The 57,671-nt window shown below is 37.7% G+C and carries 46 protein-coding genes (2 of these 46 cut by a window edge); 11 read left to right on the top strand and 35 right to left on the bottom strand.

Annotated elements, in window-relative coordinates:
- The 9 genes from AC2VNP_RS08270 to AC2VNP_RS08230 form a co-directional block, all read right to left on the bottom strand.
- Positions 1-895, bottom strand: partial view of an aminotransferase gene (locus tag AC2VNP_RS08270; RefSeq protein WP_486916871.1) — the 5' portion only. The gene continues 464 nt to the left of window position 1, outside the view; only the first 895 of its 1,359 coding nucleotides appear in the window; it begins with the start codon at positions 893-895; the stop codon falls past the left edge of the window.
- A gap of 175 nt (positions 896-1,070) precedes the next feature.
- A complete protein-coding gene (locus tag AC2VNP_RS08265; protein WP_486916870.1) occupies positions 1,071-2,537 on the bottom strand; it encodes a CoA-acylating methylmalonate-semialdehyde dehydrogenase in 1,467 nt (488 codons plus the stop codon).
- A 223-nt stretch (positions 2,538-2,760) separates the two neighbouring features.
- Positions 2,761-4,374: a PucR family transcriptional regulator gene (locus tag AC2VNP_RS08260; protein WP_486916869.1), complete on the bottom strand. Its 1,614-nt coding sequence runs from the start codon at positions 4,372-4,374 to the stop codon at positions 2,761-2,763.
- Between the two features lie 197 nt (positions 4,375-4,571).
- Entirely contained in the window at positions 4,572-4,808 is a 237-nt protein-coding gene (locus AC2VNP_RS08255) for a hypothetical protein (RefSeq protein WP_486916868.1), read from the bottom strand.
- Between the two features lie 37 nt (positions 4,809-4,845).
- On the bottom strand, positions 4,846-6,303 hold the full coding sequence (locus tag AC2VNP_RS08250; protein ID WP_486916916.1) for an NCS1 family transporter: 1,458 nt from the start codon (positions 6,301-6,303) through the stop codon (positions 4,846-4,848).
- 156 nt (positions 6,304-6,459) lie between these two features.
- Entirely contained in the window at positions 6,460-7,875 is a 1,416-nt protein-coding gene (hydA, locus tag AC2VNP_RS08245; protein WP_486916867.1) for a dihydropyrimidinase, read from the bottom strand.
- 21 nt (positions 7,876-7,896) lie between these two features.
- Positions 7,897-9,183, bottom strand: a complete 1,287-nt coding sequence (gene preA, locus AC2VNP_RS08240) for an NAD-dependent dihydropyrimidine dehydrogenase subunit PreA (RefSeq protein WP_486916866.1) — start codon at positions 9,181-9,183, stop codon at positions 7,897-7,899.
- A 23-nt stretch (positions 9,184-9,206) separates the two neighbouring features.
- Entirely contained in the window at positions 9,207-10,577 is a 1,371-nt protein-coding gene (locus tag AC2VNP_RS08235) for an NAD(P)-dependent oxidoreductase (RefSeq protein WP_486916865.1), read from the bottom strand.
- 243 nt (positions 10,578-10,820) lie between these two features.
- On the bottom strand, positions 10,821-11,711 hold the full coding sequence (locus tag AC2VNP_RS08230; RefSeq protein WP_486916864.1) for a nitrilase-related carbon-nitrogen hydrolase: 891 nt from the start codon (positions 11,709-11,711) through the stop codon (positions 10,821-10,823).
- A gap of 711 nt (positions 11,712-12,422) precedes the next feature.
- Between AC2VNP_RS08230 and AC2VNP_RS08225 the strand changes: the two genes are divergently transcribed.
- Positions 12,423-12,602 (top strand): hypothetical protein, encoded by a 180-nt coding sequence (locus tag AC2VNP_RS08225; RefSeq protein WP_486916863.1) that lies wholly within the window; start codon positions 12,423-12,425, stop codon positions 12,600-12,602.
- Between the two features lie 107 nt (positions 12,603-12,709).
- Here the strand turns inward: AC2VNP_RS08225 and rlmN are convergent, their stop codons facing one another.
- Positions 12,710-13,771 carry a dual-specificity RNA methyltransferase RlmN gene (gene rlmN / locus AC2VNP_RS08220; protein WP_486916862.1) on the bottom strand — a complete coding sequence of 354 codons (1,062 nt, stop codon included), beginning with the start codon at positions 13,769-13,771 and terminating at the stop codon, positions 12,710-12,712.
- Positions 13,772-14,097: 326 nt separating this feature from the next.
- Here rlmN and AC2VNP_RS08215 point away from each other — a divergent pair, with 326 nt between their 5' ends.
- From AC2VNP_RS08215 to AC2VNP_RS08190, 6 genes are all read left to right on the top strand, one after another.
- A complete protein-coding gene (locus AC2VNP_RS08215) occupies positions 14,098-14,940 on the top strand; it encodes an alpha/beta fold hydrolase (RefSeq protein ID WP_486916861.1) in 843 nt (280 codons plus the stop codon).
- Between the two features lie 2 nt (positions 14,941-14,942).
- Entirely contained in the window at positions 14,943-16,154 is a 1,212-nt protein-coding gene (locus tag AC2VNP_RS08210) for a SpoIIE family protein phosphatase (RefSeq protein ID WP_486916860.1), read from the top strand.
- Between the two features lie 117 nt (positions 16,155-16,271).
- Positions 16,272-16,925: an MtnX-like HAD-IB family phosphatase gene (locus AC2VNP_RS08205; protein WP_486916859.1), complete on the top strand. Its 654-nt coding sequence runs from the start codon at positions 16,272-16,274 to the stop codon at positions 16,923-16,925.
- A complete protein-coding gene (locus AC2VNP_RS08200; protein WP_486916858.1) occupies positions 16,922-17,974 on the top strand; it encodes an iron-containing alcohol dehydrogenase family protein in 1,053 nt (350 codons plus the stop codon). Before AC2VNP_RS08205 ends, AC2VNP_RS08200 begins: the two co-directional genes overlap by 4 nt.
- Before the next feature lie 305 nt (positions 17,975-18,279).
- Positions 18,280-18,435 carry an aspartyl-phosphate phosphatase Spo0E family protein gene (locus AC2VNP_RS08195; protein ID WP_486916857.1) on the top strand — a complete coding sequence of 52 codons (156 nt, stop codon included), beginning with the start codon at positions 18,280-18,282 and terminating at the stop codon, positions 18,433-18,435.
- Between the two features lie 531 nt (positions 18,436-18,966).
- Positions 18,967-19,341 (top strand): hypothetical protein, encoded by a 375-nt coding sequence (locus tag AC2VNP_RS08190; protein WP_486916856.1) that lies wholly within the window; start codon positions 18,967-18,969, stop codon positions 19,339-19,341.
- Between the two features lie 316 nt (positions 19,342-19,657).
- Here the strand turns inward: AC2VNP_RS08190 and AC2VNP_RS08185 are convergent, their stop codons facing one another.
- The 15 genes from AC2VNP_RS08185 to AC2VNP_RS08115 form a co-directional block, all read right to left on the bottom strand.
- Positions 19,658-19,876, bottom strand: a complete 219-nt coding sequence (locus AC2VNP_RS08185) for a KTSC domain-containing protein (RefSeq protein WP_486916855.1) — start codon at positions 19,874-19,876, stop codon at positions 19,658-19,660.
- A gap of 90 nt (positions 19,877-19,966) precedes the next feature.
- Positions 19,967-20,392, bottom strand: coding sequence for a universal stress protein (locus AC2VNP_RS08180; RefSeq protein WP_486916854.1), 426 nt, complete (start codon positions 20,390-20,392; stop codon positions 19,967-19,969).
- 821 nt (positions 20,393-21,213) lie between these two features.
- Entirely contained in the window at positions 21,214-22,254 is a 1,041-nt protein-coding gene (locus AC2VNP_RS08175) for a sensor histidine kinase (RefSeq protein WP_486916915.1), read from the bottom strand.
- A 58-nt stretch (positions 22,255-22,312) separates the two neighbouring features.
- Positions 22,313-22,966, bottom strand: coding sequence for a response regulator transcription factor (locus AC2VNP_RS08170; protein WP_486916853.1), 654 nt, complete (start codon positions 22,964-22,966; stop codon positions 22,313-22,315).
- Positions 22,967-23,361: 395 nt separating this feature from the next.
- A complete protein-coding gene (locus tag AC2VNP_RS08165; RefSeq protein WP_486916852.1) occupies positions 23,362-23,826 on the bottom strand; it encodes a GAF domain-containing protein in 465 nt (154 codons plus the stop codon).
- Between the two features lie 156 nt (positions 23,827-23,982).
- Positions 23,983-25,413: a S8 family serine peptidase gene (locus AC2VNP_RS08160; protein ID WP_486916851.1), complete on the bottom strand. Its 1,431-nt coding sequence runs from the start codon at positions 25,411-25,413 to the stop codon at positions 23,983-23,985.
- Positions 25,414-25,470: 57 nt separating this feature from the next.
- The gene (locus tag AC2VNP_RS08155) at positions 25,471-27,900 is read right to left on the bottom strand and encodes a S8 family serine peptidase (RefSeq protein WP_486916850.1); all 2,430 of its coding nucleotides are present in this window, start codon (positions 27,898-27,900) and stop codon (positions 25,471-25,473) included.
- Positions 27,901-28,039: 139 nt separating this feature from the next.
- The gene (locus tag AC2VNP_RS08150; RefSeq protein ID WP_486916849.1) at positions 28,040-28,681 is read right to left on the bottom strand and encodes a response regulator; all 642 of its coding nucleotides are present in this window, start codon (positions 28,679-28,681) and stop codon (positions 28,040-28,042) included.
- Positions 28,682-28,698: 17 nt separating this feature from the next.
- Complete coding sequence (locus tag AC2VNP_RS08145; RefSeq protein WP_486916848.1) at positions 28,699-30,507, bottom strand: GAF domain-containing sensor histidine kinase; 1,809 nt, start codon at positions 30,505-30,507, stop codon at positions 28,699-28,701.
- A gap of 294 nt (positions 30,508-30,801) precedes the next feature.
- Positions 30,802-32,061, bottom strand: a complete 1,260-nt coding sequence (locus AC2VNP_RS08140) for an ATP-binding protein (protein WP_486916847.1) — start codon at positions 32,059-32,061, stop codon at positions 30,802-30,804.
- A 242-nt stretch (positions 32,062-32,303) separates the two neighbouring features.
- On the bottom strand, positions 32,304-34,022 hold the full coding sequence (gene cydC, locus AC2VNP_RS08135; protein WP_486916846.1) for a thiol reductant ABC exporter subunit CydC: 1,719 nt from the start codon (positions 34,020-34,022) through the stop codon (positions 32,304-32,306).
- 2 nt (positions 34,023-34,024) lie between these two features.
- Complete coding sequence (cydD, locus tag AC2VNP_RS08130; RefSeq protein ID WP_486916845.1) at positions 34,025-35,740, bottom strand: thiol reductant ABC exporter subunit CydD; 1,716 nt, start codon at positions 35,738-35,740, stop codon at positions 34,025-34,027.
- A gap of 3 nt (positions 35,741-35,743) precedes the next feature.
- Complete coding sequence (gene cydS / locus AC2VNP_RS08125; protein WP_486916914.1) at positions 35,744-35,845, bottom strand: cytochrome bd oxidase small subunit CydS family protein; 102 nt, start codon at positions 35,843-35,845, stop codon at positions 35,744-35,746.
- 13 nt (positions 35,846-35,858) lie between these two features.
- Complete coding sequence (locus AC2VNP_RS08120; RefSeq protein ID WP_486916844.1) at positions 35,859-36,875, bottom strand: cytochrome d ubiquinol oxidase subunit II; 1,017 nt, start codon at positions 36,873-36,875, stop codon at positions 35,859-35,861.
- Positions 36,872-38,212: a cytochrome ubiquinol oxidase subunit I gene (locus AC2VNP_RS08115; RefSeq protein ID WP_486916843.1), complete on the bottom strand. Its 1,341-nt coding sequence runs from the start codon at positions 38,210-38,212 to the stop codon at positions 36,872-36,874. The genes AC2VNP_RS08120 and AC2VNP_RS08115 overlap by 4 nt, the downstream gene beginning before the upstream one ends.
- Positions 38,213-38,462: 250 nt before the next feature.
- Here AC2VNP_RS08115 and AC2VNP_RS08110 point away from each other — a divergent pair, with 250 nt between their 5' ends.
- Positions 38,463-38,591: a hypothetical protein gene (locus AC2VNP_RS08110; protein WP_486916842.1), complete on the top strand. Its 129-nt coding sequence runs from the start codon at positions 38,463-38,465 to the stop codon at positions 38,589-38,591.
- 355 nt (positions 38,592-38,946) lie between these two features.
- Here AC2VNP_RS08110 and AC2VNP_RS08105 read toward each other — a convergent pair whose 3' ends face one another.
- Complete coding sequence (locus AC2VNP_RS08105; RefSeq protein WP_486916841.1) at positions 38,947-39,816, bottom strand: helix-turn-helix domain-containing protein; 870 nt, start codon at positions 39,814-39,816, stop codon at positions 38,947-38,949.
- Between the two features lie 195 nt (positions 39,817-40,011).
- Between AC2VNP_RS08105 and AC2VNP_RS08100 the strand changes: the two genes are divergently transcribed.
- On the top strand, positions 40,012-40,179 hold the full coding sequence (locus tag AC2VNP_RS08100) for a hypothetical protein (RefSeq protein ID WP_486916840.1): 168 nt from the start codon (positions 40,012-40,014) through the stop codon (positions 40,177-40,179).
- Between the two features lie 96 nt (positions 40,180-40,275).
- On the opposite strand, the gene AC2VNP_RS08095 is transcribed toward AC2VNP_RS08100, so the two are convergent.
- Both AC2VNP_RS08095 and AC2VNP_RS08090 read right to left on the bottom strand, forming a co-directional pair.
- Entirely contained in the window at positions 40,276-41,421 is a 1,146-nt protein-coding gene (locus tag AC2VNP_RS08095) for a S8 family peptidase (protein ID WP_486916839.1), read from the bottom strand.
- A gap of 391 nt (positions 41,422-41,812) precedes the next feature.
- A complete protein-coding gene (locus AC2VNP_RS08090; RefSeq protein ID WP_486916838.1) occupies positions 41,813-43,165 on the bottom strand; it encodes an alkaline phosphatase in 1,353 nt (450 codons plus the stop codon).
- A gap of 194 nt (positions 43,166-43,359) precedes the next feature.
- Here AC2VNP_RS08090 and AC2VNP_RS08085 point away from each other — a divergent pair, with 194 nt between their 5' ends.
- Positions 43,360-44,076 (top strand): 3-ketoacyl-ACP reductase, encoded by a 717-nt coding sequence (locus tag AC2VNP_RS08085; RefSeq protein ID WP_486916837.1) that lies wholly within the window; start codon positions 43,360-43,362, stop codon positions 44,074-44,076.
- 140 nt (positions 44,077-44,216) lie between these two features.
- Here the strand turns inward: AC2VNP_RS08085 and AC2VNP_RS08080 are convergent, their stop codons facing one another.
- The 7 genes from AC2VNP_RS08080 to AC2VNP_RS08050 all read right to left on the bottom strand — a co-directional run bounded on the left by AC2VNP_RS08080 (position 44,217) and on the right by AC2VNP_RS08050 (position 56,993).
- Entirely contained in the window at positions 44,217-45,923 is a 1,707-nt protein-coding gene (locus AC2VNP_RS08080; RefSeq protein ID WP_486916836.1) for an acyl-CoA dehydrogenase family protein, read from the bottom strand.
- A 263-nt stretch (positions 45,924-46,186) separates the two neighbouring features.
- The gene (locus AC2VNP_RS08075; RefSeq protein WP_486916835.1) at positions 46,187-47,038 is read right to left on the bottom strand and encodes an amidohydrolase family protein; all 852 of its coding nucleotides are present in this window, start codon (positions 47,036-47,038) and stop codon (positions 46,187-46,189) included.
- An 11-nt stretch (positions 47,039-47,049) separates the two neighbouring features.
- Positions 47,050-50,124 carry a GNAT family N-acetyltransferase gene (locus AC2VNP_RS08070; RefSeq protein WP_486916834.1) on the bottom strand — a complete coding sequence of 1,025 codons (3,075 nt, stop codon included), beginning with the start codon at positions 50,122-50,124 and terminating at the stop codon, positions 47,050-47,052.
- Between the two features lie 340 nt (positions 50,125-50,464).
- Positions 50,465-52,612, bottom strand: a complete 2,148-nt coding sequence (locus AC2VNP_RS08065) for a PAS domain-containing hybrid sensor histidine kinase/response regulator (protein ID WP_486916833.1) — start codon at positions 52,610-52,612, stop codon at positions 50,465-50,467.
- Positions 52,605-53,723, bottom strand: a complete 1,119-nt coding sequence (locus tag AC2VNP_RS08060; protein WP_486916832.1) for an FIST signal transduction protein — start codon at positions 53,721-53,723, stop codon at positions 52,605-52,607. Before AC2VNP_RS08060 ends, AC2VNP_RS08065 begins: the two co-directional genes overlap by 8 nt.
- 131 nt (positions 53,724-53,854) lie before the next feature.
- Positions 53,855-55,516, bottom strand: coding sequence for an EAL domain-containing protein (locus AC2VNP_RS08055; RefSeq protein ID WP_486916831.1), 1,662 nt, complete (start codon positions 55,514-55,516; stop codon positions 53,855-53,857).
- The gene (locus tag AC2VNP_RS08050) at positions 55,509-56,993 is read right to left on the bottom strand and encodes a sensor histidine kinase (RefSeq protein ID WP_486916830.1); all 1,485 of its coding nucleotides are present in this window, start codon (positions 56,991-56,993) and stop codon (positions 55,509-55,511) included. Before AC2VNP_RS08050 ends, AC2VNP_RS08055 begins: the two co-directional genes overlap by 8 nt.
- 458 nt (positions 56,994-57,451) lie before the next feature.
- Between AC2VNP_RS08050 and AC2VNP_RS08045 the strand changes: the two genes are divergently transcribed.
- Positions 57,452-57,671: the start of a GntR family transcriptional regulator gene (locus tag AC2VNP_RS08045; protein WP_486916829.1), read on the top strand. Its footprint extends 464 nt past the window's final position; 220 of the gene's 684 nt are visible here — the first part of the coding sequence; the start codon lies at positions 57,452-57,454; its stop codon lies off the right edge, out of view.

The raw sequence follows: 57,671 nt of genomic DNA, 5'->3' as shown, positions 1-57,671 counted from the left end.
CACGTTTCACCGCTGTCGCCGATAATGGCAAGTAGGCACTTGTAATCCCCTTCGCCATCGTTATAATATCTGGTTTGACACCGTAATTCATATACCCAAACGGTTCACCTGTACGACCGAAACCGCAAATCACCTCGTCGACTATCAGCAATGCGCCATGCTTTTCACACACTTCCTTTACAGCTGACATATATCCATCAGGCGGAACGAGTACTCCTCCTCCTGTAATGATTGGCTCCATGATCACTCCAGCGATCGTTTCACTCATTTCCCACGTCATCGTACGATCGATAGCTTGAACTGCCTCTAACTCTGCAGGAGGGCAATCAGGCGCATCATTTGAACGATAGAGATCCGGTGGAGGAACATGGATAAACCCTGGGGCTAACGGTTCGTATTTATACTTTCGTTCAGCCTGCCCAGTTGCAGCCAGTGCTCCCATTGAATTTCCATGGTAGGCACGATATCTTGAAATAAATTTATAACGGCTCATATCCCCTCTTTGTTGATGATACTGTCTTGCTATTTTAAATGCCGTTTCATTCGCTTCCGAACCGCTATTTGAGAAAAAGATGACGTACTCATCTCCGAGCCATTCATTTAATTTTTCCCCTAATTTAATAGCAGGTAAATGACTTTGTGTCAGTGGAAAATAGGCTAATTCTTTTAATTGCTCATAAGCCGCCTCAGCTAATTCGGTACGGCCGTACCCTACATTGACACACCATAATCCAGACATCGCATCTAAAAATCTATTCCCATCCTGATCGGTCACCCAAGATCCATTTGCTTTCGTGACCACCATTGTTCCATCCGGGTTATACGGTTTCATCGAATGCCAGATGTATTTTTCATCTTTTTCTAGTGCTTTACTATTTTCATTTGTACTGAGCATCGCCCTTCCTCCTTCCTCCCTCTAAAAACATTGTTTGGCTATCCAAATGCAGGGTTCATAGGGTGTAACATCAATTCGCCCTATATTTTTAAAAATAAGAAATTCGTTGGCTTTCACCTCAATAATGACTGACGGCTAAAGCCACCTTCCATTACTAGCTCTCAAATCCGTTTATTTAAAAATCATATCTTGATGTAATCATTTTCTTACGCGTGAAGAAATTAACACCGTCTTTCCCATTTACATGGAGGTCACCGTAGAATGAATCTTTCCATCCTGAGAATGGGAAAAAGGCCATTGTTGCCGGTACACCTACGTTGACACCAAGCATTCCTGCATCTGCTTCTTCACGGAATTTGCGCACAGCTTTTGCGTCCTTTGTATAAATGGTAGCCCCATTTCCGTAGCGAGATTTACGAATGTATTCTAAGCCTTCATCTAAATCTTCTGCACGTAACATGCTGATTACAGGTGCAAAGATTTCCTCTTTAGCAATGACCATTTCTGGTGTCACATGGTCAAAAATTGTTGGGCCTAAGAAGTTTCCATCTTGCATTTCATTCATTTCCTTACGACCGTCACGAATTAAAGATGCTCCTTCTTCTACCCCTTTTTCAATGTAATCTAATACTTTCGCACGATGCGAGTCTCGAATGACTGGTGTTAAAAGAACTTCGTCATTTAATCCATTCCCGATAATTAATTCATCTGCTCTTGTTTTTAGTTCCCTGACAAAAGCTTCTCCATCGCCAACGACAACGACAGCACTACAAGCCATACAACGTTGCCCAGCACTACCATAAGCAGATGCAACAATATGTGTAACTGCCTTTTCTATATTGGCATCAGGCATAACAATATGGTGGTTTTTGGCACCAGACAGTGCTTGAACTCGTTTACCATTTGCTGCCGCACGCTCATAGACGTATTTTGCAACTGGCTGGGAGCCTACAAAGGAAATCGCTTTAACTTCTTCATGATCCAGCAGGCCATTTACAACATCATGTGCCCCGTGAACAACATTTAGGACACCAGCTGGCGCACCGGCTTGTGTAAACAATTCAGCTAGTCTATTAGCTAACATTGGCGTTCGTTCAGATGGCTTAAGAACAAATGTATTTCCACAAGCAACAGCTAATGGGAACATCCATAGTGGCACCATCATCGGGAAATTAAACGGAGTAATTCCACCGATGACACCTAATGGGTAACGGAACATTTCGGAGTCGATGTCCTCCGCAATGCCTGATAACGTTTCTCCCATCATTAATGTTGGGGCACCCGCTGCAAACTCTACACATTCAATTCCACGTTGTACTTCACCATGTGCTTCTTTAAACGCTTTTCCATTTTCTTGAACGATTAGCTTTGCTAATTCATCATGATGGTCGGAAAGGAGCGTGTGAAATTTAAATAAAATACGGGCCCGCTTTGGCACGGGTGTGTTTTTCCATGTACGGAAAGCTTCATTTGCTGCTTGCACCGCTTGATTGACATCTTCTTTTGATGAAACAGGAACAGTCGCTAACACTTCTCCTGTAGCTGGATTCGGTACTTCTAATGTGTTTGTACCGTTTGATTCTACCCACTGGCCGTTAATGTAATTTTTTAATACATTTGTTTGACTTTTTATTACTGTCATAGAAATTGCCTCCTGTTATTTTCTGATTTTTCAAATATCTATCTCCTTGTAATTTATTATCTCTTATTTTGTAAGGGCCTTCATTAGACACAATGTCAAATATCTGGAGAAGATAATTCCACAAAATGAACAGTGCAAAACAGAAATAAAAAAACGGTGCCAGGCACCTTTAGCGCAACAGCGCATTAAAGGTGCCTGGCACCGAATCTTCGGATCTTTTCTATTATATTTCATGGGCAGTTTGGTTGGCATTTTCGGTCATGTTTAAATAATCGTAGGCTAGTAACATAAATTCGATCGCCAGCCTCTTTTCCGAATTCATAAAGTCAGGGCCTAGAAGAGTTTCTAACTTTTCGATCCGATGATACATGGTTTGTCTAACTACAAAAAGCTTTTTTGCTGTTTCTTGTTTTGATCCGTTACATGCTAGATAAGCTTTCAATGTTTCTATTAACTTACCATTATATTTTCTATCGTATTCCATGACGGGCTGCAAATACTCCATTACGATTTCTTGGAGATCACTATGCCGATTAATGAGTGATAGTATTCGGTACAAATGTAAGTCATCGTAGAAATAACTCTTACCTTCTTGTGATAATTTATCTTGTAGTCGTAATGTCTCTTTTGCAGTTTGATAACTTATATGTATATCACTTAGCTGTTTGACAAACTTTCCGACACCAAAGGAAATCGAGGCTACTTTTAATTTCTTCGAATAATCGGCAGAATTCAATCGCTTAAAACCATCTGTCATTCTAGACTTCCATGTTTTAGAAGTCCGTTTATTTCCTAAGATAAAAACAATCTGGTTTCTAATTTCAATAGAAAATACATAAAAACCTTGCTGCTCGAAAATCGTACGGAATAACAGTTTAAAGTACGTCCCATCTAAAGTAGATAAATGACTCGTTAAATTAAGTTTACAAGTACAAACGATTCCACCATTTAACTTCAAGCCAGGCTCTACATAAGTTAAATGTTCTTTAATCCCCTCGTTACTGTGATGACCTTCTAACCAATCTGTCATCCATTCCACTTCTTCCATTCTTCGTTTTTCTTCTACATATAAATCTCTTAACAAATATTGAGCAAGTGCGGTTGTCGTTCGGTCGAGAATAAGTAAATCAAATTCATTAATCTCTCTCTGATCGGTAACAATCACCAATTCAGCAAACTGGTGACCTAAGATTTGTACAGGTTGACGACCGATTGAAACAACAAGGGAGTCTTGTTGTTCTGCCTCAATTTTTTCTAGTACGATCCGTCTCTCGCTTGCTGACAATTGGGGTATAAAAATTCTATCCTCATCAAAAAATGCAACAACCTGAACATCTAAAAACGTCTGGAAAAACTTAAGAATTTCTTCATAATGATTAATTTCTAATAATTTCTTATTTAATGTTTGAGAGTAACTTTCTAAATCAGATATCATTTGGTATTGTTGATTGATTAGCAGTGAATGAATATCTTGCGTAATTTGTACGAAAGCTACTTCTTGATGGAAAACAATAATTGGAAATTGGTATTCATTAGCGATTTCAATAACTTCTTGAGGAATGTTTGAGGTATGTGTTCCTAATTCAATACATAAACCGGAAGCGTTACTTTCAATTAATTGCTTGAGAAACGAAATAAATAATGCTTTATTGTCTTTCCAACCTAAGCCAGTGGTAAGAATAAGCTCGTGACCATTTAGTAACTTTCGAATATTGATCACTTCAACGACATGAACCCATTTAACACTTCGATTTAAACCGTCTACTCCAGCAAGCACTTCTGTGTTACCAAAGTGCTTTCTTTGTAAGATTTCATTAATGGTTATATATGATTTCATTGCCTCACTTCCTTTTCACCATCTACCTAATAACGAAAGAACACAAGGTTATCAACTACTTCTATTTATATGTCAGAATTACCTTTATTTTCAGATAAAAGAGCGCGGTAGATTTTCTATCAGTACTCTCCTCTACAACAAAAGACAGGGGCTTCCCCCTGTCTCTATTTGCACTTCCTATTAAATTTCCGTTTCCTTTATCCGACCGCTTTGTTTTGCTGAATAATGATCGAACTAAAATATTTCCTCGCATCAGCCGTTAAGATGTGCAGTCTTTCAATAGGACTCTTGTGACCGGATAGATCTTGTTTTTTTAATTCAAATTCGACAAATGCCCCGCTTAAATTTTCCGTAACTCCTTTAATTACATAACCTTGTTCTAGTAAAAAATCGATTTTCTCTCTTTCGGCAATAAATTGTTGATAATCGGACATGATAGTCTCCTTTCCTTTTTCTACTATTTCAAACCTCTTATGTTGCTGCTTTTTTCACCTCTTCGTTTCCTTCACTAATTTCCCAATCTCGCCCTACTGTGATACCTAAATATTTATCATCACTTGGGTCCTCAATTTCTGCTTGTTTATACTTCACAAACCACCAGTACTTCGCTAGGACGTAGTAGGATACTAGCCCAACGGCAAATCCAACAATAAACGAATAGTTAGCTAAAAAGTAAGACGCAGTTCCACCTAGGATCCAAGCAATATAACCCGCTGCATTAAAGCCTCCTGCATAACGATATTGACCATCTTCCTTATATAAGTCAGGCACGTTTACGCGACGTTTACGAAGGAGATAGTAATCAGCTATTAAAATCCCAACAATCGCTGACAGGATCCCACCGACAATCAATAAAGCTGGAATAATAATTCCAAACAAGCTCCATGGTTGAACAAGCGACCCAATCACACCTGCTGCTACTACACCAGCCCAGAACGGAACTTTTGGTCCCCCAACATTAGAAAAAATAGTCGCAGCTGGAATTAAGTTGGCTGATATATTTGTCGACCATTGAGCGAATACGATCATGAGTAAGAGAACACCTAGAACTAATCCACTAGCAGCCTGCTGAAGAGCAACCACCGGGTCATAGTTAGCAACAGCAATATAAGACACCCCGCCAATGACAACCATGAACGTCTGAACGATTGGTAACGCAATCAAACTTCCTGCAATTTGCGATTTATTTCGTTTAAACCAATTTCTTTCAAGTTTCGGTCCTTTAATAAAACGAGAAATCGACGGCATATCCGCAGCAAGTGTACCCCAGAATCCCATGTTACTCATAATAACAATCATAAATGCAGTAATAGCTGCGCCTCCAGTTACTGGACTTTCCACCCAAGCCCAAACATTACGGCCTTCTGCTAGCGCTTGATCCGATAACGTTAAATACATCCAACCTGAAATAATAATAATAATTGGTGCGGCTAAATCAGCAAAACGCTCAACAGCTTTAATCCCTAAAGCTGTATTAATTACTTGAAGTGTTGCAAAAATTAAGAAACAAACGAACCAATTATCAAAGCCAAATAAAACGAAAAGGATCCCATTCATCGCGGTTGAACCAAAATACGTATTAATACCAAACCAACACGCAGCTACAAAACCACGTATTAAAGAAGGGATGTGAGTACCAATCGTACCAAATGGTGCCCTCATATAAACGGGGAACGATACCCCATGTTCCACCCCAATGTCACCTGTTAAGGTCATACATAGACCAATCGCTATACTTCCAATAATCGTTGCTAAAACGACCCAGCCAAGCGAAAGACTTTGCACACCAGAACCACCAATAGCAAAAGCTGCTAGAACTACAGCCATACCAACCCAAATGAACGCAAACCCAACGGATCCAATTTTCTTCCCACTATGTGGAATTGGTAACAAATCTGGAGACTTGAGATGACTTTGCTTTTCTTTCATCATATCACCCTACCTCTTTAAATGTTTTCAAAATATTCAGTTAAATAATGACAGATCGACGTTGGGTCTCTTACCTGGTTTATGAGAACAATTGCCCGACCAATTAGATCTTGGCCAAGCAATTGTTATTTGGATATTGGTTCACAAGGGGGTTCATTAATTACTCACCTTATCTGTTACATTTGCAGTTGAAGAATTATATCTTGCTCTCTTTAAATATTGACCTTGTCCTGCTTTACCTACGAATTGCTTCTCACGAATAACAAATTCACCGCGAGATAAGACAGATACAGGTTCACCTGTTATTTTCATTCCTTCAAACGGGTTATAATCCACAGCCATATGATGCGTCTTTGCAGAGATCGTTCTCTCGGCATTCGGGTCAAAGATAACAACATCCGCATCTGCACCAACGGCAATCGTTCCTTTTTGCGGATACAATCCAAACAGCTTCGCATTTCTAGTCGCTACAATATCAACAAATTGGTTTAAATTAATGCGGCCTTTTTTCACACCTTCAGAAAACAGAATACTTACGCGGTCTTCGATAATAGGACCGCCATTAGGAATTTTAGAAAAATCTCCTTTTCCTAAATCTTTTTGTCCGTTGAAGTCAAACGAACATTGATCAGACCCTAAAGTTTGAAGGTCTCCGTTCTTCAAAGCATTCCATAAAACATCTTGATGCCACTTTTCTCGGAGTGGTGGCGACCATACGTATTTCGCTCCCTCAAAATCTGGTTTTTCCAAATGCGTTTGATCAAGTACTAAGTATTGTGGACACGTTTCACCCCATACGTCATAGCCTTTTCTTCTAGCTTGCGCGATCTTTTCAACTGCTTCAGCACATGAAACGTGAACAACATATAATTGAGAGTTTGCTAACCCTGTTAATTGAGCTGCTCTCCCAGTTGCCTCTCCTTCCACTTCTGGCGGACGTGTTAATGCATGATAGATCGGGTCTGTATTCCCTTGTTCTAGCGCTTCGTTTACTAGATATTCAATGACATCACCATTTTCAGCATGAACCATGACTAGTCCGCCAAGCTCTTTTGCTGCAAGTAAGGTACGGAATAACGTACCATCATCGGCTTGGAATACATTTTTATAGGCCATAAACACTTTAAATGAAGTAATGCCTTCCTCATCCATAACGACTGGGAGCTCTTCTAATACATCATCATTGATCTCCCCAATCATTAAATGAAAACTATAGTCAATGACTGCTTTATCCTTTGATTTTGCGTGCCATGTTTGAATTGCATTCTTCATCGGTTCACCTTTATTAGTTAAGCAAAAGTCAATAACCGTTGTTGTACCGCCAAATGCAGCCGCAATCGTTCCTGTTTCAAAATCATCCTTCGTAACGGTCCCCCCAAACGGCATTTCAAGATGGGTATGAGGGTCGATACCACCAGGAAAAACATAAGTCCCTTTGGCGTCAATTACTTCTGCTCCACCTACCGGGAAGTCGTGACCAATTGCAGCGATCTTTCCATTTTCAATCAGTAAGTCTGCTTGATACGTATCTGTTGCTGTTACAATGGTTCCATTTTTGATAATTTTCTTCATTCGTTTTCCCCCTAATTATCATTATTTAATAATATCTACTTCACAACTTTGAACTGAACTGATTGCAGCTTGGCGTTCGTTCCATGTCATCGGCGGGTGTTCACTTTGTACCTCCACCATATCGATTGCGCCGTCGACAGGACATACGATCGAACATAAGTTACAGCCGACACAATCTTCTTCACGGACTTGTAAATAGTCATTGCCATGACCGTCCTTCAGCATATCAATACATTGATGCGATGTATCTTCACAGGCAATATGACATTTATTACAGTTAATACAAACGTCATTATTAATTTTAGCGACCACTTTATAATTAAGATCAAGATTACCCCAATCTGAATACCGCTCTACGGACTTTCCGATGATTCCATCTAAAGAAGCGATCCCTCTTTCATCTAAATAATTGGAAAGACCTTCGATCATATCTTCTACGATCCGGAATCCGTGGTGCATCGCAGCTGTACAAATTTGCACACCTGTTGCGCCCATCAGTAAAAATTCAACCGTGTCTCTCCAATTCGAGATCCCGCCGATCCCGGAAATCGGAACATTAATACGAGGGTTCCGAGCACATTCAGCAACCATGTTGAGTGCAATCGGTTTGACTGCCGGTCCGCAATATCCACCATGAGCACCTTTTCCTGCTACATGCGGGATCGTATTCCACGTATCAATATCAACACCAGCCAGGCTATTAATCGTATTAATCATACTAATCGCATCCGCGCCGCCTTGTACAGCTGATTCAGCTGTAACTGTGATATCCGTAATATTTGGGGTCAGTTTTACAATTACAGGTGTTTTCGCGACTTCCTTTACCCAGTAGGTCTGTTTTTCTACTAGTTCAGGAACTTGCCCCGAAGCCGCCCCCATTCCACGCTCAGCCATTCCGTGCGGGCAGCCAAAGTTAAGCTCGAGCCCATCGACACCAACATCTTCCACTCGTTTAACGATCTCATGCCACTTTTCTTGCTTCGGTTCAACCATTAATGACGCAATAATCGCGTGATTAGGAAATCTTTTTTTTGTTTCATAGATTTCTTTTAAATTAACTTCTAGCGGGCGGTCTGTAATGAGCTCAATATTATTGAATCCCGCAACTTTTTGACCATTAAAACTGACAGCAGCAAAGCGCGAGGAAACGTTTAAAATCGGATCACCTAACGTTTTCCAAACAGCTCCGCCCCATCCTGCTTCAAATGCTCGTTGAACTTGGTAGCCTGAATTGGTCGGAGGAGCTGAAGCAAGCCAAAATGGATTCGGCGACTTAATTCCTGCAAGATCTATTCGTAAATCAGCCATAGTGAAATCAACCTCCTCGTTTTTTATGCAGTTTCTGTTACTTGTTTAAATAATTGCTTATGGATCGCGTACGCGGTTTCTTTTCCTTGTTGAGCAGCGGAAACCACCATCGCTTCGCCTTGTCCTTTACCAAAAATGACATCTCCACACGCATAGACTTTTTCGTTAGACGTTTGGAACGTTCCCTCTTTGATCTTAACGACACCGCCATCATGTTCTAATCCGAACTGCTCAATCAATTGAACATACCTCGATTGACCAATCGCTTTAATAACAGCGTCTACTTGTAACGTAAATTCTGATCCTTCGACAGGTACAGGTCTTCTGCGTCCACCTTCATCTGGATCGCCTAACTCCATTTTGATACATTCAATCCCTATCACCTTGCCTTTTTCATCGCCAATAATTCGCTTCGGTGCAGTTAACCAGCGGAATTCTACACCATCTTGTTTAGCAAACTCGTACTCAAAATCGTAAGCTGTCATCTCAGCTTCTGTTCTACGATAAAGAATTTTTACATTCTCAGCTCCAAGGCGAACGGAACATGTCGCACCGTCAATCGCCGTATTTCCTGCTCCAATGACAACTGCACGTTTTCCTAAGAGATGATCCGAAACTTTTTCCTTCGTTTCTTTAACGAAATCAATCGCATCATAGACTCCATCTAAATCCTCTCCCGCAATCCCTAGCTGTGGAACACTCGACATTCCGATTGCTAGAATGACAGCATCGTAGTTTTCCGTAAGATCCTTAACTGATACATCTGTACCGACTCGTGTATTCGTACGTATTTCGACGTCCAAGCTTTTCACTTGATCGACTTCCCAGAAAGAAATAGCCTGTGGTAAGCGGAATGAAACGATACCGTACGTATTTAAACCACCTGCTTCTTTTTCCGCTTCAAAGATTTTCACTTGATACCCTAATAGTGCAAGTTCACGAGCAGCGGACAATCCAGCAGGTCCTCCGCCAACAATGGCCACTTTCTTGCCGTTTTTCTGGCCGGCTTTAAACAACACTTGCTCATTTTTGATCGCCCAATCTGTCGCAAACCGCTGTAAGTTTCCAATCATGATTGGTTTAGTAGAATGATTGAGAACACAGGCTCCTTCACACAATTCTTCCGTCGGACAGACTCGCGCACAGCTTGCACCTATCGGGTTTGACGTCATGATTGTTTTGGCTGATCCTTTTAAATTTCCAGATGCAATTTTTTTAATAAAGGTTGGGATGTCAATTCCAGTCGGGCAAGCGGTAATACAGGGTGCATCGTAACAATACAAACAGCGGTTGGCTTCTTCAATGGCCTCTTGATTGGACAGGCCGGGGTGGACTTCTTCAAAGTTTTTCTTTAAATCAACTAATGATATATTTGTAGAGCTTTTCGGGTTCAATACAAATGCCTCCTTTATCAAATAAAGTAAAACTTTTCATTAGGGGCTTTTCAACGTTCTATTTTGTATAACTCACGAGCTTTGTCGCAGCTTCTTTTACTACTCTTACCTTTTGAAAATAGAGGATGACTTTATTGGGAAGTGTCAGCAACCTTCGCCCTAAATCTTAGAACTACACAGACGCGAAGCTCTCGATACAGACGAAGTGGAGACACTTTGAGTCATCCTCTTATCCTTTTTTTATTATGGTAGTAATGAAGTCATTTCATCATATGTTTCCGGACGGCGATCACGGTAAAACTGCCACGTATCTCTCACTTCACGGATCATCTTCTTATTCATTTCTCCAATAATGACTTCGTCTTGATCACGACTTCCGATAGACACGAAGCCTCCTCTTGGATCAACTAAATACGATTGCCCATAAAACTCACCCATGTTCCAAGGAGCTTCTACACCTACACGATTAATCGCTCCAACGTAAAATCCGTTAGCTACAGCATGAGCGGGCTGCTCTAGCTTCCAAAGATATTCTGACAAACCTGCAACAGTTGCTGATGGATTAAAGATAATTTCCGCACCATTTAATCCTAGTAGTCTAGCACCTTCAGGGAAATGACGGTCATAACAAATGTAGACACCTACCTTTGCAAAAGCGGTATCAAAGACCGGATAACCTAGATTACCTGGCTTAAAGTAATATTTCTCCCAGAACCCGCACCCCTCATCACCAACAGCAACTTGAGGAATATGTTGTTTACGGTACTTTCCTAAGTAGGATCCGTCTGCGTCAATAACAGCAGCAGTGTTATAGTAAGTCGCAATTCCTTCACGCTCATAGATTGGAAGTACAATGACGACACCTAATTCTTTAGCCAAGTCTTGAAAACGTTTCGTTGTAGGGCCATTCGGGATTTCTTCGGCAGCATCATACCATTTAGGATTTTGCTCCGAGCAGAAATACGGGCCGTAAAAGATTTCCTGTAAACAGATAATTTGAGCCCCTTTGTCTTTAGCCTCTCTAACTAACTTTATATGTTTCTCAATCGCCTTCTCTTTATGAACCTCAACTGGCTCATCTCCATGTACATCGTTAGAAGCTTGAATTAGTCCAATTTTTACGTTATCTGACATTTCCATTCCTCCTTGATATATCAATACATTTATAGATAAAGTGAAACTTCACTCAGGGGATATTAACTCCTCCCACAAAGCTTAGTTAAACCAATCAACTGATTTCAGTCACTTCTTCCTAGCTTTATAATCAAGTCGCAGTCATCACAAAATCTTTGTAAGCGTTTACACACTTTTTTGAAACTGTAACGACTTTTTTACTACCTTTCTATGTACCTCCTTTCAGCTACATAAGAGGGAAACATATGACTGAATATTTAGAAGTTTGAGTTAATTTTACATGCACTCATCGGCTAATACACTATACAAAGTGTTAAATCGTGTTATTCATTTATTTATCATTTTGTAAAATATATCATTTCTTCCTGCTATTACATTTAGTAACGCCGGTTCTACTATCACTGAGTAAACTTTTGATACCTCTAGTTATACCATACGATCTTTGCAAAAATTGTAGTAATTTCGGTGTCATGAAAAATAGCTTGGCAGGTAATCTATCACTTAGAAAGAACAAGTAGTAAACCGATTTTTATTTTTGACAGCATTGCTTTAACCTAAGATAAAAATATTCCAACTACGTCATTTGGTATCAACATAGCACTTCTTTTATTTAAACTTTACATATAGTAAAAAGTTGTAAATAGTTTGACAATTAAAGTTGAAGGTCATACAATAAGTATGTAAGCGTTTACAAGTAAGGAGGCTAGAACTATGTCCTTTATCACATCCTACTCTAATGAAAAGGAACATCTAATTGACACCCTATTCAGTTATCACCAATACAAGATGCCTGATGGTCGTCAATTTTATGAAGCGACTGTGCAAGAGTTAAAACAATTCCTAAATTCTCGAATAACTTCGTTTTATGATGATCATACAACTTCATGTTAAAGTGCAACGATATAAAGCCAGTAGAAATGATTAATAAGTCATTTCCCACTGGCTTTTGTAATGAGCGTATCCATTCATGACACACCCTTTTACTCTTTGTGGTATCTTTATTGCTTTTGTTTAATTTGTTTACTTCTTAACTGTCCGCATGCCGCATCAATATCTGTTCCGTGTTCTTGACGGATGACACAGTTAATTCCATTCTTTTTCAACGTATCATAGAAAGCCAAAACGGATTCCTTTTCACTTCTTTGATATTGGCTATGTTCATCTACTGGATTATATGGAATTAAGTTTACATACGTTAAACGACGTCGATCACCAATTAAATCGGCAAGTTCTTGAGCCGTTTCCCGTTGATCATTTACATCTCTTAATAAGATATATTCTAGCGTAATTCGACGGTTCGTTTTCTCAATATAGTAATCAATAGCTTTCATTAACTTTTCAATCGGAATTGCTCGATTAATTTTCATAATACGAGTTCGCAGTTCATTGTTTGGTGCATGCAATGAAATCGCTAAATTGACTTGCATTTTTAAATCAGCAAATTCATAAATCTTATCTGAAAGCCCACTCGTAGAAACCGTAATATGTCTTGCTCCGATAGCTAGACCTTTTTGATCTTTCATGATTTCTAAAAAGTCGATCAGGTTTTCAAAGTTATCAAATGGCTCACCAATTCCCATGACGACAATGTGACTGACTCTTTCATCTTCACCAGCTTGATCGAGATGATGTTGGACATTCATAATCTGTTCAACAATTTCTCCACTTGATAAATCACGACTTTTAGTTAAAAGTCCACTCGCACAAAAACTACAGCCAATATTACAACCTACTTGTGTTGTTACACAAACAGAAAGTCCATATTTATGGCGCATTAATACCGTTTCAATTAAGTTTCCGTCCTGTAACTTAAATAAGAACTTAACCGTACCATCGGCTGATTCTTGCTTTACATGCTCCCTTAACGTGTGAATAACATAATGGTCTTCTAACAGTTGCAAACACTCTTTATTTACATTTGTCATTTCTGAAAAATCAGTGACCCGCTTACGATATAACCAATCCCACACTTGCTGAGCGCGAAACTTTTTATGGCCGTGCTCCATTAACCATGACGTTAATTTTTCTAATGTTAATCCATAAATGGATGATTTATTCATTTGTTACCCTCTTTTCAATCTCAAAAATTTAACTGCCTGTATTCTATTGAATATCTTATATCTAGTATTAGTGTTTATTATTGTCTCAAATTCTATATATTAAAACAAAAGAGGAAATCCGTCAAACGAAGTAACTTACAAACTGTTATATTTCTTTCATGCCCTAAAAAACAAATTAAAGTAAGGACCATAAATATGATAACCTATAGAAAGAAAAAATTAGTGAAAAAATTTCTTTTTAGACTCATTTTCCCTATTTGCTTTTGTTAAAAACAAAATATAATTAGATCTAGGTATTACTATCTATTTTTATAAGGGGCTTTTACATGACTCAGAACATCCTATCTCAATCAAACGTTACTGTTAAAGGTAACGGAAGGCGAACAATTCTTTTCGCTCCAGGTTTTGGTTGCGATCAAAATATGTGGCGGTATGTATATCCTGCCTTTGAAAATGAATATCAGGTGATCTTATTTGATTATATTGGTATAGGTCAGTCAGACATTCGAGCTTACGATCCAAATAAATATAACAATCTTTCAGCCTATGCTGAGGATTTAGTTAACATATGTTCCTCACTTGACTTAAATGAAACCATTTTTGTTGGGCATTCTGTTGGGAGTACGATTGGGATACTTGCTTCTATCCAAAGACCGGACCTTTTTAAGCATCTTATTTTAATTGGTCCTTCTCCTTGTTATTTAAATGATCCCCCAGAGTACGCAGGAGGATTTGAACGAGAAGACCTCCTTGGGCTAATTGACATGATGGAGAGAAACTATATCGGTTGGGCTAAATTATTTGCTCCGACAGTTATGAATAATCCTGAGCGTCCAGAGTTAACACTTGAGCTTGAGGAAAGTTTTTGTTCAACAGATCCTTTAATTGCAAGACAATTTGCTCTGGCCACGTTCTTTGCAGATAATCGTAAAGATCTAGAAAAGGTAACTGTACCTTCCCTTATCCTCCAATGCGCTAATGATGTCATTGCTCCAATCGAAGTCGGTGAATTTGTACACAAAAACCTTCCAGACAGTACGCTGAAATTGATGCAAGCAACTGGACATTGTCCACATGTCAGCCATCCCAAAGAAACAATACAATTAATTAAAGAGTACTTACAAAATAGGTTACCAAAACAAAAACAACAAGAAAGTAGACGGATATAATTATGGATGAGCAACTTAATTTCGCCCCGTGTGGCTACGTCTCCACTACTGATGATGGAACCATCATAGAGATTAATCAAACTTTACTCGACTTTCTTAACTATACACGCGATGAATTACTAGACCAACATATCAATTCAATATTAAGTGTTGCAGCACGAGCTTTTTATCAACTCTATTTCTTCCCCCTAATTAAATTAGATGAAAAGGTAGAAGAAATGTACATTTCACTGTGCTCGAGTTGTGGAAAAGATATGCCTGTACTTCTTAATGCAAGACGGCGACAAAGCTTAGGAACGTTCGTAAACGAATGTATATTTATGCCCATACACAAACGTAACAATTATGAAAGTGAACTTCTCGAGGCTAAGAAGCTCGCAGAAGAAGCACTAGCAGATAAAAATAAAGCTCTAACCGACTTAGAACGAGTTCTACATACACTTGAAAATAAACAAGAGGAACTCCTTAAGCTAAATAAACAAAATCAAAAATACCAAGAGCGAATTAACAAAGAACTCCAGTTAGCCAAAAGCATTCAGGAACAAGCCTTACCTGTTCCGATCGATAATGACACTGTGCAAATTGCTTCTTACTATAAAGCATCTAGTGAATTATCTGGTGATATGTACGGGTATTACCAAATCGACAAGCACAAATATGGGATCATTATTTTAGATGTTATGGGACATGGGATTTCATCGGCTTTAATTACGATGTACCTTCGTTCGTTGTTCGAGAGGCTAATATCAAAGGGATTGTCGGTCGATACCGTAATGAGAGAATTGGACCAACATCTTCACACTCTCTTTGAAAATGACGAAAATGCAAGACACTATTGTACAGGTATATATCTGGTAATTGACACCCTATCGAAACAAATAGAGTACATCAACTCTGGGCATCCTTCAGCGGTCTGGCTAGATCGCAGTGGTAAAGAAGTTGAGCTCGAATCGAAAACACCTCCTATTGGGTTATTAGATGGCTTAACATTTGAGAAAGTAACACTTCCTTATTCGTCTGGCGGCCGGCTGTTACTGTATACAGATGGCGTAACGGATGCTATCGGATTAGATAAGTTACTTTCCATATTCACACAAAATCCTGCGCTGACTTTAGAGAAACTGAAAGCCACGATCGTACAATGTATTGAAAATAAGAAGCATCCGGTTTATAACCGTGACGATCAATGTCTCATATTTATCGATATCCTTTGAATTCAATCCATGTTCTATAGGTATGGCTATAAATTTTCCCTAATAATACTAAAAAAATATTCAAAACATAAAGTGATTAACACATTAAACGAACCTTTCAATTAGGAGTTGAACGTATTGAAAAACTGGGCATTCGTTTCTGACTTTGATGGAACGATTTCAAATCAAGACTTTTATTGGTTAGTGATTGATAAGTACTTTCCAGAGGGTCGCGACCTTTTTAAAAAGTGGAAAGCACAAGAACTACTTGATATTGATTTCTTAAAGACGGTATTTTCTTCTATCCAGCAAAGTGAAGAACAAATCATTAAAGACATTTTATCCATTCCTATCGATGACTATGTTCCAACATTTGTAAGAAACGTTCAAGAACAACAAGGAGATTTCTTTGTACTGAGTGCTGGAACAGACTATTATATTTATCACTTACTAGAAAAACACGGAATTAAAAATGTGAAAGTCTTTTCAAACGAAGGTTTTTTTCGAGAGAAGAATATTCTTCTAAACATAGACGAAACGCACCGGCATTTTTCTAAAAGATATGGAATCGATAAATCCAAAGTTATAAAGGAATTAAAAAAAGAATACGATACTGTTTATTTTATTGGTGACAGCGAACCTGACAGCCATCCTGCACACTATGCTGATCTAACATTCGCTAAAAATGGCCTGCAAGATTTATTACGTGAAATGAATATTCCATTCGTTCCTGTTGAGACCTTTAAAGAAGTTGAAAAGTATTTAATTTCAAAGGGAGTGCTCAGTTCATGATCACTCCTGTAACAAGCGTACCCATCCCTGCTATCTTAGAAATTAATAACGATGTTCTCGATCGGTTAGGCGAAATCTTACAAAAGCATCAATTCTCAAGCGTCGTTATTATCTTCGATGATTTTACGAATGATCAATTTAAAGTGGATGTTTTGAAAGCCTATCCTTCTATACAAGTTGACACTCTTGTACTAAATTCAAATCTCGATATACAGGACTTAATTAAAAAAGCATTTGAAATACCGCGCTATGATGCGGTCATTGCCATTGGCGGCGGATCAATTATCGACTACGGAAAATACATTGCATACGCTAGAAGAAGTCCATTTATTAGCATCCCAACCTCAGCATCTAATGATGGTTTTGCGAGCAGCAACTGCTCCATCCATGTTAATGGAAAAAAAACAACCGTTCCTGCAAAAGTTCCCTACGGCATTTTAGCTGACTTGAGTATCATCAAGCATGCGCCTAGACGGTTTATTTTAGCTGGTATCGGAGACTTAATGAGTAATATCACTGCTATTTATGATTGGGAATTTGAACAACAACACGGGAAAAGTGATGTCAATGCGTTTGCATCGATGCTAAGTAAAAAAGCCGTCAATAGCTTTATACGTACACCAATGACGGACATTCAAAGTCCGATCCTTTTAAAGGAATTAATTAGTTCAGCCACAATGGGAGGAATCGCTACTGCAATTAGTGGAAACAGTTCACCAATCAGCGGTTCAGAACATCTCATATCTCACGCATTAGACAAAATAGCGATACAACCTGAGATGCACGGCATTCAAGTAGGGGTAGCTACTTATATCATGGCTAATGTTCAAAACCACCGAGCGGAACGAATGAAAAAGGTCTTCGAACGAACTGGATTTTTTAATTATGTAAAGACACTTCATTTAAAAAAAGAGGAATTCGCTAAAGCCATCCAGTTAGCACCAAGCATAAAACCAAATCGCTATACATACTTGCATGACCCAACCTATCAAACAAAAGCTTTACAATTCCTTGATCAAGACCCGCTATTAAAAGATCTTTTGAAATAGGAGATACAACATTAAGGCTGATCCGAAACTCCTTTTATGAGAGTTTCGGATCAGCCTTTTTAGATTTGCGATGTTCAAGCACATTCTTTTAATTTATTTTTAGGTGTTTGATAAGTACTTACGAAAACATTCATGTCTATTGAGGGTTACAACATGAGATGAACCGACCCCCCCCTCCTTAAACTAGTAAGTTCTATTAGGGGAATTCCCTATAAAAAATCAGGATAGCTCCTATTGTTTTGAATATAAAAATATTTTAAACTATTTATGGATAGGTAGAACACCTACTATTAGGGAGGATGATTATGATGATAGAAAGTAAAATCAATGAAATCGAATTACTCCGTAACCTCTTATATGCTACAGTACAAAACAAAGGTATCAGTAATCCAGATACTATCAAGCTAAGCCAGACCTTAGATGAGAAATTAAACTTCTTCTTATGTTTTACAAAAAAATAAATTTACCTATAAGTGCCCTACCTTTTGAATTTGTTTCGATGGTGGCACTTATTTTTTGTATCAAGGTGTTATTCCCAGTCCTATTACCTGATCCTATATGAGAAAAATCCTTAAGTCTTATTAGGGGATTTAGCTAATAAAAAGTTCAGGAAAACTCCCGATAACAATATATTGGTATTATTGTTATTATTTTTATAACAAATAAAAACTATTTAAAAATCACTGCTGCAAAATTAACACCGATTATAAATGTTTATTATTTTATAAAAGGAAGGGAGTTGCGCAATATGCTAAGTCTTATTGGAATTTTATTAATCTGTTACGTAGTATTAAATATGCATTTAAGTAAACTCTCAAGTAACTAAATAATAAACCCCATTATATAAACAACCAACTAATCTTTAATGGTTGGATCAACTAGAAAAAACTAATGCTCTAAATTCGTACTATTTCATTAAGGCTTAGTTGAAAACATCGTTTGTTTGTTTTGGAAGCAGCCTCACTATTAACTCTGATGAAGGAATGGTAAATATGTGGAAGATCGTACCAATTTGTGAAGATATTTTTGGCTTTTGGGCGGGTCCAAACGGCAATGACGCTTGGACTGCAACGATGATTATTAAAGAGAAGAATTATAGCATCGAAATTATTGCAGAAATTCATATTTCCTACCTAAATGATATGGCTGAAGTAGAGAACCTTCTTGAAGAAATTCGTGATTTCTCGCACTTTATAAAAAGACAGAAAGACAAAGAGTACGGTGTCATTCACTTTACTTGTAAAGGGATTTCAACTTTTAAAAATAGTAAACCCTTACAAACCTACACACACTCTAGCGGTTTAACTTTAATAGATACTGAGTTTACCGAAGAAATGAATGAGAATTTTTTAAGCTTAAGTAATTAAAATCACTAAATTATAATCATCCTCTTCTCGCCGAATCGAAATTAATTATACTTACATAAAAAAGCAGTGTATAGACCAGACAGGGGCTAACACTGCTTTTTTATAAACCTCCATCATTTTATAAACCTCCATCAATTTTCAGATATACAACCTAAACTCTCAATGGTTTATGCCGAAAGACCACCATATTTCCACTTAATAACAGCAATGTCAACACAAAAAAGAGTGACACATATACACCATTTTTCCGGCGTAATGTTACACTCTTCTTTTATCTGGATTTAGTTTCTCAGGTTACCTGCACTTTGATTAATAGTTATGAAACCCTTCGTTCTTCGTACTGATCCTTTATCTCATTTAAAAAATAGGCTTCTTTGTTGTTGGCAGACATAAAGCTTACATAAGATTGTTCTGTTACCGCGTAATAAATGTAAAGATCACCGGTTTTAAAGCGTACGTGGAACTTCTTTGTCGTTTTATCATAAGCAACAGATTCAATATTTTCCGTATCTATTTTTGTATAAGAAAGTGTCATTTATTCGTTCCTCCTATATAGAATTTATTATAATTCTATAACCTATTGAATGAAATCTAAACTTGAATTGGGTTTCTTGTAGACTAGTATTTATTTGACAACAAATACATCGCATGGAGCTTTTTGTACAACATGGAAACTTACACTTCCAAGAAAGAAGCGCTTAATTCCACCTAATCCTCTATTTCCTAGCACAATCAAATCTACTTCTTTCTTTTCAGCAAATTCAATAATCGTATTAGCTGCATGACCTTTTAAAATGAATGTTTGTTTTTCATTTGGTAAATCTTGAATTAGTTCCTCAACCTCTTTAATTCTTTCCTCAGCTTCTTTTTGGTAAATTTCTGTCATATATTGATAGTTGTGCGCTTCATAACTAGCATTGGGTAAATCCCAGACAGTAGCAACTAAAAGAGTTGTTTCGTTGTTTTGTTCTGCGATCTCCTTTGCTTTCAAGAGCGCTTTTTTACTCGTTTCAGATCCATCATAAGCCACTAATAATGTTGAAGTATTCATAATTCATTTACCTCCATCAATTTCAATTTTTTATTTTAAAAAGTTTAAAGAACTTTTGTTCCTAATAATAACTTGGTGTTACTAAATTTGTTTGCAATTAACTGTTTGAGAGTCTACTATGATGCATCATCAACAATATGTAGCAAATTAAAAATGTTCCGAATAGACTAAGCATTTTAAAGTAACTCCCTTCGTTGATGTCTTTCCTAAATCATACCAACTGTTTCATCAAATTGTTATCGGGAGAATTCCTGAATTTTTTAGTAGCGAAAACCCCTATAATTGGCAAAGATCACTCAGAAACTAGTAGAAAACAATAAGTTTAAGTAGATTACTATCCATAATTAGGAATAATATAAATCTAAGTTTTAACTTAGTCCTCAAATTGAGTCGAGTGCAACTTTTTGAATTTAATTTAGGGGACTCACAGGCCCTTATTCCTGTGGAAAGTCTAGTTTTCTTGATTTAGATGACTCAAAAGCCCTTATTTACTAATATTTTATGATATTTATTAGTGATTTTAATTAAATAAAGGCCTCTCAGTCCGGGAAATATCCAAATATGAAGGTTTTTGTTAAAATAAGAGCCTCTCAGTCCGTAACAAGTTTGATCACCATTCCTTATGCCGGAAACTATACGACAACATGGTGATCGTTAGAGAACAGATGTTGACCTATCATATCGAGGGTGAGCGAAGTCTTGCTAGTCGCTCACTAGGCGCTGGAACTAGACCTCTTCAAATTTATCATCCTTTTTCTTTTATAAAAAAAAACCAAGCGATTGTTCGCTTGGCTTTTACTAATCCAATCATATGTGAAAGATTATGCTTTTGGGACAATTAATGTTACTGTCGTCCCTTTGTCTAGATCAGACTGAATATCAAAAGTGCCATTTACACTTCTCGCACGTTCTTCCATACTAAAGAGACCGACGCCCTTCCCATTATTTCGAACAAACCCTTTTCCTTCATCCTTAATTATGGCCTGGACGTGATCGGCAGTTTCAGTTAACGTTACATAAGCTTCAGAAACGTTTGCATACTTAGCAATATTCGTTAACGACTCTTGAATGATTCGATAGATGGTTGTTTCTTTTTGCATATCCAGACGATGACGTAAATCACAATCAAATTGAACATCTATACCGTAGTACTGAGAGAATTTATCAATGTGTCGATTAATAGCAGGAACAACACCAAGGTCATCTAGCAAGGATGGTCGTAAATCCCAAGCTAGACTTCTAACCTCTTCCATAATTCCTGATACTTCATTACGTAGTGTTTGCATGGAAGAATAATTATCCTCACTCATCATTCGATCCATATGGATAATTAAAGAAAATAAGCTTTGTCCAATCCCATCATGCAGCTCACGTGAGAACCGTTTACGTTCTTCTTCTTGGATTTCTAATACTCGGTTCATCATCAATTTTAACTCTTCTTCTGCCTTCTTTAACTGTGTTACTTCATTACGAATCGCCAAGTATTGATAAGGTGCACCTTCACTTGATAAAAACGGAACAATCGTCGTGTTCACCCAATAATAGGAACCATCTTTCGCTCTATTTTTAATCTCACCCTTCCAAACTTTGCCCGAAGATATCGTTTTCCATAAGTTAGTCATGAACGCTTTGTCATGATAACCTGAGTTTATAATTCTATGGTCTTGTCCAATAAGTTCATCTCGATTGTACTTAGAAATCTGACAAAACTTATCGTTAACATATTTAATTTGACCTTTATGATTGGTAATAGCTACAATGGTTGATTCATCTAATGCAAAACGAATATCTGTCATTTCTTTGAGTGATTGCTTTAGGTCATCTCGAAATGAACAGTCTTCGATATGTTGATCAATTTGCATTAAAAGACCCAATTCGTTTTGTTCATAACCTTTAGACTCTCTATCAAAGACTTTATCATTAGTCAAAGTTAAGCAATCCTTTCTGCAATGCGTATTTCACTAATTCCGGTCTCGTTTTAAAGTGAAGCTTTTCCATAATATTACTTTTATGTGTTTCAACAGTCTTTACGCTAATAATGAGGTTTTCAGCAATTTCTTTATTAGAATAACCTTTAGCAATCCACTCAAGCACTTCTCTTTCACGTTGAGACAGGGATTCAAAGGTTTTAGAATTTCCACCATCGCTTAGCTTTTCCATATACTCACTCATTAATCGCTTTGTAGCTGTCGGATTTAAGTAAGCATTTCCTGTATATACAGATTGGATGGCTGCTAGCAACTCTTCATGAGGTGAGCTTTTCAAGATATACCCTGAAGCTCCTGCATGGATCGCATTAAATAAATATTCATCATCATCGTGCATCGTCAAAACTAAGACTGCAGTGTCAGGCAACAGCTTTTTAATTTCAGTTGTAGCAGCTAAGCCGCCTTTCCCTTGTGGCATACTTAAATCCATCAAGATTACATCAGGCTTCAATTCCTGTGCCTTTCGAATCGCTTCATCTCCCTCAGCTGCTTCCCCTACTACTTCTATATCATTTTTACCGTTTAAAAGCATAGTTAGGCCTGAACGTACAACGATATGGTCATCAACGATAAGGAGCTTAATCATACTCATACCTCACTTTCTACAGTATCCTATCTGGTTTATTTCTACTAATTTTATAGTACTAACGTTATTAATAGTATATCAAATTACCTTACATTGAAATGGAAATTTTTAATTACATAGCGTTCCATTTTCATTATACCAACTTTTTATTATATTTTAATATACCAACCTTTTTTTATATAATTATTTGATTCATGTTATATCTTCCTATCTGAGGTACCGATAACGATTCGCTTGGCTTACATTCAAAAGCAATCAACAATTTTGAGAAAAGAGCCAAACAAAAAAAAAACGATTTCACCTTTTAAAAATTACTTAAAAAGCAGCATCGTCCTATTACTCTTATATATTATTAGTGGCAACATGGGGGATAAACTCTATATTCTTGGTATTTGTTAGTTACTTTCAACGCCTAAAAGCAATCCGATTTCATTTGTCTTTTCAGCAATTGTTTCAATTTCTTCTTGTGAATAAATGCGGTTTCTTCGGCTTCCTACAAGTAAAACTCCTTTTATCTGATTTTCAAGGAAAATAGGTGCAGCAATTGCTGCAAAGAGTTTTTCTGCAAGCATGATCGGTGATTCTAATCTTTTCTGATCTACGTTTGGGTAACTGTCATCAATGACAATAATTCGTCCATGACGAGCAACTGCACCGATTAAACCACTACCGTACTTTTTCCGCATCCCCTTATACCTTTCGTTGATACTGCCGACTGCATCTCCCCAGCAAATGTGATGACTGATTGGAACTACTAAAGCTATTGCTGCAAAATCACTAGACGTTTTTAAATTAAGTTCCTCTAATATATGCATCTCAACTACATCTCCACTAAATTTCTTTTTTTTATCTATAATCATTTTATCTGGTTTTTAAGAAAAAGTAATTCAGGAAAAACCCTGATTTTTTGATAATCTTTTAATTATTTTTAACAGATAAAACATATTTTAATAATAAAGAATCAAAAAGAGTAGATCATTAAAACCCGACCTACTCTTTTGTATATTTTCTATTTTTTACCTTTGAAAAAGAATTTCCTCTATTGCTTTATACGCATTCACGTAACCAGCACCAACCTCCCATGACTCACGCCCTGGCATACTAGTTGCAGTTCGTTGAAGAATTTCTTTAACTTCATCTGGTGATAATAATGGGTCTGCTTCGAGCATTAAAGCCACAATACCAGCTACATGTGGAGTTGCCATCGAAGTACCACTCATTGTAGCATAATAAGGTAAATAAGCTGGTTCAATCATTTGAGTATCTTTTTGAGCAGAAAGTGCTGATAATGGAGCAATTACTCGTGTCGAGATAATATCTACCCCTGGAGCCGTTATTGTTGGCTCATCTTTCCATGTCCAATCTCTTCCATTAACTGTGAAATTTCCACCTTTATCTTTTGTGCCTCTTGACGAAAAATTAGCTAATGTTCCGTCTTTCACTCCAGCAGCTACTGAAATTACCCATGGCGCTTTTGCATAAGGGTTATGCGTATTTTCAGACGGTCCTGAATTTCCAGCTGCGAAAAGGACCACAATTCCTCGATCATATGCTTGTTTACTTGCTACATTAATTGGGTGATCCGGGTTGAAGTCACCTGACGACCCCCAAGAATTTGTAATTACTCGTATATCGTATTTTCTTTGATTGGTAATAGCGTAATCAAATCCACCGATTCCGTCTAAGATAAATAGTGCACCACCGGAACCATAACCAATTAAACTAGCACCCGGGGCGACACCCTCATATTTCCCCCCAGATTTAGCTCCCGTTCCACCTACAGTTCCTGCTACATGTGTACCATGGCCTGAGTTCGTATCTGTATTAATTACATTCTCAATATATGTGATGGGAAGAAGACCGCTATAAGCATTTAGATTGGTTGTCGATAATACGTTCTGAACTAAGTTCTTTCCAAACTTATGGTCATCATGTGTACCATCGACTCCACTATCATTTACAACAACTCCTATTCCTTTACCTGAAATAGGAAAACCACCATTTGCCTTACGCATTTGATCGTCTGTACGGACTTTTTTCACGCCTGTTAAATCATTGGAAGCCGCATTGAAGTATTCTAGTTCTGCATTTAAATATAGTGACCGAATTTCTTCACTTTTTGCTAATTCCTCTACTTGTGCTTTTGTAACTAGAACACCAGCAATAGGCAGACTTTTCATCAACAACGCTCTTTCGATACCTATTTTTTCTAAAATCCCTACGTGTTGATGATCAAGTGGTCCATCTCCATGAAAAGTTACAACAACTTCTACCAACTCAATATCAGTCGCTAAAACTTTTTCTAACTGAGGGTCAATCGTCGTCTTTACACTACCAATTGTTTTTTGCAGAATCCCGCTTAACGCATTGGCTTGTGTGCCACCAAGATTAATAACTGGAAGGATTACAAGTAGTGCAATAAAGAAATAAAGTAATCGCCTTCGCATCTGTTCAGCCCCTTTAATTATTATTGATTTCTGCTCCTATTATTCTAGTTTTACTTTTTATGGTTGTAAGTATGTTGCATAGTATCTAGTAATTGCTACTGCATACTCACCTCTTGTAACGTTTTCGTTTGGTTCAAACTTCGCATGAATAGTTGGTTGAAGATCAAATCGACCTTGATTTACAGTAAATGTTGCATGAAGAATGTTTAAATCAAGTGCTAATTGAACATACCCTCTTAAATCTGCCGGAATTTGATCACCATCTTCAATCTTTATTCTTGAGCCACTGTAAAGAACTGTCACATCACCTTCATGTTTTTTTGCTTTTTCCTGTAAGCCCAAACTCTGAACTAAAGAATAAGCTAGCTCTGCTCGTGTTACCGTTCCTTTAGCGTCAAAGTTACCATTTTCAGCTAGACGCATAACCCCATCATTCACCTGATTTAGATCCTGAAGAGCTGCACCTCTAGTTACAACAGCATCAATGTACGGATTTAACGTGTCAGTTGATAAACTTTGACGAATTCCTGCACCCATTACTAAAAACTGTGCCAAATCTTCTCTCGTTATGTTACGATCTGGACGATACTTACCATTTGAATACGAGTCTAGTAGACGATGTGTCACCCCTACTTTGATTGCTGCAGCAGCAGGATGGTTGGCCAGGTCCTCTAACCCAGAAAATTCACTTACCTTGCTAAAAGCAAGCTCCCCCTCTATCGTTTCAGGCAAACCGACACCATTTAAATCACTCACTTCTAATGTCCATTTCCCTGGTTTAGGAGCAGCCACTTGGACAGTCCGGCTAGTTGCTAAAGTAAATAATACTGGAATTCCTGAGCTATATACCTCACCTGTCGGGTCAATTAGCGTTAGCCTTACTGTATTTCCAGTTTCACCAAGTAACCCTTTTGCATCAATCTTGGCAACTATTTCTGTTAACCCTTCCTCGACCGTAAATGATAAACTACCACCTAACAATGGAGTGTATTCTAGAGAAATAGCTTCTCTTTTCGTTTCCATCTTAGCGTTTGCATTAAATTTTTTATTCAGATTTAGTGTTTGACCATATTTTTTCCCAGTTAAAGCTTGATCTACTGCAGCATAGGCATTAACATAGCCGGCCCCAACTTCCCATGCTTCATACCCAGGCATATTCGTTGCTGTGTCTTGAATGATTTGCTTTACCTCTAAAGGAGATAATGTAGGGTCCGCTTCCAGTAATAGCGCTACAATCCCAGCTACATGAGGAGCAGCCATTGAAGTTCCACTCATTGTTGTATAATACGGAAGATGAGCTGGTTCAATTAGCTCTGCATCCTTTGTCGCACTTAAACCAGTGGTCGGCGATACTACACGTGTCGAAATAATATCTTGTCCTGGAGCTGTTATCGTTGGACGGTCTTCCCACGTCCACTGCTTTCCATCAACTGTTACTGTACCACCTTTTCCTTTTACACCACGTGATGAGAAGTTAGTAAGCTTCCCTTGTTTGGTCCCTGCCGCAACTGTGATAACCCATGGTGCTTTTTTATAGTTTCCTGTAATTGTAGACTCTCCAGGACCTGAATTACCTGCTGAAAATACAGTAACAATTCCACGATCATAAAGCTTTTTTGTTGCTACATTCACTGGATGATTTGGATCAAAGTCGGTTCCTGCATCACTCGTTGCTCCCCAGGAATTTGTAATTACTCGAATATTGTATTTCATTTGATTTGTTAGGGCGTAATCAAACCCACCGATTGTATCAAGAATAGCAACACCAGCACCAGATCCATACCCAATCAGACCAGCACCAGGGGCTACCCCTTCATGTTTACCACCAGATTTTGCACCTGTACCACCAACAGTTCCGGCTACGTGAGTGCCGTGCCCTGAACTATTATCCGTATTCGGTACATCTTCTACATAAGTAATTGGTAATAATCCACTAATTGAATTAAGATTTGTTGAAGCTAAGACATTTTGCAATAAATGGTCACCAAACTTGTGGTCATCGTGTGTACCATCAACCCCGCTGTCATTTACTACTACTGATACACCTTTACCCGTAACAGGAAATCCACCATTTAACTTTCGCATTTGATCGTCTATTCTAACTTTATCGACTCCCGTTAAAGCAGTGGCCTCTGCATTTTCGAACTCTACCTTACTATTAAAGTATAGAGACCGAACAGATTGCTCTTGACTAAGTAAATCTACCTGTTTTGGAGTTGCTAACACTCCGGCAATTGGAAGATTCTCTAGAGTCACACCCGTTTCAATTCCAACTTTCTTTAACAGATTAATATTCGCTTCTGTTGGAGCACCTTCCCCAGCAAATGTTACAATTACTTCAACTGGTGTTGTAGCAGTCTGTAACACTTTTTTCAATTTCTCATCGATAGATGCTAACTTAGTAGCTTCTACTGTATACGGCAAAGTTGACACAAGTAATGACATGATAAATACAAATGCCACAAAGCTAGTAAAACACTTCTTCATCCAATTTTCCCCCTTTTTGTTATCAGAATAATTTAACTATTAATCTAATTATGGCTGTTAAAGTTCTTTTAAACTATTACTCGGAGGATATAAAAAAAAATGGCAGAAGTACTGTTATGTACTACTACCAAAGTATTAATTATTCTACCGTAGGAACTAGTTGATGTTGAATAGCATGTATTACAGCTTGTGAACGGCTTTTCACATTAATTTTTTTAAAGATTTTACTGACGTGAATTTTCACAGTTTTATCACTAATAAATAACTGTTCAGCGATTTCCTTATTACTTAGTCCACGAACTAAACAAGTTAACACTTCTTTCTCACGCTCAGTCAGTTCTGTTTCTTTTATCACACTACTCTGTTGCTGGTGAAAATTTAGTAATTTCTTTGTCATCGAAGGATGTATCACTGCTTCCCCACGCATTATCGTTCGAACCGCTTCAATCACTTGATCTGAAGGAGCATCTTTTAACAAATACCCGTCAGCACCTTCTCTGATCGCTGACATAAAATACTCTTCGTGGCTATGCATAGTAAGTATTATTATTTTTATTTCTTTGAAAGTTCCCTTTATTTTTCTAGTAATCTCAATTCCATTTTGTCCGGGAAGATTTATGTCTAATAAAATGACATCGGGATTTAATTTGGGGATTTCTATGAGGGCGACTTCACCAGATTCAGCCTCACCTATGACAGATATATCCTCTTCCATCTCTAGAATACTTTTCAAACCATCTCTTAATACCGTGTGGTCATCAATAAGCATAACAGTGATCAAGCGAATTCCTCCTTCTTTTATTGTTTAGGGACTTTTAACATAATAACCGTTCCTTCACCACGTCGACTTTCAATCTGTAAAGATGCATCAATTTTTTTAGCCTCCTCATTCATACTAATAATTCCAAAATGAGAACCTTCACGCGCTTTTATCATCGCATCCATCAACGAAAAGCCTCGTCCATCGTCTTTAACTTTTAACAGCACATGTTCTGCTTGATAGCTTAGCTGAACCTCTACTTTTTCAGCTTTCGCATGTTTTACTATATTTTGTAAGCTCTCCTGTAACGTATCAAACATCACTTTTTCCACTTGATTATTAAGTACGATCGGTTCACCCCGTATATCAAACGATATAGGAAGGTTAAGCTCTCCCTCTAATACAGATATTCGTTTTTGTATGGCCTGTTGCAGACTCACATGCTCAGTAGGGTACGGACGCAATGCATAAATAACCTCTCTTACTTCTTTAAGACTATGACGAAGTTTATCGAGACTATCCTCAATAACTAATATTGATTTTTTAGGTTCTACATCCCACTTTCGCTTTACCGTTTCTAATTTCATAATTCCACCCGCTAATGTTTGGGCAATTCCATCGTGAATTTCCCTAGCAATTCGATTTCTTTCTTCTAATACAACACGTTTTTCCTGTTCAGAAATTAACAACCTGGTTTTAACAACAACAGCTAGTTGATTAGCTAACGCATAAATCATTTGTACATCTTCCTCATTGAAACTGTATGTTCTGCTTCGAGCTACGATTAGCATACCTACTAACTCGTTTTCGATGTATAGCGGCGCAAAGACGGAGGCCTTTAATCCATCTTCAAAAAAAGCAAAGAGCGAGTTATCTTCCTTTCGGTGATCACCAAAAACAGTCGGTTTTTCGATCTCATCAAAATTAGAACAATATCGGTCACTGTTAGAACCAGTTTTTATACGCCCCTCCTGTAAAACTAATTTCCATTCTCCTTCCTCTTTTATCCAAAGCATTGTCGCTTCTGCACCTAATAACTTCTCAATGCCGTCTTTCAAAGAGTCGATCCAATCCTGAGAAGGAAGTCGTTTATTTAATTGCTTAGTAATTGAAAATAATGTTTTTAACCGATTCTTTTCTTTTCGCAATCTGGAATTACTTGCTCCTAGTAAGGAAAGTCCAATGAGCGGCGAAAAAAAGAAAAAGAATGAAAATCCATCAATAACCCCTCGATCTTGCCCGCCTAAAATGTATAGCAATAGAATATAAGTAATTGAAAACAAGAAGCTTAGAAATTCTGTTACTGTCTTTTTTCTCCATAAGACGATTGGGTACGGTTGAGGTCGAATTAATAATACAATATCAACTATTAAATTATTGAACATGTAGAACAAAGCTGTAATGAGAACTATCTCCACCACTAAAGTAGAGGTAGAATACGTAATAGGAAGCGTTATAAATAAAAGGTATATTAACCCTTTAGCTACTAGGTAACTCAATATAAGTTGTGCCGGATTAAAGCAGATGACTCTAAATGGACGCTTCTGAACTAAGTTAACAATGAGGACAATCATCGAATACACAATAATCATGACTGCCAGACCATACACAAGGTCAATTGTAAAAATGATCGGAAAACTTAGAGTTGTATAACCTCTCCAAACCGGAAAAGGGTAAAATTCAGTAATCCATAAAAAAAGAACAAGTAGTGTAAATATAATAAGATTGTTACTCAAATCAATATAAAAAAAACTAACAATGACAGCTAGAAAACCAATAATGGAAATAGTGGTCATGTAAACATTTGCAATTTTTTCTTTCTTCTGTGCATTTAATTGATTAACCATTTTATTTCCCCCTACCAAATGGTTATTTAAACAATTATATATTTTAATAGAATAAATTGAAAGGTGATCACTTAAGAGAGGTTTATAAAAAAACCGGCACTGGTCTAATGAACATTCACTGACCAATTACCGGTAAAACGATAGTAATATCGTTTATCTTATTAAACTAAATATCAACACATATTACCATTCCACTTATGATATATTCATCTAGTACTTTTGTATTATTGAATTATCAATAATATTTAAAGGCCCTTTTAGCGATAAAGAAAATAGAATGCGGTTTTTCTGACTTTAAAAAGCCTTCTCTACAATTGGCAATCGAATATGAAAATTTGTGCCTTCATTTACTTTACTCGTTACACTTAACTTCCCAGCCATTGTCTCAATAATATTGATAGCTGCCATCATCCCAAGACCCGTTCCTTCCCTCCCCTTTGTTGTAAAGTATGGTTCCCCTAACCTGGACACTTGTTCTTTGGTCATGCCTTTCCCATTATCAGAAATTTCTATTACGAGTTCACCGTTTTCTTCCTTCGTTACTATATACAGCCTCCCTCCGTCTGGCATTGCTTCTATACAATTTTTAGTTAAATTTAATAGGCATTGTTGAAAAGCTTGAGTCTCACCTTCAGTAAAATGACTTTCAAGCTTTGTTGCTATTTCAACACCGTTCATATTAGCTAATGGTGTAATGATTTGAATTGTCCTTTCTAATTCTTCTTTCACGTTCAATTTTCTTTTATTTTCAGGTGAAGGTTTGGCAAATGTTAAATAATTACGAATGATATCATTAGCCCGATCCACTTCTTCTATGGATATCTTTATAAACTTCTTTCTTTGCTCTTCTGGAATATCGTTTTGCTCCATCATTTGTAAAAAGCCTTTAATCACCGTTAACGGATTTCGAACTTCGTGTGAAACTGAAGAAGCAAGATGACTGACGATATCCATTTTTTCCGCCTTAATAATTCGTTTTTTAATTAAAAGAGTTTCTTGAAAAACCTCGTAAAGATAAATTGTGAAAAAAGCCGTACAGAATGTTAAGGTCAAGAAGGTAAAGAGAAAGACATAAGAGAAAGGCGCACCAAATATCAGCGTTGAATTTATAATAGCCAACAAAGCTGCAAATAGGGAAAGAGAACTCCCTAAAATTATTTTTTTCTTACGGGATGTTTTTCGGAAATAATCGGTTAATAATATGATACAAAATAAAACTATAATAACGACGATTAACGTAGCAGAAGCCCCAGCCCCGCCTACTAAAAAACGATACATAACTGTAACTGTAGCTAATAGAATACTAGCAGAAACCCCTCCGTAAAGGCCTGCAACTGTCAGTACCACAAGGCGTAAATCAAAAATATATCCATCCATTACAGTAATTGGAAACGATATACAACTTATAATTGCGAAAGAAGCTGATATAATCATGAGCCAATTCTTTTGGATTTTCGATAATCTTTGTGCATTCATTTCTACAAGAATAGGTATAAATAGTAAAAAAACAATGACAAAAAGGACATTTAACAATAATTGTTCAATTCCTTCCAAAATAATCCTACCTTCTTTCTAGACTAATAGTTTTTCAAATCTACTTATGTAGTATATTTTTATATTCCAATTTAATATTATTAAGATTATAACATTGGGTAAGGCTATTACGACAAATAAAAGAGGACTCTATTTAAAGAGTCCTCTTAATGAAAATACATCTTCTATTCTTTTGTTCTAATGACCGCAGCGACCTTGTTTAAACCTTCACCTAGTTTTTAAGGTATATAGGCTTCATTTTTTTATTTTAATATACTTTTTTCAATTTGTTTTAACTGATAAAAATATCCTCTAGTCTTCATAAGTTCTGTGAACGTACCCTTCTCCACTATTTTTCCTTGATCCATGACGATAATTTGGTCCATCTGTTCTAGCCCTTCAAGCCTGTGACTAATAACAACTACCGTATCTTCCTTTGCCTTTTTATACAATAATTCATACAGGCGTTGTTCTGTCCATGAATCTAGTGATGAAGTCGGTTCATCGAGTAGCCAGAAAGATGCACCTTTTGCAACAGCCCGGGCCATCGCAAGCCGTTGTCTTTCTCCACCTGATAAGTTTTGCCCTTTCTCCAAGACCGTATCAGATAATTCAAGGTGCGGAAGCTGAACATCGGCTAGTAACTGTTTTAGGTCTTCATCTGTCAAATCGTTCGATGCTAATAGAAGATTTTCTTTAACCGTTCCATGAAAAAAGTGATTTTCTTGCAAGATAACGTTGGCGTTTTCCCAAACACTTTCTTGTTTAAGCTCGTTTATATTGGTACCACTTATTAAAAGTTCACCAACATTCGCCGTTTGTAATTTCAACATCAAATTCAACAGTGTTGATTTACCAGATCCACTTGGCCCAACGATCGCTGTTTTAGAACCAGCTGGCAAGTATAAGTCCACATCACTCAATGTTTTACGTTGCTCTCCTGGAAAAGCAAACTGAATTCCTTTTAGTTCAATCGAAGGTGCATTACTTGGAAAAGAACGCATCTCGACAGTCGAAGTTAATGATGTATCATCTTCTTTTACAACTGAGCCCAGACGCGTCGCTGCTCTCTCACTTTCTTCATAATAAACGGGGAAAGCTGCCATCGGTGTCGAATGTTCAAATACTGTTAGACTAACCATCACGAGCATTGCTAGAAAAAGTCCATCTAAGCTTCCATTGGCCACTGAGTACGCTCCAACTGCCAAAACAGCCCAGACGATAATTAATGAAACGGCGGTATTGATCGATTGATTATACAAGGAATGTTGACCTGCTTGTTGATCCTCCTGAATATAGTCATTAGATGCAGCAATAAGCTGTTGTTCTTTTTCTTCTAACTTTTGGTGGATTTTTAACTCACGAAAGCCGTGAAACCATTCGGTTACTTCTGTAGATAAATGGCCTCGTTCCTCCCGAATACGATTACTAACTTTTTTCTGCTTGTACGCAAACCAAGCTGGGATTAGTATCCCTGTTAAAATTAGACCAAATGTCAGTAATATAACAATTGCAATCGAATAAAAGGATACAAATAAAATTGTACTCAGAAAAACAGTCACCATAATAATCGGTGGGTACAAAACTCGAAGAAAGAAGTTTTGCAAACTCTCCACATCACCAACGATACGGGCAAGTAGATCACCACTGCGATATTTAGTTAACAAGCTTGGCGCAAGCTTTTCCAATCTGTCAAAGAAATGAACACGTAAATCACTTAACATGGTAAATGTCGCTCTATGGGAATAATACCGCTCTCCGTACCGACTCGTTGCACGTAAAATACTGCCCATCTTTACAACGGCAACCATAATTAATAGTACATATAACGGGGGTTGGAGAGCAGCTTGTGAGATTAGATAACCATTTGCAGCAAATAAACCAACAGCCGTTATTCCTGCAATATAGGCAAATACGATAGACAAAATCACATCTTTCTTTTTTAACATGATAATTCGGGTCGTATTCAATAACTCATTCATCACTACTCCTCCTCTCCGTTTTTAGAGAACAGTTTCTTGTAAGATGAAACAGAAGCTTTCAACTGTTCATGAGTCCCTTGAGCATTTAATTCTCCATTTTCTAGAAACAAAATGTGATTAGCTTCTTTAATTGTCTGTAACCGGTGTGCAACCGTAATGATTGTTGACGTTTGAGCTAAGTCCTTAATAGATTTTTGTAAAATTTGCTCGGTGAATAAATCAAGACCCGTTGTTGGTTCATCGAAAAGTACAATTGATGGCTTTTTAAGAAAAGCGCGAGCTAATGCGATTCGTTGTTTTTCACCACCAGAAAGTCCTCTTCCACCTTCGCCAATTGGAGTATCATACCGCTCAGGCAACGTTTCTATTAGATCAGAAATGCCCGCTTTAACTGCAGCTTCCTCAATTTGAGCTTTAGATGCTTTTGAACCGAGAGCAATATTCTCAGTAATTGTTCCCGCAAATAGATAAGGATGTTGTGTGATATAGCTTATTTGGCTGAACCAATCTTCTTCTTTATACTCTGAACGCTCATGTCCATCTATGAATACTTTTCCTTCTTGCGGATGGATTAATCCTGCAACAATATGAAGTAATGTTGTTTTACCAGAACCACTTTTCCCAACAATCGCAGTCTGACCACTCATTGGAAACTCGGCATTTATATGGTTTAATGTAAAACCATTTGTCTCATATTGAAAGCTAACGTTTCTTAATTCTAGTGTAGCGGGTCCTTTTGACAATGAACGGTTCCCCCATGTATGAGTTTGTTCTGCTTGTGAAAGCTCTCGTTCAATTTTGTCGGACGCCCCCGTACTGCTGCGGCCTGCGTGGAAAGCACTCCCCAGCTCCTTCAATAGATTATAAAATTCAGGAACTAGTAAAAGGATAAAAAAAGCTGTAAAGAAACTAATTTCATTGAATACAACGAGCCGAAACCCTAACTCTAAAGCAACTAGACCAATACTCAGCATCGAAATAAACTCGAGCATTAAGGACGAAGTAAAAGCTACTTTTAAGATTTTCATCGTTGCATCTCGAAACTCCAAACTACTTTGACGAATCGCTTCTTTGTAATGCTTCGAACGTCCATATAACTTTAAGCTCAAAAGACCTTGAAGTGTATCCAAAAACCGCCCTGAGAAAGCCGTTAAACTATCCAGCTTTTCCTCTGATTTTTCTTGCGTCATTTTACCAATAATAATCATAAATATCGGAATAAACGGGGCCGTAAATAAGAGAATTAACCCAGAATATACGTGCTGCGTGAAAACGACGACTAGGATCATCACTGGAACAACAGTCGTAATAATTCGTTGCGGAACATACTTACTAAAAAAGTTATCAAGCTCATCGACGGCATCCATCATGACACTTACCTTTTGTCCAGATTGTCCTTTGTAAGATGACATTAATGAATGTCGAGAGTACGCTTGTAGCAGCCGTTTACGATAATCTGCTTTAACTTGAGCCGCCATTATCAAGCCGATCTTCCCACTCCAATACGAGAGCACAGACCTGAAAATAAAGACGGCTAATAAGAGTAATAAGAAAGCTGTTACTTGATCAAACGAAACTTGATTTAAGAAAAGATCATCAACAATTGAAACAATCAAATACGCTTGCATTATCATGACAAAACCGAATGCAATGGCTATTGCAAATAGTGTATAGTACCGCCCCTTTTGTGCCTTAGCAAGCTTTTGAAGTGTTTTCATTGTCTAGTCCTCGTACTTTGTACTTTTAGCGGCTACGAATAAGGAAAAAATCATCGCAAGCACGACAACGAGGAGCGGTGCGTAAAACAGTAAAAAGTTGTGCATCATTGTTTCCCCCTTATACATTACCTTTTTTAATGTAAGGCTTATTCATCACAAACAGTTTAAACACTAGATATAGCGACGGAATGAGCAGCATTAACCCTAAGATAAATACCACAATCAATGCATAAGCCATTGTTTCATTCGTAAAACTGTCATAAATCGTTAAGTGCGGATACAGTAAATACGGATAGCGCGACACGCCATAGCCATAGAAAGCACAAGCAAATTGAAGAACAACGAAAATAAATGACCAACCGTATTGTCTTGTTTGTAAGAACCATAAACTAACGACAAAGCATATAAATGATACAGCAAATACCCACCAAAGGGAAAGCAAGCCTTCAAAATGTGCAGGATTGTGCCATTTCATTTCAATGATAATTCCTAAGGCTGTGATGATCGTCGGAAAGCTCCAAATCCAAGTATATTTACGGAACAAGCGGAGTGCCTTTTGATCCTCTGCTACTGAAGAATAGTAAGCTAAAAAGCTTGCTGATATAAATAACACACTAACTAGACTAAGCACCACGATCGACCACGCAAATGGACTCGTGAGCAACGCTAAATAATCTAGCTCAATCCCGCCCCAAGATGCCTCGCGAATAAAGCCACCTTGAGAGACAATTAGAGCCGTGGACAATGAAGCGGGGATAAGAACACCCGTAACTCCGTACATGAGTGTATATCCCTTATGCCCCTTCGAACCATACGTTCCAAATGCATAATAACTCCCTCGTAACGCCAACAAAATAATCGAAATACTAATCGGTATTAATAAAACCGTCCCAAAATAATAAGCAGTTTTCGGGAAAAACCCAATCATTCCAACAAAGAAGAATACAAGAAATACATTTGTAATCTCCCAAACTGGTGATAAATATCGCTGAATGACATTGTTTACGATATGATGCTTCCCCGTTACGATCGTCGAAGCATTGAAAAATCCAGCTCCAAAATCGATGGAGGCTACAATGACATAGCCAAATAGGAACAACCATAAGACTGATATTCCTATAATCTCAATCGTCATCTTGCAACACTCCTTTGTTCGTTCGCAATTTTCTCTAACTCACGCTCCACTGGATTCTTTTTAAACATACGAACTAATACAACCGCTGTTCCAACCATCAAGATAAAGTAAAGAACAGCAAATGCAATAAACATAATCCAAACGTGAGGTGAATCCGTTGCACCTTCTGCAGTCGTCATAAACCCTCTCATAATCCAAGGTTGACGACCGACTTCCGTAAACCACCAGCCAGCTTGTATAGCGAGCATCGCTAATGGGCCAGTTGTAACGAGTAAGAAACGAAACGCACGTGTTTTTATAAATGTCCAATTTCGTGATAATGCAATCCAATAAATCATCGAAAGAACAGTTAACCCTACACCGATCGTTACCATGATGTCGAACATGTAATGAATAATGTATGGCGGATGATACTCTTCTGGAATATCATTCAATCCTGTTACAACTCCAGATGGATGATTATGAACAAGAATACTAAGTGCATAAGGAATTTTAATACCATACTTCACTTCATTCTCTTCGGTTAACACACCAAACAAGACAAGCGGTGCTTCCGCTTCTGTTTCAAAGTGCCACTCTGCAGCTGCTAGTTTTTCAGGTTGATATTCTGCTAGAAACTTTCCAGATAAATCTCCAACAAGTGCTGTTGCCACACAAAAAATAAAGCCGACCTTCATCGTTAAAGCAAGGCCTTTACGATGATATTCATGACGACTTCCACGCAGCAGGTGGAAAGCAGCAATTGAAGCCAGTACAAAAGCCGAAGTCATATAGGCAGACGTTAAAACGTGTGCTACTTTTGTAGGCATTGCTGGGTTAAACATTGCAAGGAGTGGTGAAATATTTACTAACTCACCGTTCATTAATGTAAACCCTTGTGGTGTATTCATAAACCCATTAACTGACGTAATAAATAATGCGGACATTGTAGCTCCTAATACAACTGGAGCAAGTAGATAAAAGTGATGCTTTGGATTTTTAAATCGATCCCATGTATATAAATAAATTCCGAGGAAAATGGCCTCAAAGAAAAAGGCGAATGTCTCCATAAATAGCGGTAGTGCAACAAGCTGACCGGCAAATTCCATAAATCTAGGCCATAATAGCGCAAGTTGCAGTGCAATCGCGGTTCCCGTTACAACACCAACGGCTACACTGATGACATAACCACGAGCCCAACGTTTAGCCATTAAAAGATAATGTTCATCTTGTCTTCTGAGACCGATCCAATGAGCAAGCATAATCATGACAGGGATACCAACACCAACTGTTGCAAAAACTACGTGTACCGACAGCGTCAACATTGTTAAATAGCGACTAAATTCAACCGACTCCATTTTTCCCCTCCTCTAACTACGTTTCTATATCAATATAAAACTATATGTATAGTGTATACCTGAATTGTTTGTGAAATATATCACAAAATAAACAATTCTGTTACAAAGCGTTGATAATTCCGTGGCAGAAACGTGAGCAATTTGTGGCAAACAGGAAACGGGGAAGGGTTCTTTCTTAGTGGTGGCAAGGGATTGCGTGGTGTGATAAGCGCTGAGGGCGAGCTTTCCTTTTCTGGTTTTTTGGACACATTTGACGTCAGAAGCAAACAGCGCTGCAACTTTAGCGATGGTACCTGGCACCGAGGGTAGAAAGTCCCATACGTTTACTTTACGGCGTAAGGATTGGAGCCAATCAATTGGGTTGCTAATGCTTTTCTAATTTACGGACTGAGAGGCCGTTATTTTATCGAAAACCTTCGTATTTGGATATTTCCCGGACTCACAGGCACTTATTTAATCATAATCACTGGGAAACATCACAAATAGTAGTAAATAAGGGCTTCTGAGTCCTCAAAAACATGAAAAACTAAACATTCGACAGGAATAAGGGCCTGTGAGTCCCCTTATATACTTTGCAACGGATGTACTAGAAACAATTGAAAGGCTAATGCTTCAAAAAGAGAAAAAACAGATACATTCATTATGTAGAGAGCCCTCTTATATCTGCCCTTACTCTTACACTTTTGCCACTTTGTTTAATTCCAGCACTAAACGAAATATCCTGAACAAACATACTACGACTTTGTGACTTCTTCCATCTTTAGCTGGATATACTCTATATATCTTAGATTTCCTTGTAATTTAAATATGGATATAGCACTTTCAAAGTGTGGTAATGCATTTTCACATTTAGCAATTAACATGAAATTATAAGCGATATGGTAATGAAGTTCTCCTAATAGATACATCAGATGATTTTTCATACACAGTTGTATTGCTTTTTTACACTGTTCAATAGAATCCTCATACTGCTCTTTTCTTGTAAGTGCTTTAGCTAAGTTATACAATAAGCGGACTCTTATATCTGTAGGTTTGTTATCATTATGGAACTGTTTTAATGCTTTAACATAGTTGGTAATAGCTTCATCATAATGCCCTGTTTCAAAATGAATGATCCCCATACTGTTGACTATTTCTATTTCCCGCTCTGAGTATACTTGTTCACTAACATTTGTAATCCTTAATGCCTCTTGTAAAACTGTTAAAGCTTTCTTTGCGTTATGATTAAAGTGATATTCGCAAATCCCTTCATGCCAGATCACAAACTGACGGTATTTATCTACCTCTTGGAATAACGGACTTGCTTTTTCAAGCTGAACTTGTTCGTAGAGTTCACCATACTTCTTTTTTCTTACTAGCTGCCTCATTTGGGACTGGACTTCAATCACATAATCTAACTTTTTATAGATGGTTAAATCTAAAATGTAATTAACATTTGTACCAAGCCTTTCCGCTAAGCTATGTAAAGTCGATGTCAGCGGTAGAACATATCCCTTCTCAATTTTACTAATTTGAGCTTGCGTGCATATGCCCTTCGCCAAATTTTTCTGGGACATTCCTCGTTGTAAGCGTAATTCTTTAATTATTATTCCTAGCGTATCCATATCGTTTCCCCCTATCAAATGAATTCTTTGTAATGTTTTAAACAAGTTATGCTTAGAGTTATATCACCTGAGATAAAAGGAATTTAAACTTTGATATAATACTATATTTTCAAATATAATCATAATATTCTATTAATTGAAAATATAATAAATGAGTTACAATCTAATATATTCATAAGAAGAGGTGGTATTTATATGAAAAGAAGAATTATGATTACATTTTCATGCTTAGTTTTTGGTTTAATGTTACAAGGAAACTTCGGCAATTTCCCTTTCCCTTCGAATGCGTTGAATGAAACAGTTGTAGAAGTGGCATTTGGAGAAGCACTTACTAATCCTACGGAATTGCCTTCAGAACACTAAAGAATAGGATGATATCAACCATAACCCTTGAAAAAAAATTAGGCGCCCCTAAAAATATAGGGGTGCCTATTTTTCCTTATCACTTATTTATATTAATTAACGTACAAAATCGATTGCAGCTTTAGCTTGAACTAATCCGTTCCCGTATTGATTACTACTTCCTAAATGCATAGCTGTATCCTTCAGTAATTGGCGCAATTCTTGATTTGTTAAATGAGAATGCTCTCCCCATATAAGCGCAGCCACACCTGCAACATGTGGTGATGCCATCGACGTACCATTATAAGAAGCATAACCATTACCAGGAATTGTACTTAATACACTTACTCCAGGAGCCGAAAGCTCTACTGCAGGGCCAGTACTTGAAAAAGAAGCACGGTTATTATTTTGGTCAATGGCTGCTACAGCAATAACAGATTCATATTTTGCTGGATAACCGACACTGTCATTGTTTCCTCCACGATTGCCACTGTTTCCTGCTGCTGCCACCACTAGTATACCTTCATCGTTTGCGAGATCACAAAATTCTTTTAGAATAGAAGAAGATTGAGATCCTCCTAAACTCATATTAATAATGTCCATTCCGTTAAGTATAGACCATTCAATTCCTTCTGCAATACCAGCATAAGAACCACTGCCATCATTATTTAAAACTTTAACGGCATATAAATCCGACTGATAAGCAACTCCAATGACTCCTAGATCATTGTTAATTGCGCCAACGGTTCCAGCAACGTGTGTACCATGACCACTTCCATCATAAAATGGATCTTTGTTGGCAGTATCGGTAAATACGGAGTGTCCTCCTTTAACATTCGCAGCTAGATCTTCGTGAGTATTATCAATACCTGTATCTAAAATCGCCACTTTAACACCGGTTCCTGTTTGCCCCATATTATGGACTTCAGTTGATTGGACGTGCGGTACTCCCCAAGGAACTGTTTGACCGAATGCTTGTGCTTCTGCATTTTTTTCAACATATTTAATTTGTGGGTGATTTTGTAATCCTCGAGCTTGATTTGAAGTTAATTCTAGATGAAATACCGGTTTAAGACTGAATTCACGAAGAATGTCTTTATCTTTTACACCAAAAGCATGAAAAATGCCTTTTTGGGCTGGTCCATCAAACATTACTAAGTACTCTTCGCTACTTTCACCCGTTGATTGGTTTGCTGCTACAGAAACTAACCCAGTACTGAAAACGATACCCAAGACAAGTAATAATATTAAAAGTTTTTTCATTCAATACCTCCATTGATTAGTTTATATCAAAACTTTGGCCAAAGATTTTGATTCCACACAATTCATTTAGTGCCTCTAAAAAATCTTGTGTGTTCACTATAATGGAGAAAACTATTATTGAAAATCTTCAAAATTAACCAAAAACTAAAACTTCCACCAACTTAGCTTTAGTAAACTATTATTAAATAGCTATGATGACAAACAATATTCTTTTATGCATAGGTAAAATTATGAAATTTCTCAATCCCTAACAGCTCTTTAACATTTTATCTATTCACCAAGTGACCATATCTTCAATCCTAAGTTTTATAAGAAAAGCACCGTGTCTGTTAGTTCCCTCTAACAAACACGGTGCTTGATACTACCCGATGTTTAATACAAAACAGCTCTATCAATAGTCATCCGTGGACAGAAATGGTATGTCCATCGCCTTAGCCATCAGTTTTGGCACATCCGTATTATCGATTGAACCACGGAACCATTCCGAAGCAGGCCCGTACGCATATAACGGAATATCCACCCCAGTATGTACTTTTGTCGTCCAGCCGATGCAGGCACGTTCACTAATAATATTGTTAATGACATAAACCAAATTCTTGTCAGCGGCTTTTTTAATTCGTTTAGCTTCTTCTTTTGTAAGTTCAATGTTTGCGTATGTTTTCAAAATATCGTTTACATTACTTCTTTTAGAATTTAATTGCTTGGCCATATATTTACCGGTTGCTTTTACGTCGCGAAGGACTTCTGCTTTGGCTTCGTATTCATCATACCCTCCTACACTCATTCCGCCTGTATCATGATCTCCAACAACAACTACCAATGTATGTTTTTCGTTTTTTGCAAAATCCAAAGCGATTTCAACTGCTTGTTCAAACGCCTCTATATCCTTCATTGCCCAAGCGGCATCGTTAGCATGTCCAGCCCAATCTATCTGGCTTCCTTCCACCATTAAGAAAAAACCATTATCATGTTGACTTAACGCAGTGATTGCAGCTGTTGTCATTTCAGCTAAGCTCGGTTGCTCTGTAACGTCACGATCAAGTTCTGGTGACATCGGACCTGTGGTAAATAAACCGAAAAATTGATTTGTACTTGCATCAAGTTCTAAAAGCTCATCCCGATTTTCTATAAATGAATGCCCTTTTTGCTGTAATTCTTCTATTAAGTTCCGTTCTTTTTGCAACCCGCCAGCTGATTGCGGTAAGAAGTATCGCTTCCCGCCACCAAGAAGGACATCGACTATTTCTATCATTTGCAAGGCTACTTCTGCTTTACTATCACGGGACGTAACATGTGCAGCAAAGGCAGCTGGGGTCGCATGTGTGACGGTAGATGTAGCAACGAGTCCTGTCACTTTTCCGGCTTTTTTGGCTGCTTCCAAAATCGTTTCTAACGGCCTTCCTTCAGGTGAAATACTAATCATATCATTATTGGTTTTATATCCTGTGGCCATTGCCGTTGCAGCGGCCGCCGAATCTGTAACTGAATTATTTGCTGATCTCGTCTTCATCATTCCTGCTAGCAAAGGGTCCAGGCTTGACGCCTCACTACCTTTATAGATGCGATAATTGGTAGTATAACTAGCAGAAAAGCCATCCGGTATCATAAAAATCACATTTTTTACGTGTGCTTCTTTAGTATGGCCTGTACTACTTGCTTCTACAGGGTGATGTATTAAGAAATTCGCGGAACATAAAATGAAACAAAGACAAAGGATAGATATCGTATTCTTGTTATACTTCATTCATTTCGACCTCTCATTCAAAAAACTCCTCTTATTACTCTATAGGATAAGTATGCTCTGTTGCGGCCTATACTACCCAATTCATCCAGTACTATCCATATCGAATAGAAATATTTTCTATGCAAAACCTATACAGACTAACCTTATCGATGAATTTGTTTCTAGTCACTATTTTTTTATTAGGAGTGTTGTCATTGAATTCTCTAAGTGGAAAAAATGCACTAATTACTGGTGCCGGCAGAGGAATTGGACGAGCAATCGCTATCGCTCTAGCAAAAGAAGGAGTGAATGTTGGCTTACTCGGACTTAATATGTCAAACCTAGAAAAGCTCACTTCAGATTTGAAAGCCTATGATGTAACCATATCTGCAGCAACAGCTGATGTCGCTAATTTAGAAGCCGTTGAACATGCTGTTGACCATATTCAATCTGATTTAGGTTCTATCGACATTCTTATCAATAATGCAGGTGTCGCTAAATTTGGAGGCTTTTTAGATTTAACTCCAGAAGAATGGGAAAACATCATCCGAGTTAATTTAATGGGCGTCTATCATGTAACTCGAGCGGTATTGCCGCAAATGATCGAAAGAAAATCAGGAGATATTGTGAATATTGCATCCACAGCCGGACAAAAAGGTGCACCTGTTACAAGCGCGTACAGTGCCTCTAAATTTGCCGTCATGGGACTGACAGAATCACTCATGCTAGAAGTGAGAAAACATAATATTCGCGTTACAGCGCTAACTCCAAGTACAGTTGTAACAGACTTAGCTGTGGAATCAAACCTTATTACCGGAAACCCTGAAAATGTCATGCACCCAGAAGATTTAGCTGATATGCTTGTCGCAGGATTAAAACTTCACCCTAGAGTGTTTGTTAAGTCGGCTGGGTTATGGTCAACAAATCCATAAGTAGTTGAGTTCTATAACTATGAAAAAAATGAGCTTCGGACATCCGAGAGCTCATTTTTCCATAGCAATCTTCTACTTTTTTATTACAGGTTTGAAAATTACTATTCCACCTTTATATTCAACAACTACTGGATTAAAAATCACTTTGCTACAGCAGCCAGCGCTTCTTTTAATGGCAGGACTTGTTCTTTCCAAATATTCTTTTCTTGGTCTAAATTGATTTGTGGTCGTTTTAACATTCTTTCTAAAAACTCGGTTTGTTCCAAAGTATTCTCAAATTTGGACAAGTGTGCAAGAGCATATTGAGCAAAATCACTTACCATAAATTTAAACATATGATTAATAACATCACCGTTGACTTGATACAATTTAGCATTTTCTAGGACCAGTTGAGCGTAAACAACCATTGTAAATAGTTCACCTAAATGAAGCATATAATTTTTATTTTCTTGCTGTTCTTTAGTCAGTGGTGCTTTATATAACATCTCTCTTAATAACTCAACCTGCTCTTTGAACGTTATCACGTTAGGGTGATTTACCCCCTCATAGCTACGGCGATAGTCTGGGAATTTTACATTCCCTAAAGATCCAGTCGTTTGTTTAAATAGATTAGAGTCATCTTTTGCCTCACGGCGGGTAGGGATTTCCGCAAATTCTTCATTATTAAAAAAGTAATTTTCCATAAACTTAATAACTAAAGCCATATTTACGTGACTTGTTCCCTCTAAGCGTGGAATCATCCCTATGTCTCGAATGGCTAATTCCATATACGTGTCTTGTTCAAATCCTTTGGCAGCAACAATATCTAAAAGCATATCAATGACTTCCATTCCTTGCTTCGTTACTTTCATTTTTTGAATCGGATTAAATAATAGGTACCTGCGATCTTCTTCAGAAGAAGACCTAAAGTAATCAACAGCCCTTAATGCATAAAGTTTCATGGCAATGATACGTACAAAGGACTCGGTAAATAAATCTTGGACATGGTTAAAATCAGTAACCTTTTGTCCATACAATACACGATTATCCGCATGATTTAGCGCCTCATAAAAAGCATGCTGGCAAATTCCTGCTGAAGCAAAACCTAACTGAAACTTCCCAATGTTCACTGTCGATAATGACGAATCCCATGCTGCACGGCCTTTTGATAATATCTCAGCATCTGTAATTGGATAGTCCTCAATCGAAAATGCACCAACAAATGCAGGGCGAACTCCCGAAGTATTAATTTTCTTTTGTAAATGATAGTTATCATTAGTTGGCTCAACGGTAAAAAAAACAAATTCATCTGTTTCAGCTATACGTCCAAATACAGAGACTAGCGCTGCTTTATTTGCATTTCCAATATAATATTTAGAACCATTTCCTATATAGGAACCATCCTCTTGTGTGTATAGCTTCATTTGATTCGAGTACAAATCAGCTCCATGCTTTTTTTCAGACATGCCAAAGGCAAAAATACCCCCATCTTTCAAGAGCTTCCCTGTTCTTTGTTTTAGCTCCTCATTGTTAGACATCCAGATTGGGCCAAGACCCAGTATACTCACTTGATAACAATATTGATAAGCTAAAGAATAAAATGCCGTTAACTCGCTAAAGTCACATATACGAGACAGATCGAATCTAGCATCTTCATCACCATAACCTGCTGGGGTTAATAGCGTAGCAAAAATTTCTTCCTCTTTTAGAAATTCAATGAAATCATCGTACCATTTAGAAGCTTGGTCCTCTTCCTTTATATTATCAAGTCCCTTTTCCTCAAAGAATTTTACTGTCTTTTCCATTAAAGTTTTAGTCTTCTCGTCTTCCACCTGTTGACTAACGTTCATAGGGTTTAAAAAAAGCATACTACTCCTCCTTTTGTAAAAATGAATGAATATTCACTCATTTTAAATTAGATAAAAACTCTTAAAATCCCTGCTTGTTTTTACAATTTTTTGTAAGCAAGGGGGATTATTTAGTAACAAACAAAATAGAGGTACATATCACATGATGATTTGCACCTCTATTATTCTGCTAAAAAACGACGACAAGACTTTAGGAATTCCAAGGTTGGTATTTGTGATAAAAACACGGTTCCGCAATAAGTTAGCTGCCTTATTTGCGCGACCTACATCATCTTTTCTATTTTAGGAAATAATCGAATGGCATTTTGATAAAACACTTCTTCAACATGCTTCGATGGAATTAAGTCACCAATAAAATTGGCGTAGTCTTTGATTGGAGCTAACGGCCAGTCTGAGCCGAAAAGTAACTTTTCATAATGATCACAAAAAGTGATGGCATGCCGAATGTGATCAAGGAAGTTCCCTTTTGATTTTGCGTCTAGCTCTTCTTTTGTTCCAACGACCCAGCCTGACAGGTCTGCAAACATGTTGCGATTTTTATAGACTACTTCAGCACCAGTTAAAACCCAAGGGTCTCCTAAATGAGCCATCATAAAATTGACATCACGCCGCATAACTGCGACTTCATCAAGTGTCAATGGGTGAGAGTACTTTAACAACCCTCGTTCAGAATAGGTGTCCCCCGTATGGAAAACGACAGGAACTCGGTAAGCCGCTGCCAAGTCATACACTGGCTGATAAACGGCGTCATAAGCATAGTACGGGTAATAGCCTAAGTATATTTTAATGCCTACAACTTCAGTTTTCTTTAACTCGTTTTCTAAAGCATCTAAGCCAGATTGATTGAGGTGGTATGGATTAATGCCTGGACATATGGCTACTTTGGACGGTAGACCTTCCTCTAAGTCGAGCCCCATTGGTGAAACAGCATGGTGATCTGGAAACCCCATTTGCGGTGTTTCCGTAACACCCATGCCAATCGCTAATTCAATATTTCCATTTTTCATTTCCTGTTGAAGACCTTTACTTGAGTAATCAACGAGGGAAAGATTCTTTGCGGTTTCTTTAAAGCTACCTATATCCGAAAAGTGAATATGTGCGTCAATAATTTTCATCAACATAACCCCTAATTAAACGAAAGTCTTTGTAATTGTCTATAGTGCGTTTGTTTACCATCACCAAATAACAGGATCGTCGGTTGAATTCTGACAATCTCCCCTGACGTAGCAGACCAATCGGTTTCAGAAGCTACTAACAACACTTCTTGATTCATGTATAGTTCTGCCATTTTTCTCTCCCTTGGATGGACTATGATTAGATCATCTTCTCGCTCATCAGACCCAACCGTAACAAAAGGTGTATCTTTTAAAATAAACTCTTCTACCCCAGCGTAATACGTATGGATGCTGCCTTCAGTCGGTAGATTGGCATAACAAGAAGTCAGTTTTTCAGCTGGTTTAACGAAAGCCTCTAAGTCCAACACTTCATTTGTAAACGTTCTTCCCGAACTTTGCTCAATTTCTGCAAATAAAGCGATAACCGGAATGTCTGGTAATGTTAAAGCAAATTGACGAAGGACAACTCCTTTCATCGTTTCATGCTCTAAAAATGCAGTAGAAAGACAAAGCCCTGTCCACTGATGCCCATACTCGTCATCTTTGGTTACAAATTCTACCGCGGTCTTCTCCTTTAGCATCGAATAGGCGCTTACATTTTGAAACGTGTACCGTAATCCGCCGCCCCAGGGGTTCCACCACGCTTTCGGCCCGGCTTCTGGATATTGATGGTGTAATGCTTCCTCTCCTTTATAAGTTAAAGAGTAGATACCTGGAAAATACGTCGAAGAAGCTTTATATTCAATTACACCATTTTGAACCGTCCATATCCCGTTTTTCTCGAAAGTTCTCACTTCTCGTTTTCCTTTCACCAATTGCAAAGCTTTCACTTGGGCACGGTGACTAGACGAACGAAAGTCTCCAGTAATGTACTGTATACCTGGCTGATGGTGCTCTAGTTGCATTCCAATATGATGAACAGCATCCTCAGGTTTCGTTTCCTTCATATATAACTTTCCATTATGTTGTAACATTAAACTTCCATGTACATAAGGAGTCAGTATCGAACGGAAAGAGTAATTTACTTTTTCACCGACAGAAGAAATCATGCTCCCGCCTTCTGCCTCTAACGCATATAGAGGCAATTCCTTTAAACTATGAGTCTCTTCCCCGACGACCAACTCGCGCCAATCTGACCAGGTTGTTACCGTATTAATCCCAACTTGGACCGGACCGAAGTGAGCTTTCTCATTCGCCCCAATCGTACCAAGCTTATATTCAACCGCAAAGCGCCAGTCATCTTTTCTCCCAATCGCATCCTTTGGCCAAGCAATGGTTTTCGTTTCCCCATTTGAAGCCGAGGTGAATAACCAAGGTTCTGAAATATCCTTATCCGAAATATACGGGGTAAATGGGATGGTCGCTTCATTACCAATCATTACACCCTTTTCTTGAGGAATCGCCATATTCTCGAACTTTGGAATAAAAGGCTGTAGAAGCGATATCGATTCCTTGCTTTCCTCTCCTGCGTTATGGAGTTCATGGCTTAATTCTACTAATCCATCTCCGTATAATTTTAAAAAAGTAGTTAGTGTAAGCTGAGGAAAGGCCTCGGAATGATGGGTCGTTTTTAGTACTGACGCTTCATTACATTTAATAAATTCTACAGAAGTTGCTTCCTTTTTCGAGAACTCTTCACTATAAGGTTTTCCGATTTTGGGTGTAAGTAGTGTAAGTGGTGCTTGCTTCGAACGAATAGAGCCTATTTTCGCAATCTGATTTCTCTTTTCTACCTTCACAAAGAAGGGACCGTTGTAAATATACCAATATTCTTCACTCTCCCCGCCAAACTTTGCCCCAGACCCAGGAAAGGCAAGTGACATTCTTGTTGTAAAAGTGAACGATTGGCCGCTCGAACGTTTAACATGCACTTCAATTTCTTTTGTTAATAATTCATTTTTTAGAAGCTCGCAAGGCAATGGAATAGAGACTCGTTCTTTTCCTTGAAGTGTTGTCTCTACTCCTGAAAGTTCCCATTTCACTACCTCATTCTCAGGAAGTTGGATCGTCCATGTTGTTTCTTCCTCTAGCTGACTTTCAAGGTCTAGATATACGTTTCCTTTTTGCTGAGGGATCCAAGTTTTCTTCACCGAACGCAAATGCAGCTTTCCTGCTCTTTTTGGAAACACGCCCATTTTTAGTGGGAATTCGGCTCCATTCATCTTGAGGTTGGCTTCAACGACAGGATGCGTTTTCCAAGGACTCGGTTCACTTTGAGGCATCGTTAGCTTCAAGGGTATTTCCCCAACCCATTCCTCTTTGATATCCAACGTTTCTTCGAAGCTATGATTTACAATTGTTGTTGGTTTTCCTGAAATAGAGCCTACCAATGGTTGATTCGTTTTATTTACGATACGGTACGTCACAAGGTGCTCTTCTTTTTCAAGCAATTTAAAAGCTGGCAGCTTCATTTCTATTAATAAATCTTCCGTTTCTATGAGGCGAAACCCACGCCCTGTTCGTTCCACTTGAATTCTTATAAACTCTTTACCACCTTCCCATTTATACTCATAATAAGTATGGCCGTTTTCTTTTATACCATCTGGCTTTACCTCAATGATGCGTTGACTCGTTGTGTACCAATTGTATTTTTCAAAGAACGGACGAAGCCATTCCAATTGAAGTACCATAGGTATAAAGTTCATTAAATGTGTAACATCATCCCTTTCTTCCCAAAAGAAGCCACATTTTTTATAAAGCGGTACGGCCTTTGTATTTCCAGCCCACGTAAATAGGTCTAATCTCGGCCAGTTCAATTCAACCGTTTTCTCTATTGCTCTTAATACGAGTTGCTTTCCGATTTTTAGTCCTTGATAGGCTGGGTGGACATTAAGTAAGGGAATATAGAGAGACCAGTCATCTTCTTTATATTCGGATAAGCCACAGTAACCAACTACTTCATCCTTAACCATCGCTAGAAACAAATGGAGATTGGCAGAGTTCGCTTCCTTTTCTATGACATCTTGCTCTGACATAACAGCGGCGTCGCCACCCCAGTCATCGCGGCTTTCATTCCACATCTTGGCTACTCCCTTAGCAAGACCTTCATGATATTCTACTATTTTCACTTGAGCTGAAGTTTTCATAACTTCCTCCTACACTATGTTTTTGTATGTCGAACCTCACAATTTTTAGTTTTTTGAATAACATTGACGAGTTTAATCATCGTCTTCTCCCCCATTCATTTTATATTGGTAAATTTTACATACCTTTCATAGTCTAAAATGTTATGAGAAAAAAGTAAAGAATATTCGAACTTCAATTCCCATTGTTTTTTGCAGGAAATAAAGGTTTAGTAAAAGGCTTTGAAACTAAAAAAAGCGTAAGGAAAAATTAAATTTCCATACGCTATAATTGCTATAATTCTATGCTTTTTTTATTCGACTCATACGTAAAGGAATACACTTTTAGCTCTTACTCTTCCTCTCAACAAGTTACTGTGAGTCGCTTTATCTCTTCAATTAACTTTTTAATATTGAGCGGCTTTGACACGTAACTGTCCATTCCAGCAGAAACGCAACGCTCCCGATCACCTTGTAAGGCGTGGGCTGTAAGAGCAATAATTGGTGTATACGATTGACTTTCTTTTTCCCATGTCCGGATTTGAGCAGTCGCCCGTAATCCATCAAGCACTGGCATTTGTACATCCATTAATACGAGGTCAAATGTTTGAGTCCTCATCATTTGAACTGCGTCTTCCCCATTTCGGACGACAGTTACTGCGTAGCCATATTTCTCAAGGATTTTCTTTACAAGGTTTAAATTAACTTCATTGTCTTCAGCAACGAGTATTCTTTTTTGGTCTTGACGTAAATTCGCTTCTTCATTAAAACGCGCTCGCTTCTTATTTTGGTCTTGCTCAACTGCATTCACATCTTTTAGCAATTCTTTTTTTACACCTGTCGAACGAAGCGGCTGATAAATAAAAGTGTTAGACGGCAATTCACTCTGGTTCGGTGATGAGTCAACCTCTGCGTCAATATAAAACCAAAATGAAGAGCCTTTTCCTACATTACTAGTAAATGAGATTTCGCCACCCATTTCCTCAACCAGTTTACGAGAAATGGTTAGTCCAAGCCCTGTTCCACCGTATTTTCGGGTACTTGATCCATCGACTTGAATAAAAGGTTTGAAAATTTCCTCTTGCTTATCAGCCTCAATACCAATGCCTGTATCTTCAACGACAAAGAGCAGTTCAGCTTTCCCATTGATTTCAGTTGAACGAACCACATGGATAACGACGCTGCCCTCCTCGGTAAACTTTAACGCATTTCCGACCAAGTTATTGAGTACTTGCCGTAGACGCTTTTCATCAGATTGAATATATTCTGGAACACCTTCATCCATATCAAGGATAAGTTCGATTCCTTTCTTAGCAGCTTCAGCAGTGAAAGTTTGAGTGACATTTAATATGAAGGTTGGAAGGTGAAAGCGAGTTTCTAGCAAGTCAAACTTACCAGCTTCTATTTTTGAAAAATCTAAGATGTCATTGATAAGTATTAGTAAGGAATTAGAAGATTCTCTTACGATATTTACATATTCAAGTTGTTCCTCATTCAGATCAGTTGATTGCAAAAATTCGGTAAACCCAATAATTCCATTCAACGGCGTACGAATTTCATGGCTCATATTGGCGAGAAATTGGCTTTTTAATCTATTCGCATTTTCAGCTTCCTCTTTTGCCGTAGTTAATTGTTGCTCGTACACCTTTCGATCCGTAATATCATGAATAGTACCGGTGAATCCAATCCATTCTCCTACGGAATTATGTGCAACAGTAACATATGCCTCAACCCAGCGATACCCTCCATCGGCGTGACAATAACGAACCTCCGTTTTACATTCAGTTTCTATGCCCTCTTTAAGTGGAGCAAAAAGTTGTTGAGCTTTAAGCACATCGTCTTCATATATATATGAGAGAAAGTTTTGTCCGATTGTTTGCGCAACCGGAAACCCAGTGATCTTTTTCCATGAAGCATTTAAAAAAGTCCAAACTCCTTCAAGGTCTATCTGAAATATTATCTCCCGCACACTATTTACCACTAATCGGTACCGCTCTTCAGCTAAACGCCGCTCCATCGCCTCAATTTTTTGTTTTTCAAATGATAAACAACCCTTAAGTGCAATGGAAAACTTCAACATCACTTTCTCTAGTTGCTTAAGCTCTTTTGTTGTAAAAACAGTATTTGAATAAGAATGAAGCTTTAAAAAACCTAAATCTTTTAAAGGAAAAAGGACAATAGTTCCTTCATGGATATCATATTCATGCAGCCACCCATTCTTTTTGGCCTCTTGTACACTTACAGTTATCACCTGCTGGTTTAAATGAGCAAAATCATCTGTCACAGATTGACCAATAAAATATTCTGGGTAGGCATAAGCTAACTTGTGAGGACCCCTATTTTCTTCACGTAACCAAATTGAAGCATAACTTAAATTTTTACGTGACATAAGTACCTTTAGAAATGAACTGCACTCTTTTTTAAATTCTAGTGAATTACCAATGTTTAAAGAAAGCTCGTATAAAAGTGAAATATCCTGGAGAATGGTTGATAGATGGTTCGATTTATTCATGGAAAACACCTACAACCGTCGTCTTATTAAAAAATTCAAGATACCCATCACCATATGATGAGATTTCTCCCATAGTTAAAGCACCAATAACTGGTAGCTGATTAGATTGTTTCAAACTTAATGTTTCATGAATAGTTCCTAGCTCTTGCTTGAAATCTTCACCGAGGAACAACACCCTTGAAATACAATCAATGACTAATGGTGAATGCTTCACGTTTTCAATGGAGGAGATCGCTTGAACACTTGCTTGCTTTGCAGCTTCTATCAAATTCTTTGGATCGCCTTTTAAAATCTCAAGAACAGTATTTTCTGGTATTTCACCGACACAAACAAGATCCCCTTCGTCATTTACTTTGATCGGGTCACGTACAACGTCTTCTGTCGCGTCCTTCATTAGTCCAAACGGATAAGCCTTCGCAATGTCAAAAAAGTTTTCTCGTGTTATCTGCCTTTCTGTTTCCTGCTCTATGACTTGTTGATACACAGGAAAAGCAGCTTCCCAATTAAGTTCAATAATTCTATTCCTCTCTGTTTTTGTAGCAACATAAGGACCTTGGATGGCTTGCCAACCATGCGCTACCCCAAGTTGTGTTTTTTCTTTACGCAGAGCAATGAGTGCCGCATCTTGGTAAATCCCTTCATTTGTAAATAGGCAAGGTTTTTGCTGTAAAGATAGTGAACCTGCACCACCACCGATATAGGATAGTGAACGACCCACCTTGTTAAATAGTGATTTCAGAAATTCTGCAACATGTGGTGTTAATCCATCTACAAATAAAAGGGCTGTCTGTGCTTCTTTTGTACTTACATTATTAAACAACTCTGTTACACCTACTTCAGGCTCATCGATCCCTTTAATAATTACTGGCGGATGAACGAGGGAAACTACACTTAGAACAGCGCCCCTGTCATAGCTCTCATTGTTATAAATAACAGCAGGAAATAAGCCCCCAAAACATTCTATATTGTTTTCACGAAAATACATCAGCATTTCATCCACGTGTTCTAATTCTGATTCTGCTGCTAAGATGAGTACATATTCACCATCATTTACAGTTAGGTTCTCCAACGCACTCTCAAGAACCTGAACTTCTAGTGAGTTTACATACATAGCATCTTCCTCCATTTACTTCTAAATTGTAGCTTGTAGTCATTGACCACAACCAGCTTCTTAACTCTTGAAACACAATCCATTGAGGATAATAGAGTGTTCAAGTCTGAAAACAAGGTACCCTATCACGTTTATCCCTTAAGCTGTGCCTTTGGTTCACCTAAATAAAAGCCTTGTGAATAATCTACACCTATACGATTGAGTGTTTGAAAGACTGCTTCATTATCAACAAATTCAGCTACCGTTTTTATTGAAAGTTTTTTCGAAAAATCAACAATGGACCTAACGATCGCTTGGGCATGAACATCCGTATGAATGTTCTTGATTAATGATCCATCAATCTTCACAAAATCTACATCTAACTTTATGAGATGTGCAAAGTTCGAATAGCCTGTGCCAAAATCATCGATTGCAATTCGAACCCCGAAAGTTTTAATCTCTTTTAAAAACAAATTGATTTCCTCATAGTTTTCTATACCATCTGATTCTAGGATCTCTACTATTAATTGATTGGCTAAATCCTGGTTTATTGAAAGTTCTTTAAGTAATACTGTTCGAATTTCTTCATCTAAAAGGTTGTCGATTGATAGGTTAATGGAGATCTCTAAACCGGTTTCCTCCATTTTCTTTAAGGCTTGTTGAATAACTAGCAACGTGATTTGTCGATACATTGTTGTTTTTTTAGATATCTCTAGAAAATGATACGGAGAGTGGACAGTTCCATCTTCCTCTTGGAGGCGAACAAGACATTCATACTTGGTAGTGATTTGTCTATGATTATCAAATATCGGTTGATAAAACAAGATAATACGACTTTGTTCAATCGCTCTGCTAATCTTTTCTGACCAAACAATATTTTCTTTCACTTTGTCGACTACTTTAAAAGATTGATCATAAACAACTAGCTTTTTCCCTTCCGTTTTAGCATTGTTCAATATTACCTCTGCTTGTTGAACAGTCTCAACCCATGTTCCTAATGCTAGTTTAAAAGCGACTCCTACTGTCAGCTGTGCACTAAGAGGAAAGCTAAATCCTTTAATATATACATTCTCTTGCTCTAACTGGTGCAACATCTCACTAAGTTGGATTTTTAGTTTTACTGAGTCTACAACCCGATGACACACAATCATTAACTGATCCATGTTATAGCGGTAAATCGAAATCAAATTTGGTGAAGTTTTCAACTCTCTCATTCTGCTAGCTATTTTTGCGATAAAATAATCCGTATTTTCATAACCATACGTATCACTTAACTGATGATAATTATTTATGGCAAGTAAGATTAACGTCGCTTCTTTACCTTCTTCTAGATCTCGATACAGCTGAGTCCGATTCGGTAAGCCTGTTAAGTCATCAAGAGATACACTTTTAGCGATATTTGACCCTCTTCCCTCTTTTAAATCAGTTACAACCTTCGTTATTTTACTAACAAATTGTTGCGCTGACACGGGTTTCACTAGAAACTGATCGATACCTAGTTCGATCGACTGTAATAAATTCTCTTGGTCACTATGTGCAGAAATGATAATAATTTTTTGCTGGGGATTAACCGTTTTAATTTGGGTAACCATGTCAAGACCATTCATCCGCGGCATTGATATATCAGAAAAAATAATGTCAATCTCTTCACCATGCTTCTCGTATAGAAGTAACCCTTTCTCACCGTTTTCAGCAATCCAAACTTGGTTAAAAAATTTGCTTAACAATGTAATCATTTGTTGACGAATAAGCTCATCATCCTCAACATACATGACATTTAGTTCCCAACTTAGGCTTTTTAGCTCTTTAATCATTGTCATGGTCTCCTTCAATTAAAAGAGGAATTTCAATAACAAACTGTGCTCCATCTCCATGATTGGATGCATGGATTTTCCCTTGTAGACGCTCTTCTACTATTTTTTTTGAAATTGACAAACCCAACCCTGTACCCTTTCCTTTTTGTTTAGTTGTAAAGTATGGTTTAAAAATTTCATCTAAGTAGTCTTGTGGTATTCCCCCTGCATTATCTTGAATACGTACTTGTAACACCATTTCTTCCTTTAATGTAGCTGAAACCTGAATTTTACGGTGTCGATTATCAACCCTATCATCAAAAGCATGAATGGCATTGGACATAATGTTAATCAAAACTTGTTGTAAATCATTTCGATGGGTTGTGACTTGGATATCCTCTAATGCCTCAACGTACAATACTATATTTCGGCTATAGATTTGAGACTGCATTAAATCAAAAATACATTTCATAACTTCTTGAATAGAAAATGTCGTTAATTTTTGATTATTATTAAAAAAACCCATAAAATCCGTTATCGTCTGCGACATACTCCCCACAACTTCAATAATTTGATTGGCTTGCTCAATAATTTCTTCAGGGCTACTTCCTAGCTCAGCATCTAAAGCAATGTTTGACGCCATTAAACTAATCCCATTAAGCGGTTGACGCCATTGATGAGCGATGGAATTAATAATGTCCCCCATCGCAACTTGTTTAGATTGCTGTTGTATCATCATTTCTTTTTGTTGGTTTTCAAACACAGCCTGTTTGATTTTTCCTTCTAGCTTTTCATTAAATGTCGAAAGTTCATTAAGCGTTTGCTGTAGCTTCTTTTCCGTATCCATTCGTTTAACCATTCCGCCGAAGCTAGCTGCTACTGCTGTTAATATAAGTTCATCATCTGCTGACCACTCGCGCTCATTATGACAATCGTCAAATCCGATAAATCCCCACAATTCGTCTCCAATATAGATTGGTAGTACGAGTAAGGAGATAATTCCTTGTTCTTCTAGCACTTTTCGACCTGGTTCTGGCATCTGCCGAATAAGACCATTCACTGTTTCTCGCTGTATTAACCTCTCATACCACCAGAGAAGTTGCATGTCTGTATACTCTACATTTTGAAGGTCTGGATTAGCAATTTGCGGCTCTACATCACCTTGTGTCCATTCATACCGTTGGCTGGTTGCAGGTCTTCCGGTTTCAGGATGATTATGGTGTTCGAAGATATACACACGATCAACATAAACAGCTTCACCTAAAAACTGAAGTGCTCTCAAAACAGCTTTATTCTGATCCCGGTTCGTAATTAGAGTGTGAGTAGCATTGGCAATTGCTTGAAGGAGTTTATCACGGCATGCGACTTTCTCGAAAGTAGTATAACTTTTACCAGTTTTTTGTTCGAAATTAGATGATACATTATCTATTTCATTTGTTTTTTCATATAACTGTCCAGTTTCGAAAACATGTTCACTTTTTTCAACCGAATATGTCATTGCTTCTCTTCCTATCTTTTAATCTATTTTTTCATTAAAGTTACCTTAAATTTCAATTCTCTTACGCTTAAAATTTATAGTCCCTATGCTAATTAAATATTTAGCCCCGACGATTTCCTTTGGATACATTTTACTTCATATTAGGACTAATTATACAGTACTAAATTACTAATATAAAAGAAAAAAATAATAGTCCATTCAATTTAAATTAAATTAACGGCATGATAATACAACAAGAAATCTTCATAGAAAGATTCTTAATCAGTTAGAGTTTTACCGTAGCTTAATTAACTATAATTACCCTGTTATACAAACTTCTAAACCGGTAATTTCTGTCAGTAATCTTTAAGTTGACAGAAAATTCAATCAAAAAATATAATATTGGTAATACCAAAGGTAACAACATGTAATACCTAAATACGGCGATACATATTCATACTAAAGGAGGACGGTCAAACATGAAAATAAGTGAACGTACATCCGATAAAGTAGAGAGAAAATTAATTGATGAAATATTAACAGGAAACTTACAGGCAGGAACTATACTCCCTCCCGAAAGAGAGCTTGCTAAAACATTTAGTGTAGGGCGCCCTACCCTCCGAGAGGCGTTACAACGTTTAGAACGAGATGGCTGGATTACAGCGCGAAAAGGGCAGCCTTCAATCGTAAACGATTACT

It is taken from the genome of Alkalihalobacterium sp. TH-98 (genome assembly GCF_057473385.1).
Note: the sequence above shows the minus strand (reverse complement) of the source record. Positions and strands in the feature narration are given on the sequence as shown.

Bases quoted from the DNA above. Each gene is read 5' to 3' on its own strand.
- AC2VNP_RS08195 (WP_486916857.1), top strand. From the start codon at position 18,280: ATGATGATAGAAAGTAAAATCAATGAAATCGAATTACTCCGTAACCTC.
- rlmN (WP_486916862.1), bottom strand. From the start codon at position 13,771: ATGAATAAATCATCCATTTATGGATTAACATTAGAAAAATTAACGTCA.
- AC2VNP_RS08095 (WP_486916839.1), bottom strand. From the start codon at position 41,421: ATGAAAAAACTTTTAATATTATTACTTGTCTTGGGTATCGTTTTCAGT.
- AC2VNP_RS08225 (WP_486916863.1), top strand. From the start codon at position 12,423: ATGTCCTTTATCACATCCTACTCTAATGAAAAGGAACATCTAATTGAC.
- AC2VNP_RS08260 (WP_486916869.1), bottom strand. From the start codon at position 4,374: ATGAAATCATATATAACCATTAATGAAATCTTACAAAGAAAGCACTTT.
- AC2VNP_RS08190 (WP_486916856.1), top strand. From the start codon at position 18,967: ATGTGGAAGATCGTACCAATTTGTGAAGATATTTTTGGCTTTTGGGCG.
- AC2VNP_RS08060 (WP_486916832.1), bottom strand. From the start codon at position 53,723: ATGTATGTAAACTCACTAGAAGTTCAGGTTCTTGAGAGTGCGTTGGAG.
- cydS (WP_486916914.1), bottom strand. From the start codon at position 35,845: ATGCACAACTTTTTACTGTTTTACGCACCGCTCCTCGTTGTCGTGCTT.
- AC2VNP_RS08215 (WP_486916861.1), top strand. From the start codon at position 14,098: ATGACTCAGAACATCCTATCTCAATCAAACGTTACTGTTAAAGGTAAC.
- AC2VNP_RS08145 (WP_486916848.1), bottom strand. From the start codon at position 30,507: ATGGTTAATCAATTAAATGCACAGAAGAAAGAAAAAATTGCAAATGTT.
- AC2VNP_RS08200 (WP_486916858.1), top strand. From the start codon at position 16,922: ATGATCACTCCTGTAACAAGCGTACCCATCCCTGCTATCTTAGAAATT.
- AC2VNP_RS08165 (WP_486916852.1), bottom strand. From the start codon at position 23,826: ATGATTATAGATAAAAAAAAGAAATTTAGTGGAGATGTAGTTGAGATG.
- AC2VNP_RS08255 (WP_486916868.1), bottom strand. From the start codon at position 4,808: ATGTCCGATTATCAACAATTTATTGCCGAAAGAGAGAAAATCGATTTT.
- AC2VNP_RS08210 (WP_486916860.1), top strand. From the start codon at position 14,943: ATGGATGAGCAACTTAATTTCGCCCCGTGTGGCTACGTCTCCACTACT.
- AC2VNP_RS08105 (WP_486916841.1), bottom strand. From the start codon at position 39,816: ATGGATACGCTAGGAATAATAATTAAAGAATTACGCTTACAACGAGGA.
- AC2VNP_RS08115 (WP_486916843.1), bottom strand. From the start codon at position 38,212: ATGGAGTCGGTTGAATTTAGTCGCTATTTAACAATGTTGACGCTGTCG.
- AC2VNP_RS08120 (WP_486916844.1), bottom strand. From the start codon at position 36,875: ATGACGATTGAGATTATAGGAATATCAGTCTTATGGTTGTTCCTATTT.
- preA (WP_486916866.1), bottom strand. From the start codon at position 9,183: ATGGCTGATTTACGAATAGATCTTGCAGGAATTAAGTCGCCGAATCCA.
- AC2VNP_RS08170 (WP_486916853.1), bottom strand. From the start codon at position 22,966: ATGATTAAGCTCCTTATCGTTGATGACCATATCGTTGTACGTTCAGGC.
- AC2VNP_RS08155 (WP_486916850.1), bottom strand. From the start codon at position 27,900: ATGAAGAAGTGTTTTACTAGCTTTGTGGCATTTGTATTTATCATGTCA.
- AC2VNP_RS08180 (WP_486916854.1), bottom strand. From the start codon at position 20,392: ATGAATACTTCAACATTATTAGTGGCTTATGATGGATCTGAAACGAGT.
- AC2VNP_RS08100 (WP_486916840.1), top strand. From the start codon at position 40,012: ATGAAAAGAAGAATTATGATTACATTTTCATGCTTAGTTTTTGGTTTA.
- AC2VNP_RS08185 (WP_486916855.1), bottom strand. From the start codon at position 19,876: ATGACACTTTCTTATACAAAAATAGATACGGAAAATATTGAATCTGTT.
- cydC (WP_486916846.1), bottom strand. From the start codon at position 34,022: ATGAATGAGTTATTGAATACGACCCGAATTATCATGTTAAAAAAGAAA.
- hydA (WP_486916867.1), bottom strand. From the start codon at position 7,875: ATGAAGAAAATTATCAAAAATGGAACCATTGTAACAGCAACAGATACG.
- AC2VNP_RS08080 (WP_486916836.1), bottom strand. From the start codon at position 45,923: ATGCTTTTTTTAAACCCTATGAACGTTAGTCAACAGGTGGAAGACGAG.
- AC2VNP_RS08075 (WP_486916835.1), bottom strand. From the start codon at position 47,038: ATGAAAATTATTGACGCACATATTCACTTTTCGGATATAGGTAGCTTT.
- AC2VNP_RS08070 (WP_486916834.1), bottom strand. From the start codon at position 50,124: ATGAAAACTTCAGCTCAAGTGAAAATAGTAGAATATCATGAAGGTCTT.
- AC2VNP_RS08050 (WP_486916830.1), bottom strand. From the start codon at position 56,993: ATGACATATTCGGTTGAAAAAAGTGAACATGTTTTCGAAACTGGACAG.
- AC2VNP_RS08175 (WP_486916915.1), bottom strand. From the start codon at position 22,254: ATGCAAATTGATCAACATATCGAAGACTGTTCATTTCGAGATGACCTA.
- AC2VNP_RS08090 (WP_486916838.1), bottom strand. From the start codon at position 43,165: ATGAAGTATAACAAGAATACGATATCTATCCTTTGTCTTTGTTTCATT.
- cydD (WP_486916845.1), bottom strand. From the start codon at position 35,740: ATGAAAACACTTCAAAAGCTTGCTAAGGCACAAAAGGGGCGGTACTAT.
- AC2VNP_RS08065 (WP_486916833.1), bottom strand. From the start codon at position 52,612: ATGAATAAATCGAACCATCTATCAACCATTCTCCAGGATATTTCACTT.
- AC2VNP_RS08265 (WP_486916870.1), bottom strand. From the start codon at position 2,537: ATGACAGTAATAAAAAGTCAAACAAATGTATTAAAAAATTACATTAAC.
- AC2VNP_RS08055 (WP_486916831.1), bottom strand. From the start codon at position 55,516: ATGATTAAAGAGCTAAAAAGCCTAAGTTGGGAACTAAATGTCATGTAT.
- AC2VNP_RS08160 (WP_486916851.1), bottom strand. From the start codon at position 25,413: ATGCGAAGGCGATTACTTTATTTCTTTATTGCACTACTTGTAATCCTT.
- AC2VNP_RS08230 (WP_486916864.1), bottom strand. From the start codon at position 11,711: ATGTCAGATAACGTAAAAATTGGACTAATTCAAGCTTCTAACGATGTA.
- AC2VNP_RS08250 (WP_486916916.1), bottom strand. From the start codon at position 6,303: ATGAAAGAAAAGCAAAGTCATCTCAAGTCTCCAGATTTGTTACCAATT.